Here is a 57,671-nt window from a genome sequence, read left to right on the forward strand (position 1 = left end):
AGCCCCGCACGTCGCCGCGCCGCCGCACGGACATGGCGTTGGGAAGATTGAGTTTTTTCGCGCAAATGCGGGAGATTTACAGCTCGTTAACTAATTCCGAGCGAGAATCACGCCCTGATAAGCCGCAACGAGCGCTCGGTTACGAAAGCGTTGATGGAGAACAGGCATGGCTCTCAAGGTCGAGCTCAAACCGCACGAACGCATCATCGTCGGCAACTCGGTGATCACTAATACGGACCAGCGCGCCCGCCTCCTGATCGACGGCGAGAACGTGCCGATCCTGCGCGAGCGCGACATCCTCACGCCGGAGACCGCAAACACGCCCGCCAAGCTCGTTTATCTGGCCGTCCAGCTCATGTATATCTCGCCGGATCCGCAGACCCAGCACGGCACCTATTTCAACCTCGTGCGGGACATCGTCACAGCGGTGCCGAGCTCCTGGCCGATCATCGAAGCCATCAACAACAACATCCTGAACGGCGACCTCTACCGGGCGCTGAAGGATGCCCGCAAGCTGATCGCCTATGAGGAGAAGCTGCGAGGCCAGTACGAGGCCACGCATCCCAAGGCGGAAGCGGACAAGGACGACGTCAGCACCGCCGCCTGATCACGGCGTTCACGCGGCCGAGCCGCGCGAACGACAACGCTGCCCAACGACAACGGCCCCGGATCGCCTCCGGGGCCGTTGTCGTTTCGGCCATGCATCGATGCTACTGCGCCGCGAGCGGCGGCGCCTCGACCTCGATCACTCCCTCGCCAACCCGCCGTGCGCCAAAATCCAGCACGGCCGCAATCAGCGCATCGATGTCCGTCTCGTCGGTGCGGTGATTGACGATCGCGGCGCGGATCGCGAACTTGCCGTCCAGCGTGGTGCTCGATGGCGCAGCGATGCCGGATTCCTGGACATCAGCGACGATCTCGCGATTGACCGTATCATTGGCGCGGTAACGGAAGCAGACGATGTTGAGGTTCACCGGCGCCAGCAACTCCAGCCGCGGCTCGGCCAGCACGCGCGCTTCCAGATATTTTGCCAGTGCGCAGCTTCGCGCGATCACCGTGCCCAGCCGGTCGGTGCCGAACGTCTTCAGCGTGAACCAGGTCTTCAGCGCGCGGAAGCCGCGCGACAGATCGGGGCCGAGATCGCAGGGCCAGACCGTGCCCGCCGCAAGCCCCCTCGCCTCGCGGCTCAGATAGGCCGCCGGCTGCGCAAAGGCCTGCCGGTGCTGCTCGCCGTCGCGCACCAGCAGGAAGCCGGCGTCGTAGGGCACCTGTCCCCATTTGTGGAAATCGAGCGCAATGGAATCCGCAAGCTCGATGCCGCCGAGCAGCGGCGCGAGCTCGGGCGCCAGGATCGCGAGCGCACCGAACGCGCCGTCGACGTGAAACCAGATTCCTTCCTCGCGGCACAGCTCCGCGACGGCCTTGAGGTCGTCGATCGCGCCGATATCGACCGTGCCTGCGGAGGCGACGACGAGGAACGGCTTGAAGCCAACCTCGCGATCGACGGCGATCTGCGCACGCAGCGCGGCGACATCGATGCGATGATCGGCATCGACGTCGATCTTGCGCAGCGCATCGGTGCCGAGACCGGCAATGTCCATCGCCCGCGAAATACAGCCATGCGCGGCACGCGACGTGTAGGCGGTGAGCAGCGCGCCGTCATTGCCGATGCCGTACTGCCGCGCCAGTGTACCGAGTGCGCTGGTACGCGCCACCAGCACCGCCATCAGATTGGCCATCGACGTGCCCGTGACGAAGATGCCGCTCGCACTCTCCGGGAAGGCGAACAGGCGGCGCATCCAGTCGACGATCTGGCGCTCGACCTCGATGGGCATGTGGTCGCGGCCGCCGAGATTGGCGTTGAGGCCAGCGGCGAGCATTTCCGCGAGCATGCCGACCGCAGTGCCGCCGCCATGCACCCAGCCCATGAAGCCGGGGTGGACGTTGCCGGTCGCATAGGGCGCGACATGCTCGACGAATTCGCGATAGACATCGGCGAGATCGCTTGCCTCGCGTGGCACGTCGGCCTTGAATGCCGCGCGGGCGTCATCGGGGATCGGCTGCCACACCGGACGCGCACGAATGTTGGCGATGCCGTCGATCGTCTCGTCCAGCATGCGATGGGCGAGCGCACGAAACGCGCTCCAGTCCTGCGGATCGAGCGAGGTGTCAGTGGCGGCGGCTTGCGTCTTGCGGACGATCTCGTTCATGCTGCACTCTCCTCGCCGGCCCTTGCGTGCCGCGACAGCATTGCCGTGAACGCGGCAAAGATCTTGCGCATCTGCGGCGGCTTGTATGGAAACACGGCCGGCGGATCCATGTTGTGCACGACGGCGGTGTTGTCGGCCTCGAACACCAGCAGCTCGCCGTCCTGATTCTCGGCGCAATCGACGATGAAATAGTCGAGGCCGACGCGCCGGCTCATCTCGTCGAGCGCGTTGCGATGACGCGCGGCAAATGCATGATCGAACTCGAGCATGAAGGCGGCTTCTTCAGCTCGCTTCTCTTCACTGAACGCCATGTAGGCGTTGAGATACCAGATGTCCCAGCGGTCGGCGATCGCCATGTGGCAGGCGTAGGGTTTGCCGTCGACCATGGTAAGACGGTATTTGCGGTAAAGCCCGTCGGGGCTCGCGTAGTTGACGAAGCGCGCGACGAAGAAGTCCTGCTCCTGCCGATCAGAGAGATAGGCCGCGAGCGCCGCAGCATCGTCGATCTTCGCGAGCCCGACACCGGCATGCGTGCCACGCGGCCGCACGATCATCGGAAAGTGCAGTTCGCTCACGATGTCCTTGCAGGCGATCTTCCCTTCCGAAAGATCCGACAATTGCGCGCGCGTCACATGGACGGTCGCGGGAATGTCGAGACGGGGAATGCCCGCCAACAGCCGGTACAGCTTGTCGCGATCGAGATTGCCGATGAGCTCGGGGCGATTGAGCAACGGCCGCGGCCAGTGCGGCGCGGCCCGTTCGATGACGGCGAGCGCCTCCCGGCATTCCTCGGAATCGGATGCGACCACGATGGCGACGTCGTGATCAGGCAATGTCTCCGGCAGGCCGACGCCTTTGACCACGTAGAGCGTCAACAGCTCGATGTCGGAGCCTTCGAGCAGAAACTCGATCGGCGTGTTGCCGCCCATGTCGATATCGGCCGCCAGCGCGAGCACGCGCAGGCGGGGCTTCGCAACCGCGCAAGGCGTACGAAACAATTGGTGGAAGGCGAGCACCTCGGTCTGGATCACGAGCCCGGCCTCCTTCTCGCCGAGGAGCTGGGCGATCAGCGACAGATCCAGGCCTTCGCCCGCCTCCGCCGTCCCTTCCGCGATCCGCGCCAGAAGCCGCTCGCGCAACGGATGCAGATCGCCGCCCTCGAAGGCCCGGCGCGTCAACTGCGCAAAGCCGATGCGGTCGGAATAGTCCGGCGCCGTCGCGCCGTTCGGCGCTGAAACAGGATGCAACATCTTAGACCTCGAACACAGGCTTTCCCGGCGCAGCCGCGGCACTGTCAAGCAGCAGCTCGATCTTCACCACAGCGTGGGCGATGCGATCGAGGATATGCTGCAAATTGCGTTGCGCTTGCGCGGCGTCCGCGGACCAGGATTCGGTGACGAGCCGCGCGCCGACGCACAGCCGCAGCGCGGCCTGCGGCTTGCCGTCCGGCTGGTCAAACCGTACTGGCTGGCCGACGAGGCAGCGTTGCGCGGCAACCTGCCGATCCGCCGCACTGCCGTCGATGTCGCCGTTCATGTCACGGGCCAGGGCGCGATGCACGGCGCCGGTCTCGGCGATGGAGACCGGCTTGCCGTCGCGCAGCAGCGTGAACGGAAAGATCGTGGCTTGCGCGAATTCCTCGTCGTCCGTCCCGGACATCCCGATCGCGGCCGGAACGGCCCGAAGCGACGGGGACAGCGCGATCATGCTGTCGATGCCGGCCGCGAGCTCGGCCAGCGCCTTGGCGCGGAATGCGCCGGGCACGGCATAGTAGCTGCCGATCTCGCTGAGCGCCGCCTCCCAGCGCAGCCATTGACCGAAATTCGGCCGGCGCTCGAAGCGCGAGCGCAGCCCCGTCCAGGCCTTCGGCCAGTCGCTGCGGCCGGCATAATCGAAGAAGCCCGGCGCGATCTCGCCGATCCGGCCGAGCGAGCGCGACAGGCCTTTCGGCACCAGCAGCGCACCGCTGAAGGCGGGGCCGCCGAAAAATTTCGAGCCTGTCATCAGCACCATATAGCCGCGGTCGAGATAGGCGCGCAGCCGGCGACGGCCGAGCCGCGCCTGACAGGCATCGACGACGATTTGGACCTTGCCGGGCCAGCGTCGCGCAATCTCGTCGAGGCAGGCCACGCTCGGCGCGCGCCAGCCGAGTTTTGAAGAATCCATGATCTGCAACAGAACGCGCCGACCTTGCGCGAGGCTGGTCTCGACCGCGCGCAGCACCGCTTCATCCGCATCCGAGCGCATCGCAATGCCGGGCGCCGTGTCGAGCAGCGGCACCGCGACGCCGTCGCCGGCGAGCCCCGCCACCGCACCGTCCTTGCGGACCGAAAAGCCGCTCGCCGTCATCGTGCTGAAATGGTGCCCGCGTGCGGTATGGGGCGTCCCGCTTCCGGTCTGATCCGTGCCGACCACGATCGTCACCGGCGAGGCGCCGAGCACCGCGCGTGCCAGAAACAGGGCGTGGAGCTGGGAGTCGGTGCCGGACGGCGAGAACACGACGTCGACGCGCGGCGAGACCTGGAGGTGTCCGCGCAGCTCGTCGCGCATGTCCTCGCAGCGCGCATCGAAGGCGACCTCGACCTCGTCGAACAGGCACTTGTGCATCAGCTCTTCGCGCGCCAGCGCAGCGCGGTCATAGGCCGATTGCGAGATCACCGACGCGGTCGAGGAGGCGAAATTCCAGATCTCCGGCTCCGGAGAGGCCGCGCAGCCATAGGCGTTGACGCGGTCCTTCGGATCGAGCGTCAGGCGCGGATCTCCGCCGCAGACCAGCAGCGTGTCGAGCGGCGTGAACAGATCGCGCAAGCGGTAGCGCGAGCCGCCGTCGGACGCTCGCTCCAGGTCTGCCAGACGGGATGCGCCGACGCTCATCCCGAGAGGCTCACGCCGCATCGGCCGCCGCCGCGGGCGCCGGCGCGAATTGCGAGGCAATGTCGCCGTGGAACACCGATGGCCCAACATGGTCGAGCGAGCTCTGGATGTCGGCCCAGATCTCGCCGCCGATATCGGTCCAGCGCTTGCAGAAGGCGAAGTCCTCGGAGAGATACGTGCCGGTGGCCGGATCGATCATGCATTCGAACAGCGCGAACCGGTTCTGGCTCGCCGCCAGCGTATCGTGCGAATGCTCGCGGAAGAATTGCAGGCCGGCGTAATTCGGATGGCGGCACATCGCCTCCAGCACGTGGCGCCGGATCATCAGGAAGCCGGTGCCGGCGTAGCGCACGCGGGTGAAGCCGTTGACCACGACGATGCGGTCGGGGTCCTCGATCTCGAGCACGTAGTCGAGCGAAGCCGCCGGCACGTCGGCGCGGCCCGCCTCGACCGCGCGTTTCGCCTTGTCCCAGTTGACCCGCTTGATCGGATAGCAGCCCGCGACGACGTCGGCGCCGCATTCGATCAGCCGGAATACCTGCTCCGGCTTGAAGCCGATATCGGCATCGATGAACAGGAAATGCGTCGCCTTGGGATCGTCCAGGAACATCGCGGCCAGGTTGGCCCGCGCGCGCGTGATCAGGGCGTCGCCGTCGCGCAGCAGCACCTTGAGCTCGAGATTGGACATACCGTGCACGGCGCGCTGGAGCGCGAAGATCGAGCTCGCATAGATGCTCGATACCTGCCCGCCGAAGCAAGGCGTTGCCACCACCAGCTGCATCTTGTCCGACATCGAAAGCCCCGCCCCGCTCCAATCCTCACCAAGAGGTAAACAGGCATGGTTAACGGCGCCTTAACGCATCCTTACAGGAACTTGACGAGCGAGAGCTGCGCCAGCTTCGAGGTCACCTGGTAGGAGGCCTGGAGCGCGTTCTGGAGCGCCAGAATCTCGCTCGCGACCTGGTCCGGCGGGGCCGATTCCGCCTGGTCGATGATGGTCTGGAGCTGCGCCTTGGCCTGGGTCTGGCGCGTGCTCGCGTCCTTCATCGTGTTCTGGGCCATCGCGATGTCGGTCTGGATGTCCTCGATACGCTGCTGGCCCGGCTGCTGGGTCAGCGCCTGCGTCACCCGCAGGCTCAGCGCCGAGACCTGCCCGCCCGAATACTGCCCGGTCGGCGAGGTCGAGAACGTCCCGAACACGGCGATCGCCTGCAACTGCCGCCGGATCGCATCCTCGTCGGCCTGCGCGCCATATTGCACCGTGACGGAATCGTCGACCCGCGCCATCGCGGTGGAGCGCGGCGAACCGGGCCCGTCATTGCCGAGATACCATTTCACCGTCGTGGCCGAGCCATTCACCAGCGTCGTCGCCGAGCTCGCGGGCGAGGAGCCGACGCGCAGCGGCGGCTGCGTCGCGGTCACCGGCGTCGCGCTGAAACCGATCGAACCCAGCGCCCCGGTATTCGAGCTCGTGATGTTCAGGCTCGCCGCATCGTCCGTGTTGATCGTGATCGAACCGCCGTGGATCGTCGAGGGCTTCGAAGTCCCCGTGATCTGGTCGATCTTGCTCATCAGGGTCTGGATGCTGTCGCCGACATTGAGCTGGTTGCCGGTCGCACCCGAGCTGACGAAAGTGAGCGTGGTTCCGTTGACGGTGATGGTGTCGCCGGCGACGAAGCCCGGCGAGATCGAGTCCGAGGGGCTCGTGCCGGACAGCGCCGTCGCCCCACTGATCGGTGCGGGCGGAGCCGCCTGGTTGCTCTTCGGAGTACCGATCGCAGAGCTGGCCGTGTTGAAGAAATTGTCGCCGGCGGTCACGGCCGACGCTGCCACAAGCGAGGTGTTGGAGAGCTTCTTGATCGCGGTGTTCAGCGCGGTGTTGAGGTTCGCCGCGGTATTGTTCGGGTTAACCGGGACGCTTGCATCGATCGCAAAGCTGCCGAGCGGCGTCGGCGTCGCCGTCGACGCCGTCAGGTCGATCTGCTCGGTCGTACCATCAGGCAGCGTGAACTGGACGCTCAGCTTGTCGCCGTTGCTGGGATTGGTTCCGTTGAGATCGACGGAGAACGACACCGGCGAGCCGCTCGGGCCGGTGACGGTCGCGCCCGTCAACGTCGAGGAGACCGCCTTGATCTTGAGCCCGAACGGCGATCCCGCGACGTCCTCCGATACCTGCACCGAGCTTGGCGTCGGCTGCGTCTGCACCAGCCGGCCCATGCCGTTGGCGCCGAGATCGGCGGCCTGGCGCTCCGCCATGACGGCCTTGAAACCCGCCTGCGTCGTGGTCCCGTTGATGATGTCGCCGGCATCCGCGACCGACTGCGTGTTGACGGCGGTTCCGGAGAACAGATAGCGGTTGCCCGTCTGCGTGTTGAGAACGCCGACCATCGAGCCGAACTGGGCGGCAGCGGTGTTCTGCGCGACCGTCTGGCCGTTGACGTTGAGATCCTGCGCGGTGTTGGCGGAGCCCGTCTGCACCGTGCTGCGGATCTTGGTCAGCGACTGCAACGCGGTATTGGCGAGGTTGATGCTGACGTTGACGTTGGTGATGGTGTCGGTATAGGCGGCGATATTGGAGATCTGCGCGCGCCCGGCGATCGCAAAGCCCTCGTTGGTGCCCATGCCGGAATAGTTCTGCGACAGCTTGCCGGTCGAGAGCTGCGTCGACAGGTCGGTGAGCTGCTGATTGATGTTGCGGATCTGCGAGCCGAGAACCGACGAGGAGTAGTTGATGCTGCTGATCGACATGTTTCAGAGCCCTGTTACTTGTTACACTTGAGCCTGGATCAACGTGTTCATCATGCTCTGCACCACCGACATCACGTGAGCGTTGGCGGCATAGGCATTCTGGAGCTGGATCAGGTTCGACATCTCCGAGTCCAGGTTGACGCTGGAGGTCGAGTTGAATTTCGCCTGCAGCGTCGAGACCACGACGCTCTGGCCCTGCTGGAGCTGGGTCGCCTGGGTCGCGGCGTTGCCCTGGATGCTCAGGAACTGCTGGAGGTAGTTCGAAACGCTGCCGGTGAAGGGCTGGTTGGCCGAGCCGAGGCCGGTCGTCGGCGAATAGGAGAACACCGCGTTGGTGAGCTGCGAATAAAGATAGTCCGAACGCGTGGTGTCGCCCGCGGGCGTCACCGGCGAGGTGTTGTAGACCGACAGCCGCGTGGGATCGCTGACCAGCTGCGTGTTCACCGCGATGCGCCCGGCAAGGCCGGTCATCTGCGAGCCCGATGCGGTGATCGCGCCGGTGTAGAGCGCCTGTCCGCCGTCGGTGAAAACCGCCAGTTGCGGGTTGCCCGAGGTCAACGACGAGATCGTCTTGCTGATCGAGGACGAGTTGACCTTGGCGAGGCCGGTGTTGTCGTCGGTCACCCGCAGCGTCGTGGCGGTTGCCGGCGACGGGGCGGCGGAGAACGACAGGTGCGAGCCTGACAGCGCGGTGTTGAGCGCCGAGGCGATCGCGCCCATGCCGCCGGAGAAGTTGACGCCGATCCGCATCGGATTGGCGTTGGTCGCATTCTGAAGCGGCAGCGCCGCCGGGTCGGTCACGTTGACGAGCGTGACCTGGCGCTGCGTGTTGGTCGTCGTGTCCGTGTAGGTGATGTTGACCGTGTTGCCCGGCGCCGCCCCGGCAAGGTCCATGTCGAACCCGGCCGGCGGGCCGGAGACGGTGCTGCCGGCCGTGGTCTTGTCGGACAGCGCGCTCGACATCGTGGCGGCGAGCTGGTCGATCTGGTTCTGCGCCTGCACCAGCGTCTGGTCGCGCAGCTTGAGGTCGGCCGCGATCTGGCCCGAGGAGACCACGTTGTTGGCGACGACGTCGACCTGCGAGCCGTTCGGAAGCCTGATGTTGAATGCGCCGACGCCGGACTTGGCCGGATCCATGTTGTAGAGCGAGGTCGCCGACAGCGCGCCGGCAGACGCAAAAGTGAATTGCGAGGCGAGCCCGGCGCCGACGAGCTGGATGCCTGTCGTGGTGTAGATGTTGGCCTGGTTCGAGCCGTCGGTGGTGACGCGGACGTCAACATATTTCGACAGCGTGTTGATGGCCTGGTCGCGCTGGTCCATCAGCGTCGCGGCCGAGGGGTCGTTTGCCGACAGGCCCTGGAGCTTGGTGTTGATGTCGGCGATCTGCTGCATCGACGCGTTGGCCTGCTGCGCCGAGGTGCCGAGATCCTGCTCGACGTTGGAGCGCAGCGACTGGATGCCCTTGGTGGTGACGTTGAGCTGCTGCGCCAGCGCCTGCGCCGCGCCCAGCGCAACGGTCTGCGCCGACGACGCACCCGCGCTGGTCGACAGCGCCTGCAGCGCGGTGGTGAACTTGTTCAGCGCGGTTTCGAGCGTGCCGCTGTTGCCGGGCGTGCCATAGACACTCTGAAGCTGCTTCAGGATGTTGGCCATCTGGTCGGCGTAACCGCTGCCGCCGGTCTCGGTGCGCAGCTGGTTCAGCACGTAGCTGTCGAGCTCCCGGCTGACGCCGGTCGTCATCGCCGTCGAGCCGAAGTCGCCGGTGGTGACCTCGATCTGGTTCGGCGTCTGGACGACGTAACCCGGCGTCTGCGAGTTGGCGACGTTCGAGGAGACGATCGAGAGCGCGGCCTGGTTGGCACGCAGACCACTCATCGCACTGGCGAGGGCTGAACTCAAACCCATATCACTGGCCGCCTTTGGTTACGTCACGCGCCGATCAGCGCAATACGTTCAGGAGGTCCTGCACCATCGAATTCGCGGTCGTGATCACCTTGGTGTTGGCCGAATAGGCCTGCTGGGTCACGATCAGCTTGGTGAATTCGTCGGCGATGTCCGTGTTGGAGCCTTCCAGCGACGAGCCGCTGATGGTGCCCGAAGCGCCGTCGATCGCCGGTCCCGACTGTTCGGTCGCGGCATAGGCGCCGCCGTCGAGCGCCTTCAGGTAATTGGTGCCGTTGAAGTGCGACAGCGATACCTGTGCGAGGTCAAGGTTCTGGCCGTTGGAGAAGGTTCCGACCACGAGGCCGTTGTTGTTGACGGCAACCGAGCGGAGCTGGCCCGCGGCGTAGCCGTTCTGGGTGATGGTGTTGATGGTCACCGCGCCGCTGGTGCTGGCATATTGCGTCAGCCCGCCCGAGGAGATGTTGAAGGCGACCGAGCCGAGCGCCTGTCCGCCGACGCTGACATTGTTGATGGTGATGCCCGAACCGCTCGGCGAGGTCAGCGAGCCGTCGGCGGCGAAGGTGAAGGCCTGCCCGGTGTTGACCCAGCCGACCGTCGTGCCGGTCGCATTCGGATCGGTCTGGTAGAACAGGTTCCAGGTATCGGAATGACCCGTGCCCAGCGACGCGCTGTCGGTCTTGGCCCAGCGCAATTGCAGGTTCACCGGCGTGCCCGCGGCGTTGTAGGCGGTGACCGCACCGCCGCTGATCGATTCCTTGGTGAAGGTCGCGATGTCGTTGCCGATCACGCCGCCGGTGCCGGCGGTGCCGCCACCGTCGCGGTTCTTGGTGATGGTCGAGGTGAAGCCGAGCGCGGCGAAAGCCGCACTGTTGGAGCTGGACACCGACAGGTTGGAAACGGTGCCGGTGTTCAGCGTGATCACGCCGCCGGGGCTGATCGAAGACCCCGAGGCGCCGGAGAGCGCGTCGATCTTGCCGAGCAGGGTCGTGATGTTGTCGGTGATGTTGATCTGGTTCGGACCGGAGGCACCCGAGGCCATGAAAGTCAGCGTCTGGCCGTTGACGGTGATGGTGTCGGCGGGCGGGCCTGCCGAAAAGCCGGACGAGAGCACCTCGGCGCCGCCGGCGGTCGCGCTGCCGCTCAGCACCGTGGCGCCGGTGAGCGCGGGCGAGGACAGCACGTTGCCGCCGCGTGTCACGCTGCTGATGCCGAGCGCCGTGGCTGCCGTGCCGCTGCCGATCGACACGTCGGTGCCGGTGCCGGTCGAGATCTGGATGTTGCCGCTGGCGGAGAGCGAGGCCGTAACGCCGGCGCCGCCGGCGGTCTGGATCGCGTTCAGGATGCTGGCCACCGTGGCCGTCGTGCCTGCGCCGAGACCGATCGTGGTGTTGTTGCCGACCGTCGAGACGGTGGTACCACCGTTGAAGGTGATCGTGTTGCTGCCGTTGATCGTCAGGACCTGGCCGCTCAGCGCGGTGAGAATGCTGGAGGCGAGATGCGTGCCCACGGTGTTGTCAAGGGACGTGGAAGTCGAAGCCACCGCGGACGAGTTGTTCTGGAGCGGAACCGTGCCCGTCCCCGTCGTCGACGAATAGGCCGAGCGGATGTTGCCGGTGGCGGCTGCACCGGACACCGTCGCGCTGGTATAGGGCGCGGGCGGCGTGCCCACCGGCAGCGGGTTGGCCTGGAAGTCCGACGGGTTCAGGCCGCCAGCCGCCAGCAGCGTCTTGCTGGCTGCGGTCGAGCTCGCAGCCGTGTTCGGCTGGGTCGGCAGGTTCGCCGCGTACTGGATCGAAGTGGTCGCCTGCGCCGGAATGAAGTTGTTCTGGAATTTCAGGACCGTCGCCACGTTGCCCTGAGGGTTGCCGGTCTTCGGGTCGACCGTAACGCCCATCAGGTAGTAGCCGGCGCCGTTGACCAGATTGCCGTTGGAATTGAGCTGGAAGTCGCCGCGGCGGGTGTAGTAGGTGACGCCGCCGAACTGCGGCAAGTTGTCGACGACGCTAGTCGCCTTCTGGATCGAGAAGAAGCCGTCGCCGGTGATCGCCATGTTGGTCGCGACGGAGGAGGACGAGATCGTGCCCTGGGTCGTGATGGTCGCTTTCGCGTTGGCCGTCACACCGCCCGCGACCTGCTTGCTCGGCACCGAGGCGTCCGGGATGAGATCGACGAAGCTGGTCCCGATGCCCTTGTAACCGGTGGTGGATGAGTTCGCGATGTTGCCGGAAATGTTCTGAAGCGCGTAGGACTGCGCCTGCAGACCACCCACCGAGGTGTTCATTGCATCGAAGATACCCATAACTTTGTCTCCAAATCCGATCTCGGCGGCCGGTCGACCAGGGCCGCAGTCGGGAGAGACAGTCGCAAGGGCTATGCCAAGGCGGGTATTTCCATGAAATCAATGATTTAAATGAATGGACCCCGGTCGGATGACCGGGGCACAATTGCCGGGCCGGCAACAATTGCCGGGGCATCGGGTCATTCCGGGGCGGTCCGCAGGACCGAACCCGGAATCTCGAGATTCCGGATTCGATGCTCACGCATCGCTCCGGAATGACTCCAGCGAGACCTACGTAGCGGACGCGGCGGCCGGGTGGAAAACCAGCCCGAAACCGTCGATGCAGTAGCGCAATCCAGTGGGCTTCGGACCGTCGTCGAAGACGTGGCCGAGATGGCCGCCGCAGCGCCGGCAATGCACCTCGGTGCGGAGCATGCCGTAGGTGCGGTCCTCGGTCTTGCCGACATTGCCCTCGATCGGCTGATAGAAGCTCGGCCAACCGGTGCCGCTCTCGAACTTGGTGTCGGACGCAAACAGCGGCAGGTCGCAGCCGGCGCAGGCGAAAACGCCCTTGCGGTGCTCCTTGAGCAGCGGGCTGGAGCCCGGCCGCTCGGTGCCGTGATTGCGCAAAATCTCGTATTGCTGCGGCGTGAGCTGGGCACGCCATTCGGCCTCGGTCTTCGTGATCTCGAACGTTTCCGCGGCCTTCTCGCCGGCCTCGGCAGGTGTCCCTCTCAGCCAGCGGAAGGCGGAAAGGCCGAACAGGCCGGCGACAGTCGTTAGCAGGATGCGGCGGTCAAACATCTCATTCTCCGTGCGCGAGTCCACGCCCTGAGATACGGGTTCTAGCGGCCGACGTTACACGTCCAGGCGCGATTTTTCTCAACTTATTGCGAGACGCTGTCGTCGTGCGAGGCCGGTTCCAAGGCTTCAGTCGCGGGTTTCGGCGGCGGGGCCGGCCGCGGCCGTACACCCGGCGGCGGACGGCGCGGACCGGTGCCGGCAGCCCGGTTGGCTTCGGCCAGCCGCGCCTCGCGTTCCCTGTCCTTGACCCGCGCCCGCTCGCGGTAGCGGGCGAGCGTGCCTGCGGCGGCGGAGCTCGTCCTGCCCCAGATCCCGACCAATTGACCCGCGACCCGTCCGGTCGCGCCGCCCGCCCAGACCAGCTCGAACGGCGAAAACAGCCGCCAGCGCTCGTCGCCCCACAGGATGCTGCGCGCGATCATCTGCCCGGCCATGGCCGAGGTGTTCATGCCCTGGCGGCCGAACCCGCTCGCCACCCACAGGCCTTTGCGCAACTGGCCGATCTGCGGCATGCCGTGCACGGTCTGGCCGGTCGCGCCGCCGAACATATCGGCGATCTCGACATTGCCGAACTGGGGGAAGATCGACCGGATCCGCCGCCTGACGCCGCCTGCAAAGCGCTGCGGCCGTGCGGCCCAGGTGGTCTCCGGGCTCTCCCACATCAGCCGGTCGCCGTCGACGATACGGAAATGATCGACGCCGTCGGAATCCATCACCGATCCCTTGAAGGCGATGATCTCGTGCACGCGCTCGCCGAGTGGCGCGGTGACGCCGGCATAGCGCCAGACCGGCAGCAGCGTCTCCGACAGGCGCCTCAAGGGCGCGCCGAGATGGATGTTGCCGGCGAGCACGATGTGCGTCGCGCGCAGCCGCGCCGACGGCGTGACGATCCGCTTGCGGATGCCGGAATGGTCGATGCTGACCACCGGCGTATCCTCGAAGATGCGGGCGCCAGCCCGCCGCGCCAGCGCCGCAAGACCATGCACGTATTTGCGGCCGTCGACCTGGAATGCCCTCGGATAGTACACGCCGTGGAAGTAGCGATCGGTCTTGAGCACGTCGCGGACGCGATCGACCTGCCAGCCCTCGACCTCGGTGTCGAAATCCTCATTCAGCATCTGCAACCGGCTGATCAACCGGTCGCCGGTATCGACGTTGGAGACCTCGAGCACGCCGTCGCTCGGGGCGATCCCCGGCATGTTCTCTTCGGTGGCGTTGGCGCGGACGAACTCGGCGCCCTCCTTCGACAGCGTCCACAATTCGCGCGCGTCCTCGAAGCCGATGCGCTCGATCAGGTCGGTGAGCGGCAGCGCAAAGCCCGGCATCACGGTGCCGAGCTGGTTGCCGGAGGCGTTCCAGCCGATATGGCGCCCCTCGAGCACCGCGACACTGGCCCCGAGCCGGGCCGCCTCCAGTGCAATGGAGAGCCCGGCAAGCCCTGCCCCGATCACGCAGATATCGGCATCGAGATCGAACGACAGCCGCGCGCGCTCGCGAAAGCCGGCTTCTTCCTGGGACACGCTTGTGAAAGTCTCGCTCATATCGTTTTCTTAGAGCATGATCCGGAAAAGTGTGCAGCGGTTTTCCGAAAAGATCATGCTCAGAACAAAAATTTAAAGCGCGATGAGGGTTTGTCCAAATCTCATCGCGCTTTAAAGGACCGATCGGGCGCTTGTCACCTTGTCCTCAACCGGCGCCTGTAGATTATTCTGGACGTGCAACGATTCGAGAGTGCCATGCGCCGTTTGATGCTGCTGCGTCACGCCAAGACCGAGACTGACGCGCCGAGCGGCCGTGACCAGGATCGCCGGCTCGACGACCGCGGCCACAGGGATGCCGCCGAAATCGGCGACTGGATCGCCTCCCATCCCCCCTTCCCCGATACCGTGCTGGTGTCGCATGCCGTCCGCGCCCGGCAGACCTGGGACATCGCCTGGGCGACGATGAAGGGCCGCGTCCCCGCGCCTGAGGTCGAGGTCCTGCCGGAACTCTACGGCGCCGATCCCGCGCAGATCCTAAAATCCATTCGCACTGCAACCAACCCGGGCAACCCGAAGCGGCTGCTGCTGGTCGGCCACAATCCCGGCATGCATGAGATCGCCTTGATGCTGATGGGCGGCGGCGATCCGGCCGGCGCCAAGGCGCTCACCCACAACCTGCCCACCGCGGGGCTTGCGATCTTCGACTTTGACGTCAAGGATTGGGGGGACGTGGCCTACCGCCGCGGCAAGCTGGTGCTGTTCGTCAGCCCCAAGCTGCTTCGATCGGGATGAGACCCGCGGGTCTCGACCGGTTGATGCAGCTGATCGAGAGCTGACTGGAAGATTTGGAGGCGCAGATGTTCAAGTCCATCCTCGTGCCCATCGACCTCGCCGACACCGATCTCGCCAAGCCGGCGATCGCGACCGCGGCAACGCTGTCGCAGACCTGGAGCGGCACGGTGCGCCTGCTCAACGTGCTGCCGATGACGCCGGTGATGCTGGCCGAATACGTGCCTGCCGATTTCGACGAGCAGCAGCGCCAGACCTCGGAGGAAGCGCTCGCCATCGTCGCGCGCGAATCCGGCATCGAGCCCTCCCACATCTCCAGCGTGGTCCGCCAGGGCGGCATCTACCACGAGATTCTGGAGGAAGCCGTGCACATGAAGGCCGATCTGATCGTGATGACCTCGCACCGGCCGGCGATGCGCACCTATTTCCTCGGCTCCAATGCCGGGCACGTGGTGCGCTACGCGAAGTGCTCGGTGCTGGTGGTCAGGCACTGAGGGCTGCTCCGTAGCCTGTTGTTCCGGGCTACAAGCCCTTGCGTTGCCCGTCGGGCAAAACACCCAAACGGCAGGTCAATTCCCGCCGCCCAAAATATTCCATTTTACCGAAATTCGGAAACGGCGTATGTGTCGCCTCACTCCGGCCCAAGGAAGAGGGGCGTATCGCGATCGTCACGAACGCGGGCCGGGCGGCGGTGGACGCTAGTTGCATCGGCGCGAAGGGTTTCGCAGGGCGGGCAACCGTGAGCGAGGACGTCGCGCGCACGACCGGTGTGATCGGCGTACGGCCAAATCGTGTCGTCCTGGCGCCCGGGGTCTGTGCGCCAAGTCTTGCGGTGATGTGTGCGGCCCGACCGGACCGCGCGCGTCAGCCATCCGCAAGGCGACGGGGGCAATAGTGCATCGCTCCCCGGGGAGAGCACGACATAAGCCGTTCCAACCATTGCGCAGGGAAGGCCGGGATGTCTCCGGTTGCCCTGTTTCCCGCTGTGCATCGTAGCGCAATCCGCTTCTCGCATGGCGGTCAATGGGAGCCAGCCGGCTCCCGGCCTTCCCTGCGCCCTCTTTCGTTGGGCGTGACGCGACGAAGCAAAGCTCGGGCGAAACAAGCCGCGAGGATGCGAAAGTGTGTCTGCGAGTGAGATATCAGTTGATAGAGCGATGCCCGTGCCCGCACTCCGTCATTGCGAGGTCACCGCGCCCAGATCTACCGGGCACGGCGGACGTCAAAGCACGTTACAGATACCGCGTCATCTCGGCTTTGAACTGCCCGTAGACCGCGTCCTCGATCTGGCTGCGCGTGATCCCGATGTCGCGCAGGGCGTGGTCGTCGAGTTCGCTCAGCGTCTTGACGGCGGAGCGGCGCTCCAGGCGGTCGAACAGCGCATGGATGGCGCTGGCGAGAGCGCGGAAAAATCCGCTCGACGAGGATGGGCGTAAACTCCGCCCGGCAGCTTGCGAGATCGTGGTCATTTTTCTTCTCCGGCCTAATGTCCACGCGGCGAAGCGGGCGCCGTTGGCGCAGACGCTGGAGCGCCTGCACCTCATTTGCCATAGGATGGCTCTCGCTCTCCTCGGCTCAACGCGGACCTTGATGGAACTTAAATGCTCCAGTACATTGCTCGGAGCAAGGAAAACATTGCTCTCGGTGCAATAATGTCCAAGTTCGAGTATGTGAAGCTTGCCGATGCCATTGCCTCGGATATCTCTAATGGCACGTTAAGGCCCGGCGACCGGCTGCCTCCGCAGCGCAATTTTGCCTATGACCGTGGCATTGCGGTCTCGACCGCGAGCCGGGTTTATACGGAATTGCTCCGCCGCGGCCTCGTGGTCGGCGAAGTCGGCCGCGGCACCTTCATCTCCGGCGACATCAGGCGCGAAGTCGAGGCGCTGAGCGAGCCGCGCGACGCGCGGATCGACTTCGAGGTCAATTATCCGTTATTGCCGCAGCAATGGGCCATGATCGCCAAGAGCCTTGCGGGGCTCGAGCGCGTCGACGCGCTGGAATCCGCGCTGCGCGTCTCGACCAGCACCGGCACCAAGAGCGCGCGCAATGCGGCGGCCGCCTATCTCGGGCGCAAGGACTTTGCGCCGCAGGCCGAGCAGATCGTCTTCACCGCCAACGGCAAGCAGTCGCTCGCGGCCGCGCTCACGGCGCTCGTCCCCACCGGCGGCCGCTGCGGCGTCGAGGCGCTCACCTACCCTTACGTCAAGAGCATCGCGGCGCGGCTCGGCGTGACGCTGGTCCCGATTTCGATGGACGAGCATGGCGCGCGGCCCGACGCCATCCAGAAGGCGCATCGCGAGGCACACCTGTCGGCGCTCTATCTCCAGCCCATCATCCAGAACCCGCTCGGCGTCACCATGAACGCGACGCGGCGCGCCGACATCATGCGCGTCGCCGAGAAGCTCGATCTGACCATCATCGAGGACGCCGTCTACGGCTTCCTCGCCGACGACACGCCGCTGGCCGCACTCGGGCCGGACCGCTGCATCGTGATCGACAGCCTGTCGAAGAAGGTCGCGCCGGGCCTTGCGCTCGGCATCCTCGTCACCCCGCCGCGTCTGCGCGAGAGCGTGATGAGCGCGGTCCGCACCGGCGGCTGGATCGCCTCGGGCCATGCGCTCGCATCGGGGCAGCGGCTGATGGCCGACGGCACCGTCGCCGAGCTGACGCGCCTGAAGCGCATCGACGCCGCGCGCCGCCAACAGACCGCGGCAAGGCTGCTGGCCGGCTACCAGTTCGCCGCCGACCCGCGCTCCTATCATCTCTGGCTCACGCTGCCGCCGCACTGGCGTTCGCAGACCTTCGTTGCCGCAGCCGCCAGGCGCGGCATCGCGCTGACGCCGTCCTCGACTTTTGCAATCGCGCATGGTCACGCGCCGAATGCGGTGCGTCTCGCGCTCGCCCCGCCCACGTTCGAGCAGCTCGATTCAGGCCTGCGCACGCTCGTCTCGCTGCTCGGCACCAAGGAAGAGGACTTTGACTCGACGGAGTAACCTGAGCGTTTTCGAGCGAAGTGGATACCGGTTCGCGTAAAGAAAACGCGTCAAAACTAGAATCTTGCCCGTCAGCCCTCCGGCCATTCCGCGATAAAGCCCCTCGCCTTGTACGGCTCGATCTTGTCCCATTCATGCAGGACACGACGGCGAAATTCGACATCGGTGTGCCAGAGCGCGCGCGGCGTCGCAAAGCTGTCGACGGTGAGCAGCATCTTCTCGACCTCGGGCCAGTGCCGGTGCAGCGTCATCGGGTAGCGACGCGCGGTCCAGGTGTTGCCGAGGCAGATCACGCTGCGGATATTTTGCAGCCCAAGCGCCGCGTCGATGACCGGCAGCGAGAAGATCACGTTCTCGCCGGTATTCGTCGCGCCATGCTCCTCGAGGATCCGGTCCGCCGCAATGCCCGCCGCGACCATCGCCGCCTTGATGATGGTGCACTCGGATTGCTCCGAGCCCGGCGTCACGCCGCCGCTGACAATCGACCAGCGGAACAAGCCCTCGCGCCACAGCCTTGCGGCGGTGTCGGCGCGGAGTGCGATGTCCTCGCGGGTGCCGAACATGAACAAGAGGTCGGCCGGCCGGAGCGGCGTGTCGATCAGATGCGTGCGGTTGATCCTGGCGATCTCATCCGCCGCAGGCCGGCGCGTGCTGCAATCCATCGCTGACATGGCCGCACGATGCGACACCGGCACCGGGGCGCGAAGTCACGTTTGATTGCGGCCGATTGCAGCTAAGGCAACAAGGCCTTCGGCACGCGATCGAAGCTGTAGCTCTGCGGCTGGTTGCGCCGCACGAAGCCGCCGACCTGCCAGGCGAACAGCGCGGCAAAGCCGAGGATGAACAACGCGCCGGCGAAGGCGTCGATCATGAGCGCGCGGATCAGGAGCCCAGTCATCGCCACCGTCAGCACCGCCATGAACGCCAGCACCGCGGCATAGGTGTTGCGGCCGAGGCCTGCCGTCAGCACCGCGCGGCTGCCTGCTTTCGCCATCCGCGCATGGAGCTCGACGATGAAGTCGCGAAAGCCATTGTCCTGCGGCGCCATCAGCGCCGCAGTCTGCCAGCTCGTCGACAGGATCGCGATGCGGCCGCCACCGCTGCGGCTGACATCGGCGCGAAAGCGATGCTGCTGCATCGACACCGGGCGGAACGACAACCGGATTGCGCTGATCTCGTCGTAGCGCCACAGGCCGGAACGGCCGCCGATGTGCCAGGACAGCCCCGCGTCGGTCAGCTCGAAACGATGCGCCGAACCGATCAGCGACGCCTTGTAGGCATAGCTCGCGCCTGGGGCGCCCTGCGCGTCCGAAACCCGCATCTCGACAATCGATCCCGTCTGCAATCCCGACCGCGCAATCCGGTCTGCGACCCGCTTGCGCGGTCGCCCTCGCCCATCCTACAAGCGGGGCATGGCTGAGACGACCTTTTTTCCGCGCCGCCTGATTCTCGGGGCTGCCGTGATCTGCGGCGTGCTGCTCGCGCTCGCGGTGCACATGCTGGGCGCGCGCTACGGGCTCGACCTCGGCGGCCTCTGGCGCTCCGACACGCATGAGTTCATTCCGGCGGGCGCTGCGATCGCCTGGTGGCTGATCGCCACGGTCGGCTTTTCCGGCGGGTATTTCACGGCGACATTGATGCAGAGCGCCGCCCACGGCCAGATCCCGCAACGGATGCGGCAATTCCTGATCGCGGTCGGCGTGCTCCTGCTTGCGGGCGCCGGCCAGGTGGCCTCGGCCCCGAGCCCGATCCCGACGGTCTCGGGCGTGCTTGCCGGGCTCGCCGCGCTGTGCCTTGGCGCTGTGATGGCATTCTGCGGCGCGCATTTCGCGCTGCGCCGCGGCTAGCCTTTCTAGGCCGAGGCGCGCAGCCGCGGGCGCTCCAGCATCAACGCCACATCCGAGGCGGGCCGCGGCTTGCTGAACAGATAGCCCTGCGCCTGGGTGCAGCCCTCGCGCCTGAGCAGCTCGAGCTGCGCGTCGTTCTCGACACCTTCCGCGGTGGTCACGATGCCGAGGCTGCGACCGAGCCCGGTCACGGCCCGGATGATCGCCATGGAATCCTCCCGCGTCGCGAGCTCCGACACGAAGGAGCGGTCGATCTTGATCTTGTCGAACGGGAAGCTGCGCAAATAGCTCAGCGACGAATAGCCGGTGCCGAAATCGTCGAGCGATATCCGCACCCCCATGGCGCGCAGCTCGTGCAGGGTGGTCAGCGTCGCCTCGCTATTCTGAAGCAGCACGGATTCAGTGATCTCGAGCTCGAGCCGGCGCGCCGGCAGTCCCGAGACGGTCAGCGCCGCGGTCACGGATGCGATCAGGTTCGGATTCCTGAACTGCACCGGCGACAGGTTGACCGCGACATCGACATCGTCGGGCCAGGTGGCCGCGTCGGTGCAGGCGGAACGCAGCACGAATTCGCCGAGTTGGACGATGAGTCCGGTCTCCTCGGCCAGCGGAATGAAGTTGATGGGGGCGATCAGGCCGCGCTGCGGATGGTTCCAGCGCAGCAACGCCTCGAAGACGACGACGCGACCACTGGCGACGTCGCGGATCGGCTGATAGTACGGCTGGAACTCGTCGCGTTGCAGCGCTGCGCGGAGATCCATCTCCAACAGACGGCGCGCCTGTGCGCGCGCATCCATGCCGGTCTCGAAGAAGCGGTAGGTGCCGCGGCCGTCCGCCTTTGCGCGGTACAGCGCAAGGTCGGCGTTCTTCAGAAGCTCGTCCGCGTTGCTGCCGTCCTGCGGCGACAGCGAGATGCCGATCGAGACACCGATGACGATCTGATGGTCGTCGATCTCGTAAGGCGCCGAGATCACCTCGACGAGGCGGCCGGCAAGGCACCTCGCTGCGGCTTCCTCCGACCGTCCGATCTGGACCACTGCGAATTCGTCGCCGCCAAGCCGCGCCACCGTGTCGCTCTCGCCGACGGTGGCCTTCAGCCTGCGGCCGACCTCCTTGAGCAGCGCATCGCCGATGGGATGGCCGAGCGAGTCGTTGATGTCCTTGAAGTGATCGAGATCGAGGCAGAGCACCGCGAGCTGGTCGCCCGAACCCGTCCGGCGCAGACCCTGCTCGAGCTGCTCGTGGAACAGCACGCGGTTCGGCAGACCGGTCAGCGCGTCATGACGCGCCATGTGCGAGATCTTCGCCTGCGCCTCCAGCCATTCGGTGATGTCCTCGAAGGTCGCGACCCAGCCGCCGCCCTGCATCGGCTGGTTGACGACCCGGATGGAGCGGCCAAACCGGTTGACGACCTGGCTGGTCGTGCGGCCCTCGCGCGCGTCGACCACGAGGCGCGCAAAGAATTCATCCGCATCGCCCTGCCACTGGCCCTTGGCCTGCTCTTCCCGCAGCACGTCGACCAAGAGGCGGCCGGTCAGCGCGATATCGGTGCGACGAAGCATCGCCGCGTAGCGCTCGTTGAACAGCATGATCTTGCCGTCCGCGTCGAACATGCACAGCCCCTGCGACATGTTCTCGAGCGCGGTATCGAGCACGACCTGCTGGCGTCCCAATTCGCCCTTGGCGCGGCGGTCGAGCACAGCCGCTGCGAGCGCGATCGCGATGATCGCGACGGCCGCGCTGGCGGTGAGGACCGACAAGGAGGCCGGCGGGATCGACAGGCCGCTGATGACGATCGAAGGATCCGGCGTCAGCTCCACGGCGCCCATGGCGGTGAAATGATGCGAGACGATGGCGACGGTCAGCAGCACCGTCGCACCGAGCGCATTCGCCACGCCGTCGCGCCGCCCCGCGACGACCAGCGCAAGCGATCCAAAGACGATACCGAGAACGATCGAGACCGCCACGGTGTCGGTCGCCCAGCCGATGCGCGCGGGAATCTCGAGCGCCATCATGCCGGTGTAATGCATTGCGGCAACGCCGCCGCCAACGACGGCGCCACCGAGCGCGACCGGAATCGTCCGCGTCACCGACACCGAGATGCTCAGCCCGACGAAGGTGACCGCAATCGCGAAGATCAGCGACAGAACGGTCACGGGGATATTGTAGGCGCCGCCGGCGCCCGGCCCGTAGGCCTGCATCGCGATGAAATGGGTTGCCCAGATGCCGCAGCCTGCGACGACGGCGTCCAGCGCGATCCACGATACGCGAGCACCGCCGCTTGCCGCACGCGCGCGCTGGAACAGGCTGATCGCCGCCGCGCTCGCGAGCAGGCACACTGCGCCGCCGAGTGCGACGAGGCGCCAGTCATGCTGGTCCGTGAGACAGTAAAGAACTTGATACATTGCCGGCCCCTATCCGACCCGCACTAGAGCGGGCAGAGATGGACAGTCGGTAACCGGCTATGTGCTGGGTTCGGCGATGGTGAACGGAAGATGTGTGCGTTTGCTCACATTGTTCATCTTCGCGAAGGCGCGCCGATCCCGATCACGGCGGCAGCGAGCAGCAGGACGGTGGCCGATACCACCAGCGATGCGTGCAGGCCGGTCATGAATGCACCTTCCGAGGCCACCAGCGAGCCGAACAGCGCAACGCCGAGCACGCTGCCGGTCTGCCGCGTCGCGTTCAGGACGCCCGCCGCGATGCCGGAGCGCGCCTTCTCGACGCTGCCCAGCAGGGTCGAGGTCAGCGGCGGCACCAGCAGCCCAAGTCCGCCGCTGATCGCGATCATCTGCGCGCAGATCATCCAATAGCTCGTGTCAGCCTCGATCCAGATCAGGCCGAGACAGCCGAGCGCCGAGATAAAGGCGCCGACGACAATGGTCGGGCACGGACCGACGCGCTCGGCGAGGCGCGGCGCCAGCAGATTGACCGGGAGCACCGCGGCCATCATCGGCACGAAGGCGAGTCCGGTCCACCACGCCGACAGCCCGTTGATCCTCTGGAAGTACAGGCTGAGCACGAAGATCAGGCCGTAGATCGCGATGTTTACGAGCAGGCCGACGAGCGCGGTCAGGGTAAACAGCCGGTGACCGAACAGGGACAAGGGCAGCATCGGCTGCGCCGCGCGGCTCTCCCGCCAGACGAACAGCACGGCGAGGACGAGGGCTGAAGCGAAGGCCGCGAGCACGGCCGGATGGTCCCAGCCAAGCGCGCCGCCCTCGATGATCGCGCCGGCGAGCGCCCCCAGCGCGCCGATTGCCGTAAGCTGGCCGGGCAGATCGATCTCGCGCGAGGGCGCGCGCGTAGTCTCCGTCGCATAACGCCAGCTCAGCCAAAGGCCCATGAGGCCGATCGGAAGGTTGACGAGAAAGATCGCGCGCCAGCCGACCAGCGTGATCAGCGCGCCGCCGACGAAGGGGCCCGCGGTCAGCGCTAGGCTCGCTCCGGCAGCCCAGATCGCGACGGCGCGGCCGCGCGCGCGGTCGTCGGCATAGGCATGATTGAGCAACGCCAGCGAATTCGGCACCAGGATCGCCGCCGCTAGGCCCTGGACCAGTCGTGCCGCGATCAGCACGATTGCATTGGGGGACGATGCACAGGCGAGCGAGGCCGCAGTGAAGATGGCGAACCCGGCCATGAAGACGCGCTTGGCGCCGATCCGGTCGCCGAGTGCGCCGGCCGTCAGGATGAAGGCGGCAAAGGCAATGGTATAGGCGCTGACGACCCATTGCAGCTCGGCGACACCGCCGCCGAGCGTCCTGCCCATCGCGTCGAGCGCGGTGTTGACGATGGTGACGTCGAGCTGCACCACGCCATAGCCGAGGCTCATCGCGGCCAGCGTCAGGGAGGTTGCAGGACGAGATGAGGCGCGCGGCGCGCCGGCTCCGTCGTCGAAGGCTTCGTATTTGATGGTGCTTGCTCGCATGCTGCCACCTCGGTTGCAGCCCCACGCGACATATAGGCTTCCGGCCTGCCGTCATGTTTCGACAATGGCCGAAGGATGGATGTGTGGCGAGCGTGCCCACCCGAAACTCGGCGTCGTCGCCCGCGCAGGCGGGCGATCCAGTACTCTGCAGCCGCGCGCGGGAAATGACGACGGCCGAGGCAAGGGCAAAAGCGCCGCGCGAACCACCGCGCGGCGCTTTCCTGCCTACACCAGCGCTAGCTCGCCGCGCGCAGATTCACCTTGCTCTCGGCGAGCGCCGTGAGCTTCTGGTCGGTCGCCTTCTCTTCCTCGAGCGTCTTGGCGAGCACGGCGGCGCAGTCGCTCCGGCCGAGCTGCTTGGCCCAGGCGATCAGGCTGCCGTAACGCACGATCTCGTAATGCTCGGCGGCCTGCGCCGCATTGATCAGCGCAGCGTCCAGCACCGCCTTGTCGGCGACCTCGCCGGCGGTCTCGTCGGCCTCCTCGATGATGCCGTCGATCGCCGGGCAGTCGACCGCCTTCACCTGTGCGCCGTGCATCTTGAACACTTCCTCGAGCCGCTTGACGTGCTGCTTCGTTTCCTCGAGGTGCGTCAAAAAGCCCTTTTTCAGCCGCGGGTCGGTGGCCTTGTCGGCCATCTTCGGCAGCGCCTTGGTGAGCTGCTGCTCGGCATAGTAGATGTCCTGGAGCTGATGCACGAACAGGTCGTTCATGGTCTTGATGTCTTTTGTGAACAGTCCCATCGTTCCGATCCTCTTGGGTTTCGGGAACACGGGGGCGCCGGCTCGCACGAATAGCCGCATATTCCCGCCATGTTCGATTGCTGATGGGGCGCTAACGGGCACGCGGCATCGACGTTCCAAAAAAGCCGGCATCGCTTGCGCTGGAACAATGCCGCGGACGGCACGATATGAAAGCATGCCAATATACGAACGCGCGGGCCTGGCCGGTTTGGCGACTCATATGCTTAACGCGCGTCCGATGTGAACCACATATGACAAAAGTCGCCGGTCCGGCACAGAACCTATCCTTGTCAAGGGCTGCACAAGTCACCGTTTTTGTCTTAAATGAGCTGGATCATGCCTAGCGATCGACGCCTGCCTTTGGCAACCATCGCGCCCGACTGGCCAATGCCTGGCCTTGTCGGTCTTGCCCCCTGCCGGGAGGATGAATGCACGGACTGCTGCCCGCGTTGAAGCGCGGCTTCAAGAGATGGATTGGCTGGCGACGGCTCGGAATTGCCGCGAGCGTCTTCATCATCGCCTTCGCAATCACCACGCTGGTGCGGACCCTCAAAGGTATCGATACCGGCGTCATCCTGACCGCATTGACCGAGATTCCCCGCGGGAATATCGGGCTGGCGGCGATCTGCGTCTTCTTCGCGTTCTGTACGCTGACCTTCTACGATTTTTTTGCACTGCGAACGATCGGCAAGAAGCACGTGCCCTATCGCATTGCAGCGCTCTCCAGCTTCACGTCCTATTCGATCGGCCACAACATCGGCGCCACCGTCTTTACCGGCGGCGCGATCCGCTTCCGGATCTATTCGGATTACGGGCTGAACGCGATCGACGTCGCAAAGATCTGCTTCCTGTCGGGCCTGACCTTCTGGCTCGGTAACATCTTCGTGCTCTCGATCGGCATGGCCGTCCATCCCGATGCCGCCTCCTACATGGATCAGCTGCCGTCGTCGATCAACCGGCTGATCGCGTTCGGCGGCCTCGCCTCGATCGGCGCCTATCTGGTCTGGCTCTGCATGGGCGAGAAGCGCCGCGAGCTCGGCCAGAAGGGTTGGAAAGTGGTGCTGCCCTCGGCGCCGCTGACGCTGGTGCAGATCCTGATCGGCGTGGTCGATCTCGGCTTCTGCGCCACGGCGATGTACCTCTTGATACCGGCCAATCCGCCGATCGACTTCCTGTCGCTGGCGGTCGTGTTCATCCTGGCGACGCTGCTCGGCTTTGCCAGCCATGCCCCCGGCTCGATCGGCGTATTCGATGCCGCCATGCTGGTGGCGCTGCCGGAATTCGGCCGCGAGCAGCTTCTGGCGACGCTGCTGGTGTTCCGCCTGCTCTATTTCGTGATCCCGTTCGGCCTCGCCATCTCCATCATGGGCACGCGCGAGCTCTGGATGAACGTGGTCGAGCCCTGGCAGGAGCGACGGCGGCTGGCGGAGGCCTGCGCCCAGGCCAACCTGCCCAAGCAGGTGGCGGCAATGGAGCGCGAGCGGTCGCTGCGACAGGCCAGCAAGCGCTAGGGCGCTGGACGGCGCCCGCAAAAATCGTCAGACAAGGTTGCGGGCGGGGGGAGCAATCCTCTCTTATTTCCGCCTCAACTTTGCCGTTGAACACGCGGGCCATGATCCGACCATCTCTTCGCACCTTCTTCGCGGGCGCCCTGCTGCTTGCCGGGATTTTGACCGCTTTGCCGCCCGAGCGCGCAGCCGCGCAGGACGCCGGCGCCATGCAGATCAATTGGGAGGTGCGCAACCGCTTCCGCCTGTTCCGCGAGGAGCGCGACTTCCTGCTTCATGTGGAGAACGCGCGTAACCGCAGCATCCTCGCCGCCGAGCAGTCGCTGGAGCTCCAGAGCGAGGGTCGCGGCTGGGCCCGCAACATGGTCAACCGGCTCTGCATCGACCTCCAGGGCCGGGTCAACCAGCCCTGCGCCCGCGACAACGTCAAAGAGAACTACCTCACCCCGATCGACCATCCCGTGACCGTGCGCCTGACCGGCGCGGTGCCGGTCGGCGCCACCTGCGCCTGGTCGTTCGACGACGGCGACGGGCCGCAGACCTCGACCTTCGACTGTGCCGAGCCGGTCAACCTGCGCGTCCGCTACGGCCGGCAGACGGTCGCGAGCGTCGACGTCTCCTCCGGCTCCGATCCGACCCAGCGCGTTCAGACCGAGATCCAGGTCCGCGACATCTTCGTCGCCGGCCTCGGCGACAGCATCGCCTCGGGCGAAGGCAATCCCGACCGGCCGCTGGCGCTGTCGGACGAAGGTTTCTGCTTCCGCTCCTATCTCGGCACCGCCGGTGCGCAGTACTACCGGCCGAGCCGCGCCGGCTATAAAGGCGGCCGAGCCTGCGAGGCGCCCGATACGCTCGCCAACTGGCAGCGCTACGGCGCGCTCTGGTTCAACTCCCCCTGCCACCGCTCGCTCTACAGCTACCAGGCCCGCACCGCGCTGGCGCTCGCGGTGCGCTACACCCACATCGCGGTGACCTTTCTGCCGCTCGCCTGCACCGGCGCCAGCATCGGCGACGGGCTGCTCGGCTCGCAGCGCGCCCGCGAATGCGCGCCGAGCAAGAACGGCAATTGCCAGACCAGCGTGAACGCGCAGGTCGCCGAGCTGCGCGAGGCGCTCACCGCGGCGAAAAAGCGCCAGCCGGACCGCACGCTCGATCTCGTGCTGCTCTCGATCGGTGCCAATGATGTCTACTTCTCCGGTCTCGTCGCCGACGTCATCGTCGACACCGCGACCGAGCGCGCGCTGTTCCGTCGCTCCGGCGTGATGGCGAGTGTCGACGATTCCCGCGATGCGCTGGCGCGCGAGCTGCCGCAGAATTTCGTCAAGCTGCGCGAGGCGCTGAAGCCGCTGGTCGGCGGCGACCTCTCGCATGTGGTCTATGTCTCCTACGCCAATCCGGCGCTCGCGGACGGCGGCGTGCCCTGCCGCGGCGGCCGCGCCGGCTTCGACATTCATCCGTCCTTCAACGCCGATCCGCAGCGCCTCGCCCGCGTCTCGACCTTCGTCGACACCGAATTCCTGCCTCAGTTGAAGGGGCTCGCCACCTGCACCCGCGGCGCGCTGTGCCGCGATCCCGAAGCCGACCGCATGACCTTCGTCGATGCGCATCAGGCAGCGTTCGCCGATCACGGCTTCTGCGCGCATGCGGGCAACGATCCCGAATTCGACCGCACGTGTTTTGCCGAGAACGGCCAGAGCTTCAATCCCGATATCGTGAGCGCGGCGAGCCAGCCGATGCTGTGCGGCCGCGGCGCCTCCGAGTATCGCGCCTATCTGCCGCGCGCGCGCTGGATCCGCGACGCCAATGACAGCTACTTCGCCGCGATGACCTATCCGCAAGGCCTGCCGGCCGCGAGCCAGCCGACCGACATCCACGACGCCACCTGGGGCGTGCTCTCCGCCGTCTATGGCGGCGCCGTGCATCCAAGCGCCGAAGGCCACGCCGCGATGGCGGATGCGGCGCTGCCGGCCGCAAGCAGCGTGCTCGGGCTGGACGCAGTACCGCCGCCCGTGACGCGGGGACTGCTGCCGCAGCTGCTACCGAGCGCGCGGCAATAGAAGCAAGAGCGAGCGCTCTCCACACCGTCATTGCGAGCGCAGCGAAGCAATCCAGAGTCCATCCGCCGAAAGATTCTGGATTGCTTCGCTGCGCTCGCAATGACGCGCTGTGAGTACGAATACTATCTCCCCGAGTCGTCCTGGCTTTCGCCAGAACGACGATTGGGACGAGCGCGGTCTCCATCCTCACGATCGTTCCCTCCCACCTGCCGTTCCATCAATCCAAAAACGGCATCGATCGATACTCCCTTGAACTTGGACACTTTGCCGCGCGCGCCTCTAGGAGTCGTGGTGAGGAAACATTTCGAGTTCTAAGGAGGCGCGTGATGAGCGCAGTGGTGTCCGCAGCGGACGTGAGGAGGTCTCGCGTCAGGCTGTTCATCGTGACCATGTTGTTCCTGGTCACGACCGTCAACTACGCCGACCGCGCCACGCTCTCGATCGCGGGCCCCGCGCTCTCCAAGGAGCTGCATCTCGATCCCGTCGCGATGGGCTGGATCTTCTCGGCCTTCGGCTGGTCCTATGTGATCGCGCAGGTGCCGGGCGGCTGGCTGCTCGACCGCTACGGCTCGCGCCTCGTCTATGCCTTCAGCATCATCGTCTGGTCGCTGTTCACGCTGATGCAGGGCTGGGTCGGCTTCCTCAGCGCCGGCGCTGCCATCGTCGTGCTGTTCGCACTCCGCCTCCTTGTCGGCGTCGCGGAAGCGCCGTCCTTCCCCGCCAATGCCCGCATCGTCGCCGCCTGGTTTCCCGGCAACGAGCGCGGCACCGCGTCCGCCTTCTTCAATTCGGGCCAGTATTTCGCGACCGTGATCTTCGCGCCGCTGATGGGCTGGATCGCGCATGACTACGGCTGGCGCTACGTGTTCTTCGTGATGGGCGCGCTCGGCGTGATCATGGGTCTCGTCTGGATCAAGACCATCTACGGCCCGAAAGAGCACCCTGGGATCAACGAGGCGGAGTTCGACTACATCAAGGAGGGCGGCGCGCTGGTCGATCTCGACGCGCCCAAGGAAGAACGTGCGCCTCAGTCCGGCTCCGGGTGGGACCACATCCGCCAGTTGCTCTCCAACCGCATGATGCTCGGCGTCTATCTCGGCCAGTACTGCATCAACACGCTGACCTATTTCTTCCTGACCTGGTTCCCGGTCTACCTCGTCAAGGAGCGCGGCCTGTCGATCCTGCAGGCCGGCTTCGTCGCGACGCTGCCGGCGCTGTGCGGCTTCATCGGCGGTGTGCTCGGCGGCATCATCTCGGACGCGATCCTGCGCAGCACCGGTTCGCTGACCATGGCGCGCAAGATTCCGATCGTCGGCGGCATGCTGCTGTCGATGTCGATCATCGCCTGCAACTATGTCGACGGACATGCACTGGTGGTCGGCTTCATGGCGCTCGCCTTCTTCGGCAAGGGCATCGGCGCGCTCGGCTGGGCTGTCGTCTCCGACACCTCGCCGAAGGAAGCCGGCGGCGTCTCCGGCGGCCTGTTCAACACCTTCGGCAACCTCTCCTCGATCACCACCCCGATCGTGATCGGCTACATCCTGGCCGCGACCGGCTCCTTCAATGGCGCGCTGCTGTTCGTCGGCGCCAATGCGCTGGTCGCCGCGTTCGCCTATCTCGTCGTGGTGGGCAAGATCGAGCGGGTGGTGCTCAAACGTTCCTCCTGAGGGCTCCCGCGGGAGCTTGACCAGGCAACTCAACGGCGGCTCACAAAGCCGCCGTCTTTGTTTTGGGGATGATCGATGCTAGAAGTGCCGGGGAAACGCCTTATTCATCTAAGGCATGTATCGATGTTCGACCTCAACCAGCTCCGCTGTTTCGTCACGGTGGCGGAGGAATTGCATTTCGGCCGCGCCGCCGCGCGGCTGAACATGACCCAGCCGCCGTTGTCGCGGCAGATCCAGGTGCTCGAGCACATCATCGACGCGCCGCTGCTGGAGCGCACCAGCCGTTCGGTGCGCCTGACGCCGGCTGGCCGCAGCTTCCTGCCGGAGGCGCGGCGCATCCTGAAGCTTGCGGAAAGCGCCTCGCAGGTCGCCCGCCGCATCGCGCTGGGCAAGACCGGCTCGCTCAAGATCGGCTTTACGGCGGCGGCCGCCTACGGCTTCCTCCCCGAGCTGGTCGCGGCCTGCCGCGCCAAGCTGCCCGAAGTCGATTTCTCGCTGAAGGAGATGGTCTCCGGCGACCAGTTCGAGGCGCTCAGCTCCGGCCAGATCGACGCCGGCCTGCTCAGGCCGCCGATCGCGCGCCCCGAAGTGGCCAGCCGCCGCGTCGTCGCCGAGCCCCTGCTTGCCGCGATCCCGAAGAAGCATCCGCTGGCGAGCGCCGACAGCATCACCATCAAGGATTTCGACGACCAGCCCTTCGTGATGTATTCGCCCTATGAGAGCCGCTACTTCCACGATCTCCTGGTGGCGCTGTTCACCCGCGCCGACGTGCTGCCGCGCTATGTCCAGCATCTGAGCCAGATCCACTCGATCCTCGCCATGGTCCGCGCCGGCCTCGGCCTTGCCATCGTGCCGGCCGCGGCCGCAAGCCTGAAGATCTCCGACGTGCGGCTGCGGCCGCTCAAGTTGCGCACGCGCGTCCCGGTCGAGCTGTTCATGGTCTGGCGCCGCGACGACGAGAATCCGCTGCTGTCGGCGCTGGTCAAAATCGCCGGTGAATTGTCCTCCGCGGAGACCATGGAAGATTGATGCTGATTTCGCATCGGTCGATATAGGCTTTGGCTTGGACGCGCATCGAACGGTCTCCTAAACCACGGCGCATGGACGCGCAGGCTTGCGTCCTCCACAACACGCAATTAGGGAGCCGCGCCCATGAGCAAGATGACCCCGCAGGAAATGGCCCAGACGATCGGATCGGGCCTCCTGTCCTTCCCCGTCACGCCGTTCAAGGCGGACTACTCCTTCGACGAGGCGACCTACCGCGCCAACATGGACTGGCTGTGCGGCTATGACGTCGCGGGCCTGTTCGCCGCAGGCGGCACCGGCGAGTTCTTCTCGCTGACGCCGACCGAGGTCCCGCAGATCGTCAAGATCGCCGTCGAGGAGACCAAGGGCCGCGTGCCCGTGCTCGCCGGCACCGGCTACGGCACCGCGATCGCCCGCGAGATCGCTGTTGGCGCCGAGAAGGCCGGCGCCGACGGCCTGTTGCTGCTGCCGCCCTATCTCACCCATTCCGAGCAGGACGGCCTTGCCGCCCATGTCGAGGCGGTCTGCGCCGCCGTGAAGATCGGCGTCATCGTCTACAACCGCGACAACGCCATCCTTCAGCCCGACACGCTCGCCCGTCTCGCCGAGCGCTGCCCGAACCTCGTCGGCTACAAGGACGGCATCGGCGACATCGAGCTGATGACCCGCGTCTACACCAAGCTCGGCGACCGCCTCACCTATATCGGCGGCCTGCCGACCGCGGAAACCTTCGCGCTGCCCTATCTCGACATGGGCGTGACGACCTACTCCTCGGCCGTGTTCAACTTCGTTCCGGAATTCGCGACCAACTTCTACGCCGCGGTGCGCAAGCGCGATCACGCCACGATCCATGCCGGGCTGAAGGACTTCATCCTGCCGCTGATCGCGATCCGCAACCGCAAGAAGGGTTATGCGGTCTCCATCATCAAGGCCGGCATGAAGGTGATCGGCCGCGACTCCGGCCCGGTCCGCCCGCCGCTGACCGATCTCACCGAGCAGGAGATTGCGGAGCTGACCGCGCTGGTCAAGAAGCTGCCCGCCATCCGATCGTCACAACAGGCTGCAGAATAACAAGACAACAGGGAGGAGCATGCGATGGCCCAGACTGACATCTCCGGCGCGCCAGTCGCCGGCGCACCGGTCGTCACGGCGATGCAGGTGATCCCGGTCGCGGGCCGCGACAGCATGCTCCTCAACTTAAGCGGCGCGCACGCGCCGTTCTTCACCCGCAACATCGTCATCCTCACCGACAATGCCGGCCACACCGGCGTCGGCGAGGTGCCGGGCGGCCAGAAGATCTGGCAGACGCTCCAGGACGCGCGCGATCTCGTGATCGGCAAGACCGTCGGCGCGATGAACAACATCCTCGCCGACGTCCGCACCGCCTTCGCCGATCGTGACGCCGGCGGCCGCGGCAAGCAGACGTTCGACCTGCGCGTCATGATCCATGCGGTCACGGCGATCGAGTCCGCGCTGCTCGACCTGCTCGGTCAGCATCTCAACCTGCCGGTCGCCGCGCTGCTCGGCGAAGGCCAGCAGCGCAAGAGCGTCGAGACGCTCGGCTACCTCTTCTTCGTCGGCGATATCAGCAAGTCCAGGCTCGACTACGTCACGGGCGAGACCGGCAAGGCGGAGTGGTTCAACCTCCGCCATCAGGAGGCGATGACGCCGGAGACCGTGGTGCGGCTCGCGGAAGCCACCCACGATCATTACGGCTTCGCCGATTTCAAGCTCAAGGGCGGCGTGCTCCGCGGCGAGCAGGAGATCGAGGCCGTCACCGCGATCGCCAAGCGCTTCCCCAACGCGCGTGTCACGCTGGACCCGAACGGCGCCTGGTCGCTCGACGAGGCTGTCAGCCTCTGCAAGGACATGCACGGCATCCTCGCCTATGCCGAGGACCCCTGCGGCGCCGAGGCCGGCTTCTCCGGCCGCGAGATCATGGCCGAGTTCCGCCGCGCCACGGGTCTGCCCACAGCGACCAACATGATCGCCACCGACTGGCGCCAGCTCTCCCATGCGCTGCGTCTCGGCGCGGTGGACATTCCGCTGGCCGATCCCCACTTCTGGACCATGCAGGGCTCGGTGCGCGTGGCCCAGACCTGCCGCGACAACGGCCTGACCTGGGGCTCGCACTCCAACAACCATTTCGACATCTCGCTCGCGATGTTCACCCATGTCGGCGCCGCCGCCCCCGGCAAGGTCACCGCGATCGACACCCACTGGATCTGGCAGGATGGCCAGGCGCTGACCAGGGAGCCGCTCCGGATCAAGGGCGGCAAGATTGCGGTCCCCGACAGGCCGGGCCTGGGTATCGAAATCGACAGGGCGGCCATCGACGCCGCGCATGACCTCTACAAGCAGCATGGACTCGGCGCCCGCGATGACGCTATTGCCATGCAGGACCTGATCCCCGGCTGGACCTTCGACGACAAGCGTCCCTGCCTCGTTCGGTAAGAAACTTTCCCTGGAGGAATGATATGACTGCGATCCTGAAAAACTTCATCGGCGGCGAATGGGTCGACGGCTCCGGCGTCACCAGGAACATCAACCCCTCCAACACCAACGACCTCGTCGGCGAATACGCCAAGGCCGACAAGGCGCAGACCGAGAAGGCGATCGCGGCCGCCAAGGCCGCCTTCCCCGCCTGGGCGCAGTCGACCCCGCAGGTGCGCTACGACGCGCTGAACAAGATTTCTCTCGAAATCCTCTCCCGTAAGGAAGAGCTCGGCCGCCTGCTCGCCCGCGAGGAAGGCAAGACCCTGCCCGAAGGCATCGGCGAGGTCGCGCGTGCCGGCCAGATCTTTGCGTTCTTCGCCGGCGAAGCGCTGCGGCTGATCGGCGAGAAGGGCGCATCCGTCCGCCCCGGCCTCGACGTCGAGCTCACCCGCGAGCCGATGGGCGTCGTCGGCATGATCACGCCCTGGAATTTCCCGATCGCGATCCCGGCCTGGAAGATCGCGCCGGCGCTTTGCTACGGCAACACGGTCGTGTTCAAGCCTGCCGAGCTGGTGCCGGGCTCGGCGCATGCGCTGTCCGAGATCATCACCCGCTCCGGCATTCCGGCGGGTGTGTTCAACCTCGTCGTCGGCTCCGGCTCCGTGGTCGGCCAGACCCTGCTCGATCACCCCGACGTCGCCGCGATCTCCTTCACCGGCTCGGTGCAGACCGGCCGCAAGATCGCGCAGGCCTGCGTGCTGTCGAACCCGATGAAGAAATTCCAGCTCGAGATGGGCGGCAAGAATCCGCTGGTCGTGCTCGACGATGCGGACCTCAAGACCGCCGTCGAGGTCGCCGTCAACGGCTCCTACTTCTCGACTGGCCAGCGCTGCACCGCCTCCTCGCGTCTGATCGTCACCGAAGGCATCCATGACCGCTTCGTCGCCGCGATGGCCGAGCGCCTGAAGGGCCTGTCGGTGGACGACGCGCTCAAGGCCGGCGTGCATATCGGCCCCGTCGTCGACCAGAGCCAGCTCGACCAGGACCTGCGCTACATCAAGATCGGCCAGGACGAAGGCGCAAAGCTCGCCTTCGGCGGCGAGCTGCTCCAGCGCGAGACGCCCGGCCACTACCTCCAGCCGGCGCTGTTCACCGAAGCCAACAACAACATGCGCATTGCGCGCGAAGAGATCTTCGGCCCGGTCGCCGCCGTCATTCGCGCCAAGAACTACGAGGAAGCGCTCGCGATCTCGAACGACACCGAGTTCGGCCTCGCTTCCGGCATCTGCACCACCAGCCTGAAATACGCCTCGCACTACAAGCGCAACAGCGAGTCCGGCATGGTGATGGTCAACCTGCCGACCGCCGGCGTCGACTATCACGTGCCGTTCGGCGGCCGGAAGGGCTCGAGCTACGGCGCCCGCGAGCAGGGCTCCTATGCCCGCGAGTTCTACACGACGGTGAAGACCGCTTATACCTATCCGGGTTGAGACATCGTAGGGTGGGCAAAGCGAAGCGTGCCCACCACTTACGCTCGGTGTGAAGACGGTGGGCACGGCGCGTTGCGCCTTTGCCCACCCTACGATTTCGGAGGCAAGCGCAGATGGACCAGTCAGTCGCAGCGAAAGAGCAGCCCCGCTACATCAAGCTCAACGAGCGCGACAATGTCGCGATCGTGGTCAATGATTTCGGGCTTCCCGCCGGCTCCCGCTTCGCCTGCGGCCTGACACTGCGCGCCTTCGTGCCGCAGGGGCACAAGACGGCGCTGGTCGACATCGCGGAAGGCACACCGATCATCCGCTACGGCGAGGTGATCGGCTACGCGCTCTCGCCGATCCTGGCCGGCGAATGGGTGGATGAGGCGCGCATTCGCATGCCGGAGGCCCCTGCCCTCGACAAGCTGGAAATCTCGACCGCCGTGCCCGCTCCGCTGCCGCCGCTCGAAGGCTTCACCTTCGAGGGCTACCGCAATCCGGACGGCTCGGTCGGCACCAAGAGCATCCTCGGCATCTCCTCCTCCGTGCAATGCGTCAAGGGCACGATGGAATATGCGGTGAAGCGCATCCGCGCCGAGCTCTTGCCGAAATACCCGAACGTCGACGACGTCGTGCCGCTGACGCACGCCTATGGCTGCGGCGTCGCCATTAACGCGCCCGACGCGGTGGTGCCGATCCGCACGCTGCAGAACCTCGCGCTCAACCCCAATTTCGGCGGCGAAATTCTGGTCATCAGCCTCGGCTGCGAGAAGCTCGCGCCCGAGCGGCTGGTGCCGGAAGGCATCAGCGATGCCATCGTCCGCATGCAGGACGAAGCCTTCGACGGTTTTGGCGCGATCGTCGATGCGATCATGACACAGGCCGAAGCGCGCCTGAAGATTCTCAACAAGCGCACCCGCGAGACCTGCCCGGCCTCCGATCTCGTCATCGGCCTGCAATGCGGCGGCAGCGACGCGTTCTCCGGCGTCACCGCGAACCCCGCGGTCGGCTTTGCCGCCGACCTCCTAGTGCGCGCCGGCGCCACCGTGATGTTCTCGGAAGTCACCGAGGTGCGCGACGCGATTCAGCTCCTGACGCGACGCGCCATCAACGAGGATGTCGGGCGTGCCTTGGTGCGCGAGATGGCCTGGTACGATTCCTACCTAGCCCGCGGCGGCGCCGACCGCAGCGCCAACACCACGCCCGGCAACAAGAAGGGGGGCCTTGCCAACATCGTCGAGAAATCATTGGGCTCGATCGTGAAGTCCGGCTCGTCCGCGATCACCGGCGTGCTCTCGCCCGGCGAGAAGGCGACGCAGAAGGGCATGCTGTTCGCGGCAACGCCTGCCTCCGACTTCATCTGCGGCACGCTCCAGCTCGCCTCCGGCATGACCTTGCAGGTGTTCACCACCGGCCGCGGCACGCCCTACGGCCTTGCGGCAGCGCCTGTGATCAAGGTCGCGACCCGCAGCGAGCTCGCGCGGCGCTGGAAGGACCTGATCGACTTCGATTCAGGCAGCATCGCCACCGGCGAGAAGACCATCGAGGAATGCGGCTGGGACCTGTTCCGCCTGATCCTCGACGTCGCCTCCGGCCGCACAAAACCGTGGTCGGATCGCTGGGGCATCCACAACGACCTCACGCTGTTCAATCCGGCGCCGGTGACCTGAGAGTCACGGACTGTCGGTCAGGTGCATGTCGCCCAGCGTGATGGGCAGGCTGCGCGTGATGAGGTCCGCAATCGCCGCGCGCAGCCGTTCGCCCGAAGCCGAACCGCCGAACGTCTCGTCAACCGGCCCGCTCGGGCCGGCGAGCCGGAGGGTGCCGGTGTTGTCGAGCGGCGCAGCCGCCCGCTTCTCGATCACGTCGAATGACTTGCCGTCGATGACACGCACCTCGTACAGCGCGTGGATCAAACCGTAATCCGCAAGCAGCGTCCGGTATTCGGCGAGCCCGACACCCTCGACGTTGCGGCCGTTTCCAAGCTTCGATCTTGCCCTTGTGATGACGATGTACGCATCCAGCCCCTGTGGCGTGACATCGCTGCGAACCAGCTCCTTGAACGGATCGCTGCGCAGGAGATTGACGGGCGCGACCGCCGAATCCCTGATCGCGGCGAACGCGGCGCGCCTGTAGCTCACGGCCTGCACGCGGAAGCGTGGGCTCAGCAGCCTCGTCGCCTGCTGGACGATCATCTCGTCCAGCCCCCACGCGCTGATCGAGGTGCTTTGCCCGGTGTTGCCGAGCGCGGTCAGGCCGGCCTGCGTCAGGCTCATCTCCTCGCCGATGGCCGAGACGATGCCGACGGTCTTGATCGCCTGGAGCCGGCTCGCGCGCGTCTCGAACGCCGCGGCGGCACTGAGGACGACGGAAGTCACCGCAAGGGCGATCCATAGAACAACATGACGGCGCATGACGACTATCGAATCCTGAAGTCGAACGAATAGGACGCACCGAGGCCGATCGTGGTCTGGTTCGACGATCCACGCAGCCTCACCAGCGGACTGTCCGCGGCGTCGCCAAGCAGCTTCTCGTATTCGACATAGGCATGGACCTCCCACTGGGGATTGATGCGATAGGAGATCTGGCTGCCGAAGCCGACCGAGTGCGCACCGCCCCTGGCATCGTACGTCGGCAGTCCCGACGCCAGCGCCCGCGCCGCGTCGACGCCGAAATACGGCGCGGTCGCCTTGGTGCTCTTCCAGGTGAAGCGCGGGCCCGCCGAGATCGTGAGCCTTTGAATCAGCGGCACGATGACGTCGGCGGAAACGTCGGCCACCGTGCCGGTATGGCCACCCACGCCCTGACGCAGTTCGCTGCGCAGACGCAACCAGTCGACCGGATAGTATTCGACGAAGCCGCCGAGCTCGTATGCGGCCTTGACGTCGCCGAGACCTGTCAGCTCGGAATATTTGTCGCTCTTGCGCGACGAGACGTATTTGAACGCAGGCCCTGCGCGAAAATTGCCGACGTCGAGCAGCGCAATGCTGGCGCTGTCGCGGGGGCCGCGAAACTGGTCGAACGATCCGGCGCGGCGAATCGAGAAGATTGGAATCGGGCGGAATTTTCCGTTGTTCGACCCGACGAAGTCCGGCGTGTATTCGCCGCCGATGCCAACCATGACGGTCCAGTTGCCGGAGGGCGAGGGCAGCATCGGTACATCGAACGGCGGAGCCGGGAGCGTAAACGCGGTCTGCGCCGATGCAGACTGAGGGATCGCCATGATCGCGCCGAGTGCGGCAAGGAATACGCTCAGCAAGCTTTGCTGCGCGCGCGCGGCACGATCGAGAGCGGCTTCGTCAAGATGCTTCATTACTGGGCCCCGGACCGGCCCTGCTGGCCGGTCGACTGGTGTGGTCAGGAGCCCAGCATGTGATCCGGCAAAATTGCCCCAAGATTGCAACGGGCAACCGTCCCTGCGACATTCCGCGCGCCAGATGCGCCGCCGGATCAACATTGCCCGAACATTGCCCGGGCCACGTTCACGCTCCTAACTTTGACCGCGCGCGAAGTGAGCGCTCTCGTCCCTGCCTTTTATTCGCCAAGCTCGCTGCCTTAAAGGGAACCTCGCGCACGAACCGAACTGCCGGAATTCGGCCAGCGAGCGTCAAGGTCGGGGTTTTGTTGCCCCAGCAGAGTCAAGGACGACCCGCGTGCGCTCCCTCGTGATCGAAGACGAACCGCAGATCGGCGCCTATGTCAGCCGCCTGCTCGGGCAATTGCACGGCGTCGTCGACCTTGTCGGCTCGATTGCCGATGCCCGGCAGGCGCTGGACAACTTCAAATACGATCTCGCCATCGTCGACCGAATGCTGCCGGACGGCGATGCGCTCGAGGTGGTCACGGCGCTGAGCCGGTCGCCGGAACGCCCCGCCATCATCATGCTGACGTCCAAGGACGCCAAGGAGGATGTCGTCGACGGCCTCAACGGCGGCGCCGACGACTATCTCGGCAAGCCGTTCGAGCCGCAGGAGCTGATTGCGCGGGTGCGCGCCGTCTTGCGCCGGCCTCGCCTGCTCGCACCCGCGGTGCTGTCGCTCGGCAATGTCGAGCTGCATCTCGGCAGCAACGAGGCGGTGGTCGCCGACACCAAAATCCTGCTGCGGCGGCGCGAGGCGCTGATCCTCGGAGCGCTCCTCATGCGCCGCGACCGCGTCATCACCCGCTCCGCCCTGATCGAGGAGATCTACGGCTTCGACGACGAGATCGAATCCAACACGCTCGAAGCGCAGGTCTCGCGCCTCAGGAAGAAGCTGGCCGCGCTCGGCGGCGACGTCGAGATCCGCAGCATGCGCGGCATCGGCTACATCCTGCGGCTGGCAACGCCGCGATGACGTCGATCGCCCGGACCTTTGCGCTGTCGCTCGGCATCGCCGCGACGACGATTTTCCTGATCATGCTCGGCCTCTTCATCTGGCGCTATCCGATGGAGGAACGCGAGTTCAGGGCTTGCCGGGTCGTGGCCGCCGTTCTCGATCGCGCCACCATGGTCGAAGGGCAAAACCTGACGGTGCGCCCGACGCCCGCCCTCGAAGAGCTGAAGGCGGACAGCCCGAACCTCTGGTACGTCGTGTCCGCAGGCGACATGGTCAGCGAGTACGGCAGCGAACGCCGGCCGGCCCTCCCCTTCGCGTTTCCCTATCACGGGCCCGTCGGCTCATCGGTCTTCAGCACGCTCGACCAGAAGAGCACCTTCTGCCTCGCCGTCGTGCAAAGGGGTTCGCTGCAGCTCGCGATGATGGTCGGCGAGCCTCACGTCCGTTTCGCCCGGCTTGCAAGAAACTTTCTCATCCGCAGCGTCTTTTCGATCACGCTGCTGGCGCTGGCCTTTGCCGCGACCGTTGCCGTCGGCGCGGCGCTGGCCGCGCGTTTCGTCTCACGCGGTATCGAACGGGTGGCGCTTCGCGCGCTCGCAATCGACCCTGCAGCACCGCAAGGTCTGATCTCCCTGTGCGAGGTCCCTCGCGAGCTGAAGCCGCTGGTCGAGGCGCTGAACCGCGCCTTCGGCGAGATCGACGCCTATATCAGGATGCAGCGCCGCTTTCTCGGCAATGCTGCCCATCAGCTCCGCACGCCGCTCACACTGCTGCGCGCGAAGATCGACGACGTGCCCGATCCGGCACTGAAGGTCGAGCTGGTGCGGGATGTTCGCCGCCTCACCTCGCTGGTCTCCGCCATGCTCGACCTCGCGCGCCTGCAAAATCACGCGATCGAGAAGCGGCCGATCGATCTTGCGGAGATCACGCTGGACGTGCTGGCCGATTTCGGCCCCTCGGCGCTGGACGCCGGCATAGAGCTTGCGCTGGAGCGGGCCGACCAGGGACCGCTGCTGGTGCAGGGCGTGGACGCAGCCATTCGCAGCGCGCTCGCCAATCTCGTCGGCAACGCGCTCATCCACGCCCGTGGCGCGCGACGCATCACCGCCACGCTCGATCGCGGCAGCATCTCGATCCACGATGACGGCGCGGGCCTGCCCGACGATGCGGAGCACAAGCTGCTCGAGCCGTTTCAGACCGGCAACAGCGCGGGCGACGGCGCCGGCCTCGGCCTGTCGATCGTCCGCGAGATCATGGCCGCCCACGGCGGCGAGCTGGTCATCTCCTCCGAGCCCGGCCGCGGCACGACGATGCGCCTGTGCTTTCCCGAGGCCACAGCGACGACCAGATCCCGGCAGCTCGATCTGCAAACGCGCTAGCAAATCGCCTCGGCCTCCGTGAAACCGTCCGGAAACATTGGCGCGGAAAACTTCTTCCGCGTTTCGCGCCTGTCGCATCACGCAATCAAATAGAGCGCCGGCGGCGATCGAATGTTCGCACACCAGCGAACCTGTTGCGGCATCGATGCGACCAAACCTCCGATTGCCATCTTTCACGGAGATTTTCCAATGCGTGTTCTCTCGATGATTGCCATTGCCGGCGCGATGATTGCGAGCTCGGCCGGGGCGTTCGCCGGCGAGCTTCCTTCTTACGAAATCAAGTCGTTTCCGATCTCGGCAACGCAGGTGCAGGTGCTCGGCGGCGCCGGCGTCGAGGAGCAGTCGGCTTCGCCTGCGATGACCGTCGCCGGCATGCCCGCCTCGCCCGCGCAAGTCTCGGTGCTGTCGCCGCGGGTCAAACGGCTCGCGAGCGCCGGTTCGGCGAGCGAGGCGCGCTAAGCGTCCGTCACCGGACAACGATCGCATCGTTGAGCTGAAGTTTCCACAACGTCATGGCCGGGCTCGTCCCGGCCATGCACGTCTTGCCGAGGCCACTCAGAACGTGGATGCCCGGGACGAGCCCCCGGGCATGACGAACCTCTTCCGCGCCGTCAGGAGTTCGGCGCTCGCACGTTTCTACGTCATGCTGCCCGGCATGAAGCAGCGCACGCGCGGATGGCCGTCGATATAGTGCTTCCACACCATGGTGCGGCCGATCTTGTTCGGCTCGGTGATCACGGCACCGTCGGGCACGACCACCCATTCGTCGTCGAGATGCACACGGTAACGCCCCTTGTCGGATTCCCAATCGACATCGGCGACCACGTAGCCGTCGGCATCCGAGCAGCATTGTCCGTATTCGCTGCGCAGGCTCTCGAACCAGGGCTTGAGCGGCGAGTTGGCGTAGCGGCCGTCGTCGCGCGCCAGCGCCGAGGTCGCAAGCAGCGCCATCAGCCCCAGCGGCGCCGCCGCACATAGTCTGGCAAGTCGCATGTCGTCTTCCCGCAGATCGCAATCAGCGCCGCGAGGGATAGGCGCCGCCGTCGGCCCTCCGCACAGTGGCGGCAGGCGTGGAGACGGCGACTCGCTCCCCAGCGGCTTTGCGACAGCTATGCAAATCCGGCGCCAGCGCGCATTCCGGAGAACTACTGCTCGCACGGTGTTGCCCATGTCGGCACGCACGTCCTGCATGCTCCGGGTGCCGGCGATTTGTCGCGCATTTTCGAGGCTTTCCTTGTCGCACCTCAACGTGTACGAACGTGGCCGCGAAACCTATCGCATTTGTTTAACCGGCTGTTTCGATTAGAGAAATCAGGTGACGGCGTGACTGGCATTGGACCGGCAGCGCTATGAGTTCGAGAGAGTTGCTCCCTGGCCAGCAGGACGCGACCGATTTGCCCGCAAACGAGGTGCAGTTTGCGCTGGTGATTTCGCGCATGCTGGAGACGGTGAAGGATGATCCGGAGTTCAGGCGGCAGCTCGTCTACGATCTTGCCCGCTACAAGCTCCAGGAGCAGTTCACCTACGCCGACGCCAAGAACATCGACCAGATGAAGCGGGCGCTCGAGGTCGCAATCGAGGAGGTCGAGAAGTTCTCGCGTGAAGAGGCGCCGCTGGAGCGGTTGCCGCAACATCAACTCACATCGGCGAAGGCGGGCGAGACAGGCGGCCCACTTCTGTCCGCCGACGCTCCGGTCCTGCGATCGGCGATCGAGACATCCAGGCGGCCTGCGATCTCGGGTCCGCTCTGGCCGGTGATGAAGCGTACGGGGGCCATCCTGCTTGCCGCCGGCGCCATCGTTCTTCTCATCTCGCAGCGAGACCATATCGCCGCGCTGCGCCGGCTGGTTTCGTCCCAGGCCCAGGAGATCGCGCTGGTCCCGCCCAGACCGGAGACGACGATCACGGTCAGCAAGCCGGAAATGGTGACCGCCGTCGCACCGCCGTTGAAACCGACGCGCGTGCTTCCAACCGACTACGGCGTCTACGCCTTGATCGACGACAAATCGCTGGCGGAGTTGAATGCGACCGGCGTCATGGCGCCGGACATGCGCGTCGCGATTTCACCGGAGTTCAAGAAGCCAGATCGGCCGCATCTGCCGAACGGCCGCGTCAAATTCATCGTGTTCCGCCGCGACGCCGCACACGCGATTCCCGAACGCGTCGAGGTTCGGGTCGTGGCGAAGATCGCCAGGGAGTTTTCGACCGACGCCGCAGGCAAGACGCTGAATGGCGGAGACGACGTCGGCGTCATCCGCAACTTCGCCTATCCGTTCCGGGTGTCACCGATTCCAGGGACACCCGAGATGCACGAGCTTCACACCGGCGATTCAGAGCTCGAACTTGCGCCCGGACATTACGTCCTGAGCCTGGGCACGCAGGCCTATTATTTCCAGGTCGACGGCGAGATCACCGATCCCCGGCAATGCCTCGAGCGGGTCGTTGCCGGCAACGGCACCTTCTATGCGCCGTGCAAGAAGGCGCGGACGTATTGACGATTCCGTAGCCCGGGTGAGCGCAGCGATATCAGGGACAAGTGGTCCCGCATATCGCTTCGCTCATGCGGGCGACAAGAGAATGCGGAAGCAACCTTACTGGATTGCTTCGCTACGCTCGCAATGACGAGACGAGGCGCGCACGTGCCACGCACTCAGCTGTCATCGCCCGCGAAGGCGGGCGATCCAGTACTCCGTGACGGACGTGATTGAATCGAGAGGCTGCGGCGTACTGGATTCCCCGCCTGCGCGGGGAATGACAGCGGCATGTGAAACAACGACTGTAGAGCCTACTGCTTCGGCGCCGGCGCCATCATTGCGCCGCCCTTCTTCGCCGCGGGCGCGGGTGCGGGCTTGGTCGCTGCGGCCTGTGCGGGCAGATATTTGGCAACGATGGCGGGATCGACCTGCGCGATGTTGGCGTCCGGCAGGCGCGTCCAGGTCTCGTCCTTGCCGAACAGGGAGATGCCGAGGAAGCCGCGCATGGTCAGGGTCTGGCCATCGGGGCTCACCGTCATCTTGGCCTTCCAGATATTGCCGTCGCGCGGATTGACCACGTTACCGCCATCATACTTCAACCCGTCGCGCTTCATGTCGCGGATGAAGGAAAGGCCTAGCACCGGCGCGTTCTTGCGATCGTCCGTGCACTTCGCACAGACCTCGTTCGGATCGTCGCCGGGCCGCGGGAACGTCTTGGCGATCACGCCTTCGAACACACCGTTGTGGTCGACGAAGAGGAACCATCCCACCGTCTTGCCGTCTTCGACCTTCTGCCAGAGCCCTGCGGCGGTTGGCTGGGCCGACGTCGCAACCGGGGCTTGCGCCGCAGCCGGGCTCACCGCGCCGAGCGACAGCGCGAGCGTGAGGAGCGAGAGCAGCCGAAAGCTGGGAAACGGATTCCGCATTATGATCACCTTGCTATTCCACGACTGGAATGGCCGCAGACTACGGCGATTTCGCGAACGGTTCCAGCACCAGAAACATGGGGCATCCTTCCCACCCCGCTCGCGGTCAGCTGACCCCGAGCTTCTTTTGCAGGCTGGAGGACGAGGTCGTGTACTGGAACACGAGCCGCTTCTCCGGATAGACGTAGCGATGGGCTTTTTGCGACATCAGCGCGCCCTCGTGGAAGCCGCACAGGATCAGCTTGATCTTGCCGGGATAGGTGTTGATGTCGCCGATGGCGAAGATGCCTGATATGTTGGTCTCGAACGCGGATGTCTCGACCGGCACCAGATTGTTCTCCAACGCAATGCCCCAGTTCGCGACCGGACCGAGCTTCATGGTCAGCCCGAAGAACGGCAGCATGGCATCGCAGGCGATCTCGGTGACGTTGTTGTCGTTGCCCTTGATCGTCGCGCCGGTCAGCTTGCCGTCAGTGCCGGCGAGCGAAGTGATCTGGCCGAGCCGGAGATCCATCTTGCCGGCCGCGACCAGCGCGCGCATCTGCTCGACGCTGTGAGGGGCTGCGCGAAATTCGTCGCGACGGTGCAGAAGCGTGATGCGCTTGGCCACAGGATGCAGATTGAGCGTCCAGTCGAGTGCGGAATCGCCGCCGCCGACGATCAGCACGTTCTTGTCGCGGAACGTCTCCATCTTGCGCACGGCGTAATGCACCGAGGTGCCTTCATAGGCTTCGATGCCCGGCACCGGCGGACGCTTGGGCTGGAACGAGCCGCCGCCGGCCGCGATCACCAGCACCTTGCATTCGAACACCTTGCCGGCATCGGTGGTGCAGCGAAATGCGGGATCGCCGATCTTCTCCACCGTCTCGACCATCTCGCCGAGATGGAAGGTCGGATGGAACGGCTTGATCTGCTCCATCAGCGCGTCGGTGAGCCCCTGCCCCGAAACATGCGGAATGCCGGGAATGTCGTAGATCGGCTTTTCCGGATAGAGCTCGGCGCACTGGCCGCCGACCTTGTCGAGGATGTCGACGAAATGGGCCTTCATATCGAGAAGGCCGAGCTCGAAGGCGGCGAACAGACCGCAGGGGCCGGCGCCAATAATCAGCACATCGGTTTTGATCACGTCGCTCATGTCGTCTCTTTATCGTTATCGGTTGGACGGCGCCCTTTGGGCCGAGGTGACCCTGCCTGTCTAGCCAACGGGGATGGATCAGGGAAGGCATAAAAGCGGGAGCGCCCCGCAACCGCGCCCACTTGCCGGGTCAAAATAACTGGGCTGTAACGAGGCTGGATATGACGGAGATCAATCGGTGAACGCACCAAGCCGCCTCGATACGACGCCGCGCCTGGAGGACTACCCCTACCGCCTCAGCGACAACGTCCGCTTCGGCGATCTCGATCCCAACCAGCACGTCAACAACGCGGTCTATGCCACCTATTTCGAGACCGGCCGTGTCACCCTGATGAAGAGCCCGGACTACGGGCTGACGCCGCCGGGCCTCGCCTGGATCATGGTGCGGCTCGACATCCATTTCCGCGCCGAGCTGCACTGGCCGAACACGATCGAGCTCGGCCTCGGCGTGGTGAAACTGGGACGGACGTCAGTGACCTTCGAGCAGGTCGTGTTCTCGCAGGGAAAATGCATCGCCTCGGCGACGTCGGTCGGCGTCATGCTCGACGAGGCGACGCGGCGGCCGGCGCCGCTGACCGCGGAGATCGTCGAGAAGCTCAGACCCTGGCACAAGCGCGGCATCGAGGTCGCGCCGCCTGGCACCTGATGCAGGGGGACGGTCGGATCAGGCCTGGCGTTCCGGCGTCGACACGACCAGCCCGTCGAGCTCGTCGGAGACCTTGATCTGGCAGGATAGGCGCGAGTTCGGGCGCACGTCGAAGCCGAAGTCGAGCATGTCCTCTTCCATCGGCGTCGGGCTGCCGACCTTCTCGCGCCAGGCTTCGTCGACATAGACATGGCAGGTCGCGCAGGCACATGCGCCGCCGCATTCGGCCTCGATGCCGGGAATGCTGTTGCGGATGGCGGCTTCCATCACGGTTGCGCCGTTCTCGATTTCCACCGTACGGGTTTCGCCCTTGTGGTCGACAAAGTGAATCTTGGCCATGTGTGCTCGTGCTGCCGCGATGTTGGGAATGAAGGAGGGTCCGGGCTGTCCTATAACGGGTCGGTTAGCCCGGCGCCATAGCGTTTTGATGCGAGCTGGACCCCGGTTTGCGGGCAGAAAACGCGTCAAAACAAAAGACTAGAGACACCGCCGTTTGCGGGGGTCGCCGGCCTAGTGCTTCAGGATCGCCTCGATGGCGGCGCGGGCCTCGGCCACGGCCTCCTTCAGCGCGGCGAAGGCGTGGTGCCGGTCGTGGCCGGTCCGGATCGCGGTCTCCAGGTGAGCGGCGGCATCCGCTACCGCAAAGGCGCCGATTCCGCGGGCCGAGCCCTTGAGCTTGTGCGCGAGCGCGCCGGCCTCGGCCGGCAAATTGGTCATCGCTGCGAGCAGGCGAACCGCCTGCTCGGCGAACATTGCGAGCACTTCCTGCTCCAGCTCGGCGTCGCCGAGCGTCATGCGGGAGAGGTGGTCGAGATCGAGGGGGCTGTCGACGGGCGCAAGCGGGGGCGAGGGCATCCATTCCATCCGTTGCAGTTCAGGCGTCATGGCGCAGGACCCCGGCATCGCGCGACGGTTCCGCCGGTTCGGCGGTGCGGTTCCTCCCAGCCAAGCATGGAAATGGTTAACGAAATGTTTGGGCCGCCTTACGTAAATCCGCCCGTTTATTGACGAAAAGTTGCCGCAATCGGCCGAGTCCGGTGGAGAATTGCATTTATTGCTAAGGCGTTACGGCCCGATCCTGTTAACGATGATTAAGATTGTCTTAATCGCGGGCATTTCATTCGCGACGCTCTGCCAATAGGATGTTGGAGAAATTGGCGGACAAGCCGTCCGGGTGGGGACGGCTGAAAGATCCGCGCAAGCGGCATGATCCGGTCTGTGGGCTTGCGTAGCGCGCGGGGCTCGCGGGGGGACGCGTACAAGTAACGAGGGCTCGGACTGAACATGGCGAACACTCCGAAAAAGGTCAAAGACCCGACAGAAGTTGCGCTTTCTGCGATCCAGGAAGCTCTGAACATCAGCGACACCGCTGCGGACACCAGCCGCAACGCCTCGATGCGCAACGAAACGGCGTCTTCGGTGGCGCCCCCGGAGCCCCCGATCTTTGACGAGCCGAGCTTCGAGCCGCGCCCTGCCGCGAACGAGCGGGCCACCGTGTTCGATACGATCGAGGAGCCGCGCTCGACGCGCCGCGCCGCCAACGACGACCGCGAGACCATCGGCCAGCTGCTCCAGGCGCTCCAGAAGGGCCGCCCTGCCCGCAGCGTCTATACCTTCGCCACCATCTTCGCCGGCGTCTGGCTCGCCGCCTGCGCCGCGCTGACCGTCGGCTTCCTGCCCTCGATCCAGGCCGCCATGGGCCAGAGCGGCGGCGTGCTCGTCATCGCCGGCCTGATCGCGATGTTCTTCGCGCCGATCATGCTGTTCTACTTCCTCGCGAGCCTGGTCTGGCGCGGCCAGGAAATGCGCATGATCGCGCAGGCGATGGCGCAGGTCGCGATCCGCTTCTCCGAGCCGGAAGGCTCGGCCTCCGATTCCATGGTCACCGTCGGCCAGGCCATCCGCCGCGAGGTCGCGGCGATGGGCGACGGCATCGAGCGCGCGATCGCGCGCGCCGGCGAGCTCGAGACGCTGGTCGCCAACGAGGTCGCGGCGCTGGAGCGCGCCTATTCCGACAACGAGGTGCGCATCCGCGCCCTACTCCAGGACATCGCGCATCAGCGCGACAACCTGGTCGGCCAGGCCGAGCAGGTCCGCAGCGCCATCTCCGGCGTGCAGATCGACCTGCGCCACGACATCGCGCTGATCTCGGACGCGATCGCCTCGCGCGTCGACGAGGTCGCCAAGAGCATCACCGGCGCTCTCGAAGAGCGCGGCGCCCACATCACCGGCGCCTTGAGCAATGCCGGCGACAACATGATCCTCGCGCTCGGCGAGCGCGGCGGCGACCTGCTCGACCGCCTCGAGGAAGCCAGCAACGAGACCACGCGCGCCGTGCTCGACGCCAGCGAGCGGCTGACCACCAGCCTCAACTTCAAGACCGGCCACGTCCACGACGAGTTCGTCGACCTCGCCGACCGCGTCCACGAGATGCTGAATGAGCGCATCGACCGCATCACCGGCGAGTTCGAGCAGCGCTCCGCCGCGATCGTCGACGGCATCTCCGAGCGCACCGAGCAGGTGCACGACAGCCTGAAGAATTCGTCGGACTCCCTGCTGCTCGAGCTCGAGCTGCGCTCCAACGACCTCTCTGCCAAGATCGACGATGCCGGCAACCGGCTCGCCAACCAGATCATGACCTCCGGCGACAAGGCGAGCGACGCGCTCGACGCCACCGTCAACACCCTGGTCGCCAAGGTCGTCAGCCAGACCGAGACCGCGCACGACTCGCTGTCGCTCCAGATGAGCGCGTTCGACGAACTGGTGAAGAACCAGGGCACCGAGCTGGTCGAGAAGTTCGCCCGCGATTCCGGCACGCTGGGCGCGCTGATCACCCGTCACATCTCCGAGTTCGACCGCACCGTGAAGACGTTCGGCGGCGAGGTCGTGGAGCGCATGGGCCAGCGCACGCAGGACATTGCCGAGACGCTGAAGACCTATGTCGACAATTTCGACACCCGCTTCACCTCGCACGGCGGCCGGATCACGGCCGTGCTAGACCAGCGCCTGATGCAGTTCGAGACCACGGTCGGCGAACGCGTCGCCAACCTCGATGACTCGCTGAACGGCAAGATCACCAGCCTCGACAGCACGATCGACGGCCACATCAAGACCTTCGACCAGCAGCTCGGCGGCCGCGTCACCGCGCTCGAACAGTCGTTCGACACCCGCGCGAGGTCCGTCACCGAGACCATCGACGGACGTCTCAACACGCTCGCCGCGTCACTGACCGACGGTGCCGCGCAGGCGATCCAGTCGATCGACTCCCGCCTCACCCATCTGACGACGTCGCTGACCGGAGGCGCCTCGCAGGCGCTCGAGTCCATCGACTCCCGCCTGACCAGCCTCACGACGACGCTGACCGACGGCGCATCCCAGACGATCCAGACGATCGATACGCGCCTGACGCACCTCACGACCACGCTCACCGGCGGCGCCTCGCAGGCGCTCGAATCCATCGACTCCCGCCTCACCTACCTGACCAGCGCAGTGACGAACGGCGCCTCGCAGGCCGTGCAGTCGATCGACTCGCGCCTCAGCCTCCTGACCTCGACCCTCACGGACGGCACCGCGCAGGCGATCGAGGCGGTCGACCGCCGCATCACCGGCGTCACCGAGATCATCGACGGTCGCAGCATGCACCTGACCGACACGGTCACGGCGCGCTTCCAGGACATCCACCAGGCCATCGAGACCAAGGTCGGCTCGGTCGCCAGCGACATCGACGTGCGCGTGGCGCAGTTCGAGGACCTGCTCGGCTCGCGCGTCGAGGCAGTCGCCGGCCGCATCGAGAGCAGCGGCCGCCAGGCCAGCGAGGACATGATGTCCCGCGCCGAGATGATCTCGACCGCGATCCGCTCGCATGTCGAGGACGCCGAGCGTTCGCTCACCAACCTCGTGGTCAACACCAGCGAGACCATCCAGACCGGGGCGCGCACGGCGCAGCAGTCGCTGATGACGGTCTCCTCCGACGTCAACGCCCAGCTCAAGATGACCTCCTCCGAGGTCGAGCGCGCGCTGACCGCGGTCGGCACCGGCGCCGCGAACTCGATCCTGACCAGCGCCCGCGAAGCGCAGTCGACGCTGGTTGCCGCCTCGGGCGATGCCTCCAACCAGATCAAGGGGCTCGCGGCCGACGTCGAACGCACGCTGTCGGCGGCCGGTTCTGCGACCGCAGCCTCGATCCTGGCCGGCGCCCGCGAGGTGCAGACCACGCTCGTCACCGCCTCCTCGGATGCCGCCACCCACGTCAAGACGCTCACCGCCGACGTGCAGCGCTCGCTGTCGCTGGCCGGCGCCACCACGGCGGAATCCATCACCGCCGGCGCCCGCGATGCGCAGAGCGCGCTGATCGCGGCCTCCAGCGAGACCGCCAACCAGATCAAGGCGCTGTCGTCGGACGTGCAGCGTTCGCTCTCGATGGCCGGCACCGCGACGGCCGAGACCATCACGACCGGCGCCCGCGAGGCGCAGAACACCCTGGTCACGGCGTCCTCGGATGCGGCGAGCCAGGTCAAGTCGCTCGCGGCCGAAGTGCACCGTTCGCTCTCGCAGGTCGGCCAGTCGACCGCCGAGACGATCACGACCAGCGCCCGCGACGCCCAGAGCACCCTGCTCGCGGTCTCGGCCGAACAGACCAGCCAGGTCCGTTCGCTCGCGGCCGAGATGCAGCGCGCGCTGGCGACCGCCGGCGGCGCCACCATCGAGGCGCTCACCAGCGGCGTGCGCGAGGCCCAGGGCACGCTGATCTCCGCTTCGACGGACGCGGCAGGCCAGATCAAGTCGCTGACCACGGACATCGAGCGCACGCTGACCGCGGTCGGCGCCGACACCGCCTCGACCATCCTCAACAGCGCGCGTGAGGCCCAGACCTCGCTGACCTCGACCTCGGCGGATGCCGCGAGCCAGATCCGCACGATCTCGACCGAGATCGAGCGCGCGCTGAGCGCGGCCACCGCGAACGCGACCAACGACATCCAGACCAGCGCGCTCAACGCCCAGAACGCGCTGATCTCCGCCTCCAACGAGGCGAGCTCGCGGGTCAAGTCGAGTTCGGCCGACGTCGAGCGCTCCGTGCTCGCCGCCAGCAGCAGCTTCGGCCAGGCCATGACCGGCAAGACCGACGAGATCGTCACCTATGTGCAGCAGCAGGCCGACCGTCTGTCGAACATGATCGACGCCAAGCGCGGCGCCCTGGTCGATGCGATCGGCTCCAAGACCAGCCAGCTCACGCTCGACATCGACCGCGTCACCTCGGACGCGCTGAAGTCGATCGAGACGCGCGGCCATGCGTTCTCGCAGACGATGATGGGCAACGGCTCCGAAGTCGCCCGCACCATCAATGCGGCGAGCGAGATGGCCACCGGCGCGGTCGGCAAGTCGCTCAAGGACCTCGAGCAGGCTTCGCGCGCGGCGATCGACCAGTCGCGCCAGGTCTCGATCGCGGCCGTCACCGAGATGCAGGAGACCAGCAAGATCCTGCGCACCGACACGGTCGCCCTGTTCGAGCGTCTGCGCGAAGGCAACATCCTCCTCCAGGAGGTGCTGACCGGTGCGCACGACAACTTGAACTCGCTCGAGCGGGCGCTGGTGACGCGCGTTGCCGACTTCGTCTCGGCGATGAACGACGTCACCTCGCGCAACGGCGCTGCGACGCAGAACCTGGAAGACCAGCTCAACGTCTTCAACACGAAGACCACGCGGGCGCTCCAGGATCTCGGCGAGCTGTCCACCCAGTTCGACGCGCACGGCAAGGCGCTCGTCGAGGCCGCCCAGGTCGTCGAGCTGAGCAACAAGAACACCACCGCCTCGCTCGCTGAACGCAAGCAGGCGCTGGAATCGCTCGTCACCACGATCGACCTGCGCACGGCCGATCTCGACCAGCGCCTGTCGCGCTTCACCGGCCTGCTCGATGAATCGCTGGCCGCGGCCGAAGAGCGCGCCCGCGACATCGCCCGCGTCGTCGCGGAGACCGCCGGCGCAGGTTCCGCCGCAATCACCCGCCAGTTCGAGGCGGTGCGCGCGGCCTCCGAGGAAGAGCACCGGCAGACCCTCGACGCCATGCACGACATCTACCGCCAGACCACCGACGAGGCGGATGCGATGTTCAAGCAGTCGACGGAGAAGTTCTCCAACCTCGTCTCCAGCATGAAGCAGATGGCCTTCGAGATGCACAACGAGCTCGAAGCCACCCGCAACGAGCTGCGCCGCGGCGTGCTCGAGATGCCGCAGGAGGCCGCCGAGAGCACTGCGCAGATGCGCAAGGTGATCGTCGACCAGATCGAGGCCCTCGCCGAGCTCAACCGCATCGTGGCCCAGCATGGCCGTGGCCTCGACGTCTCGACGGCGGGCCGCGCCAGCGTGCAGCGCCAGGAAGAGCCGATGCTGGCGGCCGTCGGCGCTCGCAGCACCGAGACCCGCCTGCGCGACACCGGCAGCGCCTCGACGCTGCCGCCGCCGGACCTCGGCATGCCGGCCACTTCGCGCCGCACCGAAGCTCCGCCGGTTGCGCCGGCTGGCAACGACCAGGGCCGCGACGGCTGGCTGTCGGACCTCTTGAACCGCACGGACGCCAACCAGGGCGCTCCGAACGGCCGCGAGGCCCCGCGCGGCCGCCAGCCTGCACCGGCTCCGCAGCCGCAGGCTCCGCAAGGTAGCAGCAATCCGCTGGAATCGCTGTCGCTCGACATCGGCCGGCTGATGGACCGCAACCTCGCCGCCGAGATGTGGGACCGCTACCAGCGCGGCGAGAACAAGGCCTTCACCAAGCGCCTCTACACGCCCGCCGGCCAGAAGGCCTTCGACGAGGTCGCCCGCAAGTATCGCGCCGATCGCAACTTCAAGGGTACGGTCGACCGCTATGTCGCGGAGTTCGAACGCCTGCTCGACGAAGTCGCCCGCGACGGCCGCGGCCCGCAGGAGCTGCGCAGCCACCTGACCTCGGAGACCGGCCTGGTGTACACGCTGCTCGCGCACGCGGCGGGACGGCTGGGGTAACACTCAAGCCAATCGCGAATAAAAAACGGAGGCCTCGTGGCCTCCGTTTTCGTTTGGATGTCCTGGGCTCAATTGCCGCCGGGCTGACCGAACGACAGCCGCTCGGCCAGGACGGCGGCCTGCGTGCGTGAGCCGACGCCGAGCTTGCGCAGGATGGTCGAGACATGGCCCTTCACCGTCTGCTCGGCAATGTCGAGCTCGCCCGCGATCTACTTGTTGAGCTTGCCCTCGACGATCATCGCGAGAATGCGGAGCTGCTGCGCCGACAGCGTGGCCATGCGCGCGGCCAGCTCGACATCGGCGCTCTGGATCGAGCCCCGTCCCCCGACATTGGGCGGCATCCAGATTTCACCGGCGAGGATTTTTGTGATCGCGTCGGCCATCTCCGGCAGGCTGAGCGATTTCGGGATATAGCCGGACGCGCCATAGGCAATGGCGCGGCGGATCGTGGCGGCATCCTGCCGCGCCGAGATGATCGCGACCGGCACCGTCGGGAACTGCGCCGACAAGATGAACAGCGCGGCAAATCCCTGAATGCCCGGCATCGTCAGGTCCCACAGGATCAGGTCGATCTCGTCGGACTGGGATGACAGCACGCTCAGCGCCTCGTCGAGCGACTGGCAGGCGACGATGTCGAGATCGGGCAGCACGGTCGAAAGAGCGCTGCGCAAAGCGGCCTGTACCAGCGGGTGATCGTCACCGATGAGGATGCGCATGGTCACGCCGGGGATGTCCTCTGTTTCGCTTCGAACTGCCGGCTCAGGGCTTCGCCGCCGAGGAAGCGCCGCAGCGCCGCCGGTTTGACCGGCTTCGACAGGATCGCGCAGCCGCGTGCCCCCGCCTCCTTGCGCACCGCCTCACTGCGATCGGCGGTGACGACCAGCGCGCGGACGTCGCGACCCGACTTCTGCCTGAGATCATCGAGAAAGTCCAAGCCGCTGCGGCCGCCATCGAGGTGATAATCGAGCAGCACGATATCCGGCGGACTGGCCGCGGCAGCGAGCATCGCTCCGTCAGCGTCCGCAGCGACCAGCACATGGTGCCCCCATCCGCCGAGCAGTGCCGTCAGGCCATCGAGAATGGTCACATCATTGTCGAGGCACAGGATCGTCATCGCGCGCTCGGCGGCCGCGGGCGCCGGGCTTGCCGGCTTGCGCTGAAGCGATGTCCCCGCGCCGAGCGCCAGCGGCACCGTGACGGCAAAGCCGGAACCGCGTCCCGGCCGCGATCGGACGTCGACGGCATGGCCCAGCAGCCGCGAGACACGATCCACGATCGCAAGGCCGAGGCCCAGGCCCTTCTCCGGTCCGGGCGCGAGACGCTGAAACTCCTCGAAGATCCGCTTCTGATCCTCCGCCGCGATCCCGACGCCGGTGTCCCACACTTCGATGCGCAGGTCGCCGCCGCGCCGCCGGCAGCCGAGCAGGATACGGCCCTTGGGCGTATAGCGCAGCGCGTTCGACAGCAGGTTCTGGAGGATCCGCCGCAACAGATGCGGGTCGCTGCGCACCGCGAGCCCGCAATCGACGACGCGCAGGACAAGCCCGCGCTCCCGCGCCATCGCCGAGAACTCCACCTTCAGCTGCACGAGCAGATCCGCGATCGGGAATTCGAACGGCTCGGCACGAACGGCGCCGGCATCATAGGAGGAGATGTCGAGCAGCCTGTCGAGCACATGTTCGGTCGAGCGTAGCGCCGTGATCGCGCTGCTCGCCAGGTTGCGCTCCTTGTCGACTCCGCCCGATGATGCGGAGATGTGCAGACTCTCGTCGAGCGCGGACAGGAACAACCGCGCCGCGTTCAGCGGTTGCAGCAGATCGTGGCTGGCCGCCGCCAGGAAGCGGGTCTTGCCGAGATTGGCCTGCTCGGCCTCCGCCTTGGCCCGCTCGAGCGCCTCGGTCCGCTCACGGACACGCAGCTCGAGATCCTCATTGGCCCGCCGCAGGGCTTCCGCCGCGCGGTGACGCTCGGTTACGTCGGTATAGGTCGATACGTAGCCGCCCTCCGCGATGCGATCGTAGACGATCTCGAGCACGGTGCCATCCGGCCGCTTGCGCTCGTACAGATAGGGCCAGCTCTGCGTGGCGACGTCACGATTGACCAGGAGTGCGGCGAATTCGGATGCGGCATATTCGCCGCGCTCGACGTTGAAGGCGATCAGGTCCGCCAGCGGGAGGCCGACACGCACGAAGTCCGGAGGCAGGTCCAACAGCGCGATGAAGCGGCCGTTCCAGGCCGTGATGTTGAAATCGGCATCGAACGCGCAGATGCCCTGCGGTACGCTTTCGAGCGTGCTCTGCAAAAGCGTGCGGTTGAAGCGCAACGCCTCGGAGGCCTCGTCCAACATCGCCATCGCCTCCCGCCGCGACAGCGAGTGCCCTTCCAGCGAAGCTGCGATCACCACGCGCGCCGACGCCGCGCCGATTGCGCCGGCGAGAAGGTTCTCCGTGAATCGGATCGAGTCGAGATCGACGAGACCCGATGGGTCGAGACGCGGCCCGGTACCGGTCGTGCGGGAGGCGAGATAGCCGTCGAAAGCCGCCGAGCCCCGCTCCACGCCGACAAAACGCAGCGTCAGCGCGCGGAGATCGTCGAGGCGAACCACCACGCGCGAGGACAGCTTCGGGACCATCTCGCGAACGACGCCGTCGGCGAATGCGGCGGCCTGGTTGCGCTCGACGGTCGATTGCCGTCCGAGCGTCGAGAATGCCAGAAAACAGACGAGGTTGGCCGCAAGGCTCCACAGCGTTGCATGCGAGATCGGATCGAGCCCGTCGATACCGAACAGCGCGTTTGGCTTGAGCCAGGCGAGCTGCCATGGGCCCAGGCGAACGATCTCCCCGACCGCGGGCCAGAGCGGCGCGGCCGAGGGAAGCAGCAGCGTATAGGCCCAGATGCAGAATCCGGCCGCGATCCCGACCGACGCGCCGACCTTGTTGGCGCGCGGCCAGTACAAGCCACCGACGAATGCCGGTCCGAACTGTGCGACGGCGACGAACGACAACAGACCGATCACGGTCAACGGATAGGCCTGGTTGACCAGGCGGTGCGTCAGATAGGCGAGCAGCAGGATGCCGAGGATCGAGAGCCGGCGCACCGCCACCAGCACGGAGGTCATCGGCCGGCTCTGCGCACGCAGGCCGAAGAACCGCGAGCGCAGCAGCAGCGGCATGATGACATCGTTGCAGAGCATGGTGCTGAGCGCGACGGATGTCATGATCACCATGCCGGTGGCGGCCGACAGACCGCCCAGGAAGGCGATCAGGCTGACGGTACTCGCGTCCGCCGCGATCGGCAGCGAGATGACGTAGGTGTCGGGGTCCATCATGGCGCCGAACCTGGTGAGCCCCGCCGCAGCGATCGGCAGGATCAGCAGGCTGAACAGCGCAAGATAGGCCGGGTAGAGCCACGCCGCGGTGCGCGTATGCACCGGCGCCTCGTTCTCGACCACGGCCACGTGAAATGCCTGCGGCAGGCACAGGAAGGCGATAGCCGAGATGATGATCGTCGAAGGCCAGACCGGCTGCATCGGGTCGAAGCTCAGGATTCCCGTCAGTTGCGGATCCGATTGAAACTGCGACAGCAGGGCGCCCGGCCCGCCGGACAGCCCGAACAGCACGAACAGCGCGACAATCAGGAACGCGATCAGCTTGACGACGCTCTCGAACGCGATCGCGAGCATCAGCCCGCGATGATGCTCGCTGGCGTGGACATGCCGGACACCGAACACGATCGCGAACAGCGCCATCGAGGCGGCGACGCCGAATGCGGAGTCCTGCCAGAACCGCAGCGCCTCGCCGCCCGCCCGCTCCGGCTGGAGGATCAGATAATCGAAGCTCTTGCCGACGGCCTTGAGCTGAAGCGCGATATAGGGAAGCACGCCAAGCAGCGATGCGAGCGTCACGAAGGCCGCGAGTACCTGGCTCTTGCCGTAGCGCGCGGCGATGAAGTCCGAAACGGAGGTGACGTTCTGCGCCTTCGCGATCGCGATGACCTTGGACAGGAGCGTCTGGCCGAACAACAGCACCAGGGTCGGGCCGATGTAGATCGTGGCGAAGTCCAGTCCGCTGGTGGCGGCACGCCCGACCGATCCGTAGAAGCTCCAGGAGGTGTTGTAGACCGCAAGCGTCAGGCAGTAGCTGATCGCGGCCGCCCAGGAATTTGGCGAGACAAGCGGCCCACCTGCGCTCCGCCGATCGCCCCACCAGGCCACCAGGAACAGCGTGGTCACATAGCCGGCAGCGACCGCAAGAACGAACCACGCCTGCAAGACATCCTCACCCGAGACCATCCGATCCGCCCCCGACGAGCGGCCGGAGCGCCGGGGCGGATACTAGAGCGTTTTCAATCGCATGGAAGGCTATTCATGCCGGAGGGATTGGCGGCCGGAGATCTCCGGCCGCCGGTGAGGCCAACCTCAGGCTGCCTCGCGGGACAGCCGCTCCTGCGGCATGCGCTTGAGCACCAGGTTGACCACGACGGCAACCACGATGTTGAGGGCGAGCGCCAACAGACCGGTGTAGATCGCAACCGGGCCAGCCCCGAGGTCAATGCCGTGCAGCGGCTTCAACCCGTCCGACCAGGCCAGCCACGATCCGCCTGCGAGGCCGACGGCCCAGCCGGCCAGGAGCGCGGTGCTCGAGAACCAGTTCAGATAGAGGCCGAACACCAGCGCCGGCAGCGTCTGCAGGATCCAGAGGCCTCCGAGCAGCTGCAGGTCGAGCGCGAACTGCGTCGGCATCAAGAGGATGGCGAGCAGCGCGCCGACCTTCACCAGCATGGAAGTGATCTTGGCGACCTTCGCCTCGCCTGCCGGCGTCACCTTCGGATCGATCCACACCTTCCAGAAGTTGCGGGTGAACAGGTTGGCCGCGCCGATGCTCATCACGGCCGCCGGCACCAGCGCGCCGATGGCGATGGCGGCGAAGGCAAAGCCCGCGAACCAGCTCGGAAACAGCGTCTTGAACAGCGCGGGCACGACGTCGTTGTTGCTCGCGAGCTTCAGTCCCGCCGCATGTCCCATGTAA

Annotated in this window: 43 protein-coding genes and 1 pseudogene (1 of these 44 only partly in view); 19 read left to right on the forward strand and 25 right to left on the reverse strand. The window is 66.1% G+C overall.

Going from position 1 to position 57,671, the window contains the following annotated elements; genetic code table 11:
* Positions 1 to 166: 166 nt before the first annotated feature.
* Positions 167 to 607: a flagellar biosynthesis repressor FlbT gene (flbT, locus tag ACE10W_RS26310; protein WP_011088588.1), complete on the forward strand. Its 441-nt coding sequence runs from the start codon at positions 167 to 169 to the stop codon at positions 605 to 607.
* A 103-nt stretch (positions 608 to 710) separates the two neighbouring features.
* Here flbT and ACE10W_RS26315 read toward each other — a convergent pair whose 3' ends face one another.
* The 9 genes from ACE10W_RS26315 to ACE10W_RS26355 all read right to left on the reverse strand — a co-directional run bounded on the left by ACE10W_RS26315 (position 711) and on the right by ACE10W_RS26355 (position 14,360).
* On the reverse strand, positions 711 to 2,210 hold the full coding sequence (locus tag ACE10W_RS26315; protein ID WP_028173278.1) for an aspartate aminotransferase family protein: 1,500 nt from the start codon (positions 2,208 to 2,210) through the stop codon (positions 711 to 713).
* Complete coding sequence (locus ACE10W_RS26320) at positions 2,207 to 3,460, reverse strand: RimK family alpha-L-glutamate ligase (protein ID WP_162603647.1); 1,254 nt, start codon at positions 3,458 to 3,460, stop codon at positions 2,207 to 2,209. The genes ACE10W_RS26315 and ACE10W_RS26320 overlap by 4 nt, the downstream gene beginning before the upstream one ends.
* Before the next feature lies 1 nt (position 3,461).
* Positions 3,462 to 5,105, reverse strand: a complete 1,644-nt coding sequence (locus tag ACE10W_RS26325; RefSeq protein WP_370204535.1) for a hypothetical protein — start codon at positions 5,103 to 5,105, stop codon at positions 3,462 to 3,464.
* A complete protein-coding gene (locus ACE10W_RS26330) occupies positions 5,095 to 5,877 on the reverse strand; it encodes a hypothetical protein (protein WP_110116633.1) in 783 nt (260 codons plus the stop codon). The genes ACE10W_RS26325 and ACE10W_RS26330 overlap by 11 nt, the downstream gene beginning before the upstream one ends.
* A gap of 71 nt (positions 5,878 to 5,948) precedes the next feature.
* Positions 5,949 to 7,832, reverse strand: coding sequence for a flagellar protein (locus tag ACE10W_RS26335; RefSeq protein ID WP_370204536.1), 1,884 nt, complete (start codon positions 7,830 to 7,832; stop codon positions 5,949 to 5,951).
* A gap of 21 nt (positions 7,833 to 7,853) precedes the next feature.
* Positions 7,854 to 9,737, reverse strand: a complete 1,884-nt coding sequence (gene flgK, locus ACE10W_RS26340; RefSeq protein ID WP_097532591.1) for a flagellar hook-associated protein FlgK — start codon at positions 9,735 to 9,737, stop codon at positions 7,854 to 7,856.
* Positions 9,738 to 9,771: 34 nt separating this feature from the next.
* On the reverse strand, positions 9,772 to 12,036 hold the full coding sequence (locus ACE10W_RS26345; protein ID WP_011088595.1) for a flagellar hook-basal body complex protein: 2,265 nt from the start codon (positions 12,034 to 12,036) through the stop codon (positions 9,772 to 9,774).
* A 270-nt stretch (positions 12,037 to 12,306) separates the two neighbouring features.
* A complete protein-coding gene (gene msrB / locus ACE10W_RS26350) occupies positions 12,307 to 12,819 on the reverse strand; it encodes a peptide-methionine (R)-S-oxide reductase MsrB (protein ID WP_038967753.1) in 513 nt (170 codons plus the stop codon).
* Between the two features lie 83 nt (positions 12,820 to 12,902).
* Positions 12,903 to 14,360: an NAD(P)/FAD-dependent oxidoreductase gene (locus ACE10W_RS26355; RefSeq protein ID WP_370204537.1), complete on the reverse strand. Its 1,458-nt coding sequence runs from the start codon at positions 14,358 to 14,360 to the stop codon at positions 12,903 to 12,905.
* Positions 14,361 to 14,555: 195 nt separating this feature from the next.
* Between ACE10W_RS26355 and ACE10W_RS26360 the strand changes: the two genes are divergently transcribed.
* Positions 14,556 to 15,092 (forward strand): histidine phosphatase family protein, encoded by a 537-nt coding sequence (locus ACE10W_RS26360; RefSeq protein ID WP_028173270.1) that lies wholly within the window; start codon positions 14,556 to 14,558, stop codon positions 15,090 to 15,092.
* Between the two features lie 65 nt (positions 15,093 to 15,157).
* Positions 15,158 to 15,583 carry a universal stress protein gene (locus ACE10W_RS26365; RefSeq protein WP_370204539.1) on the forward strand — a complete coding sequence of 142 codons (426 nt, stop codon included), beginning with the start codon at positions 15,158 to 15,160 and terminating at the stop codon, positions 15,581 to 15,583.
* A 738-nt stretch (positions 15,584 to 16,321) separates the two neighbouring features.
* Here ACE10W_RS26365 and ACE10W_RS26370 read toward each other — a convergent pair.
* The gene (locus ACE10W_RS26370; RefSeq protein ID WP_028173269.1) at positions 16,322 to 16,558 is read right to left on the reverse strand and encodes a DUF1127 domain-containing protein; all 237 of its coding nucleotides are present in this window, start codon (positions 16,556 to 16,558) and stop codon (positions 16,322 to 16,324) included.
* 183 nt (positions 16,559 to 16,741) lie between these two features.
* Here ACE10W_RS26370 and ACE10W_RS26375 point away from each other — a divergent pair, with 183 nt between their 5' ends.
* Positions 16,742 to 18,085, forward strand: coding sequence for a PLP-dependent aminotransferase family protein (locus ACE10W_RS26375; protein WP_161534319.1), 1,344 nt, complete (start codon positions 16,742 to 16,744; stop codon positions 18,083 to 18,085).
* 71 nt (positions 18,086 to 18,156) lie between these two features.
* Here the strand turns inward: ACE10W_RS26375 and ACE10W_RS26380 are convergent, their stop codons facing one another.
* Positions 18,157 to 18,756, reverse strand: coding sequence for a YdcF family protein (locus tag ACE10W_RS26380; protein WP_161534318.1), 600 nt, complete (start codon positions 18,754 to 18,756; stop codon positions 18,157 to 18,159).
* A 62-nt stretch (positions 18,757 to 18,818) separates the two neighbouring features.
* Entirely contained in the window at positions 18,819 to 19,406 is a 588-nt protein-coding gene (locus ACE10W_RS26385) for a hypothetical protein (RefSeq protein WP_011088603.1), read from the reverse strand.
* A gap of 91 nt (positions 19,407 to 19,497) precedes the next feature.
* On the opposite strand from ACE10W_RS26385, the gene ACE10W_RS26390 reads away from it, so the two are divergent.
* Entirely contained in the window at positions 19,498 to 19,932 is a 435-nt protein-coding gene (locus ACE10W_RS26390; RefSeq protein ID WP_011088604.1) for a hypothetical protein, read from the forward strand.
* 5 nt (positions 19,933 to 19,937) lie between these two features.
* Here ACE10W_RS26390 and ACE10W_RS26395 read toward each other — a convergent pair whose 3' ends face one another.
* From ACE10W_RS26395 to ACE10W_RS26405, 3 genes are all read right to left on the reverse strand, one after another.
* Positions 19,938 to 22,337, reverse strand: coding sequence for an EAL domain-containing protein (locus ACE10W_RS26395; RefSeq protein ID WP_370204540.1), 2,400 nt, complete (start codon positions 22,335 to 22,337; stop codon positions 19,938 to 19,940).
* 113 nt (positions 22,338 to 22,450) lie between these two features.
* Positions 22,451 to 23,860, reverse strand: a complete 1,410-nt coding sequence (locus ACE10W_RS26400) for an MFS transporter (protein ID WP_271553900.1) — start codon at positions 23,858 to 23,860, stop codon at positions 22,451 to 22,453.
* A 236-nt stretch (positions 23,861 to 24,096) separates the two neighbouring features.
* The gene (locus tag ACE10W_RS26405) at positions 24,097 to 24,603 is read right to left on the reverse strand and encodes a ferritin-like domain-containing protein (RefSeq protein WP_370204541.1); all 507 of its coding nucleotides are present in this window, start codon (positions 24,601 to 24,603) and stop codon (positions 24,097 to 24,099) included.
* Positions 24,604 to 25,031: 428 nt separating this feature from the next.
* Here ACE10W_RS26405 and ACE10W_RS26410 point away from each other — a divergent pair, with 428 nt between their 5' ends.
* The 8 genes from ACE10W_RS26410 (at position 25,032) to garD (ending at position 36,442) form a co-directional block, all read left to right on the forward strand.
* Positions 25,032 to 26,114 (forward strand): YbhN family protein, encoded by a 1,083-nt coding sequence (locus tag ACE10W_RS26410; RefSeq protein WP_060908217.1) that lies wholly within the window; start codon positions 25,032 to 25,034, stop codon positions 26,112 to 26,114.
* Positions 26,115 to 26,215: 101 nt separating this feature from the next.
* Positions 26,216 to 28,168, forward strand: a complete 1,953-nt coding sequence (locus ACE10W_RS26415) for a hypothetical protein (protein ID WP_370204542.1) — start codon at positions 26,216 to 26,218, stop codon at positions 28,166 to 28,168.
* 326 nt (positions 28,169 to 28,494) lie between these two features.
* On the forward strand, positions 28,495 to 29,835 hold the full coding sequence (locus ACE10W_RS26420) for an MFS transporter (protein ID WP_028173261.1): 1,341 nt from the start codon (positions 28,495 to 28,497) through the stop codon (positions 29,833 to 29,835).
* A gap of 123 nt (positions 29,836 to 29,958) precedes the next feature.
* Positions 29,959 to 30,864, forward strand: a complete 906-nt coding sequence (locus ACE10W_RS26425; RefSeq protein ID WP_011088611.1) for a LysR substrate-binding domain-containing protein — start codon at positions 29,959 to 29,961, stop codon at positions 30,862 to 30,864.
* Positions 30,865 to 30,987: 123 nt separating this feature from the next.
* The gene (gene kdgD, locus ACE10W_RS26430; protein ID WP_011088612.1) at positions 30,988 to 31,932 is read left to right on the forward strand and encodes a 5-dehydro-4-deoxyglucarate dehydratase; all 945 of its coding nucleotides are present in this window, start codon (positions 30,988 to 30,990) and stop codon (positions 31,930 to 31,932) included.
* A 24-nt stretch (positions 31,933 to 31,956) separates the two neighbouring features.
* Positions 31,957 to 33,315: a glucarate dehydratase gene (gene gudD / locus ACE10W_RS26435; RefSeq protein WP_011088613.1), complete on the forward strand. Its 1,359-nt coding sequence runs from the start codon at positions 31,957 to 31,959 to the stop codon at positions 33,313 to 33,315.
* Positions 33,316 to 33,338: 23 nt separating this feature from the next.
* A complete protein-coding gene (locus ACE10W_RS26440) occupies positions 33,339 to 34,787 on the forward strand; it encodes an aldehyde dehydrogenase family protein (protein ID WP_110116641.1) in 1,449 nt (482 codons plus the stop codon).
* A gap of 113 nt (positions 34,788 to 34,900) precedes the next feature.
* Positions 34,901 to 36,442 carry a galactarate dehydratase gene (gene garD, locus ACE10W_RS26445; RefSeq protein ID WP_110116642.1) on the forward strand — a complete coding sequence of 514 codons (1,542 nt, stop codon included), beginning with the start codon at positions 34,901 to 34,903 and terminating at the stop codon, positions 36,440 to 36,442.
* A gap of 3 nt (positions 36,443 to 36,445) precedes the next feature.
* Here garD and ACE10W_RS26450 read toward each other — a convergent pair whose 3' ends face one another.
* Both ACE10W_RS26450 and ACE10W_RS26455 read right to left on the reverse strand, forming a co-directional pair.
* A complete protein-coding gene (locus tag ACE10W_RS26450) occupies positions 36,446 to 37,186 on the reverse strand; it encodes a hypothetical protein (RefSeq protein ID WP_370204543.1) in 741 nt (246 codons plus the stop codon).
* Between the two features lie 5 nt (positions 37,187 to 37,191).
* A complete protein-coding gene (locus ACE10W_RS26455; RefSeq protein ID WP_246790633.1) occupies positions 37,192 to 38,085 on the reverse strand; it encodes a MipA/OmpV family protein in 894 nt (297 codons plus the stop codon).
* A 340-nt stretch (positions 38,086 to 38,425) separates the two neighbouring features.
* Between ACE10W_RS26455 and ACE10W_RS26460 the strand changes: the two genes are divergently transcribed.
* The 3 genes from ACE10W_RS26460 to ACE10W_RS26470 all read left to right on the forward strand — a co-directional run bounded on the left by ACE10W_RS26460 (position 38,426) and on the right by ACE10W_RS26470 (position 40,926).
* Entirely contained in the window at positions 38,426 to 39,106 is a 681-nt protein-coding gene (locus ACE10W_RS26460) for a response regulator transcription factor (RefSeq protein WP_110116645.1), read from the forward strand.
* A complete protein-coding gene (locus ACE10W_RS26465) occupies positions 39,103 to 40,467 on the forward strand; it encodes a HAMP domain-containing sensor histidine kinase (RefSeq protein WP_110116646.1) in 1,365 nt (454 codons plus the stop codon). Before ACE10W_RS26460 ends, ACE10W_RS26465 begins: the two co-directional genes overlap by 4 nt.
* Before the next feature lie 189 nt (positions 40,468 to 40,656).
* Positions 40,657 to 40,926 (forward strand): hypothetical protein, encoded by a 270-nt coding sequence (locus tag ACE10W_RS26470; protein ID WP_038967743.1) that lies wholly within the window; start codon positions 40,657 to 40,659, stop codon positions 40,924 to 40,926.
* 177 nt (positions 40,927 to 41,103) lie between these two features.
* Here ACE10W_RS26470 and ACE10W_RS26475 read toward each other — a convergent pair whose 3' ends face one another.
* A complete protein-coding gene (locus ACE10W_RS26475) occupies positions 41,104 to 41,460 on the reverse strand; it encodes a hypothetical protein (RefSeq protein WP_028173251.1) in 357 nt (118 codons plus the stop codon).
* Between the two features lie 401 nt (positions 41,461 to 41,861).
* Here ACE10W_RS26475 and ACE10W_RS26480 point away from each other — a divergent pair, with 401 nt between their 5' ends.
* Positions 41,862 to 42,962 carry a hypothetical protein gene (locus ACE10W_RS26480; RefSeq protein ID WP_236842093.1) on the forward strand — a complete coding sequence of 367 codons (1,101 nt, stop codon included), beginning with the start codon at positions 41,862 to 41,864 and terminating at the stop codon, positions 42,960 to 42,962.
* Between the two features lie 290 nt (positions 42,963 to 43,252).
* Here ACE10W_RS26480 and ACE10W_RS26485 read toward each other — a convergent pair whose 3' ends face one another.
* Together ACE10W_RS26485 and ACE10W_RS26490 are read right to left on the reverse strand one after the other, a co-directional pair.
* Positions 43,253 to 43,867, reverse strand: a complete 615-nt coding sequence (locus ACE10W_RS26485) for a DUF2147 domain-containing protein (protein ID WP_028173249.1) — start codon at positions 43,865 to 43,867, stop codon at positions 43,253 to 43,255.
* 106 nt (positions 43,868 to 43,973) lie between these two features.
* Positions 43,974 to 45,002 (reverse strand): NAD(P)/FAD-dependent oxidoreductase, encoded by a 1,029-nt coding sequence (locus ACE10W_RS26490; protein ID WP_375762059.1) that lies wholly within the window; start codon positions 45,000 to 45,002, stop codon positions 43,974 to 43,976.
* A gap of 178 nt (positions 45,003 to 45,180) precedes the next feature.
* Between ACE10W_RS26490 and ACE10W_RS26495 the strand changes: the two genes are divergently transcribed.
* Complete coding sequence (locus tag ACE10W_RS26495) at positions 45,181 to 45,648, forward strand: thioesterase family protein (RefSeq protein ID WP_028173248.1); 468 nt, start codon at positions 45,181 to 45,183, stop codon at positions 45,646 to 45,648.
* Positions 45,649 to 45,666: 18 nt separating this feature from the next.
* Here ACE10W_RS26495 and ACE10W_RS26500 read toward each other — a convergent pair whose 3' ends face one another.
* Positions 45,667 to 45,987: a 2Fe-2S iron-sulfur cluster-binding protein gene (locus ACE10W_RS26500; RefSeq protein ID WP_011088626.1), complete on the reverse strand. Its 321-nt coding sequence runs from the start codon at positions 45,985 to 45,987 to the stop codon at positions 45,667 to 45,669.
* 171 nt (positions 45,988 to 46,158) lie between these two features.
* Positions 46,159 to 46,533: an Hpt domain-containing protein gene (locus ACE10W_RS26505; RefSeq protein WP_028173247.1), complete on the reverse strand. Its 375-nt coding sequence runs from the start codon at positions 46,531 to 46,533 to the stop codon at positions 46,159 to 46,161.
* A gap of 399 nt (positions 46,534 to 46,932) precedes the next feature.
* Between ACE10W_RS26505 and ACE10W_RS26510 the strand changes: the two genes are divergently transcribed.
* On the forward strand, positions 46,933 to 52,644 hold the full coding sequence (locus ACE10W_RS26510; RefSeq protein ID WP_182868905.1) for a negative regulator of septation ring formation: 5,712 nt from the start codon (positions 46,933 to 46,935) through the stop codon (positions 52,642 to 52,644).
* 68 nt (positions 52,645 to 52,712) lie between these two features.
* On the opposite strand, the pseudogene ACE10W_RS26515 reads toward ACE10W_RS26510, so the two are convergent.
* The 3 genes and pseudogenes from ACE10W_RS26515 to mctP all read right to left on the reverse strand — a co-directional run.
* Positions 52,713 to 53,366, reverse strand: a pseudogene (locus tag ACE10W_RS26515) (response regulator).
* Positions 53,363 to 56,935, reverse strand: a complete 3,573-nt coding sequence (locus tag ACE10W_RS26520) for a PAS domain-containing hybrid sensor histidine kinase/response regulator (RefSeq protein ID WP_244651810.1) — start codon at positions 56,933 to 56,935, stop codon at positions 53,363 to 53,365. The pseudogene ACE10W_RS26515 and the gene ACE10W_RS26520 overlap by 4 nt, the downstream one beginning before the upstream one ends.
* Positions 56,936 to 57,061: 126 nt before the next feature.
* On the reverse strand, positions 57,062 to 57,671 hold the 3' portion of the coding sequence (mctP, locus tag ACE10W_RS26525; RefSeq protein WP_182872150.1) for a monocarboxylate uptake permease MctP. It continues 881 nt past the right edge of the window; the window shows 610 of its 1,491 coding nt (coding positions 882-1,491); its start codon lies off the right edge, out of view; it ends in the stop codon at positions 57,062 to 57,064.

The sequence above is a fragment of the Bradyrhizobium sp. B025 genome (genome assembly GCF_042257955.1).
GTDB lineage: Bacteria > Pseudomonadota > Alphaproteobacteria > Rhizobiales > Xanthobacteraceae > Bradyrhizobium > Bradyrhizobium diazoefficiens.

Bases quoted from the DNA above. Each gene is read 5' to 3' on its own strand.
- flbT (WP_011088588.1), top strand. From the start codon at position 167: ATGGCTCTCAAGGTCGAGCTCAAACCGCACGAACGCATCATCGTCGGC.
- ACE10W_RS26315 (WP_028173278.1), bottom strand. From the start codon at position 2,210: ATGAACGAGATCGTCCGCAAGACGCAAGCCGCCGCCACTGACACCTCG.
- ACE10W_RS26320 (WP_162603647.1), bottom strand. From the start codon at position 3,460: ATGTTGCATCCTGTTTCAGCGCCGAACGGCGCGACGGCGCCGGACTAT.
- ACE10W_RS26325 (WP_370204535.1), bottom strand. From the start codon at position 5,105: ATGCGGCGTGAGCCTCTCGGGATGAGCGTCGGCGCATCCCGTCTGGCA.
- ACE10W_RS26330 (WP_110116633.1), bottom strand. From the start codon at position 5,877: ATGTCGGACAAGATGCAGCTGGTGGTGGCAACGCCTTGCTTCGGCGGG.
- ACE10W_RS26335 (WP_370204536.1), bottom strand. From the start codon at position 7,832: ATGTCGATCAGCAGCATCAACTACTCCTCGTCGGTTCTCGGCTCGCAG.
- flgK (WP_097532591.1), bottom strand. From the start codon at position 9,737: ATGGGTTTGAGTTCAGCCCTCGCCAGTGCGATGAGTGGTCTGCGTGCC.
- ACE10W_RS26345 (WP_011088595.1), bottom strand. From the start codon at position 12,036: ATGGGTATCTTCGATGCAATGAACACCTCGGTGGGTGGTCTGCAGGCG.
- msrB (WP_038967753.1), bottom strand. From the start codon at position 12,819: ATGTTTGACCGCCGCATCCTGCTAACGACTGTCGCCGGCCTGTTCGGC.
- ACE10W_RS26355 (WP_370204537.1), bottom strand. From the start codon at position 14,360: ATGAGCGAGACTTTCACAAGCGTGTCCCAGGAAGAAGCCGGCTTTCGC.
- ACE10W_RS26360 (WP_028173270.1), top strand. From the start codon at position 14,556: ATGCGCCGTTTGATGCTGCTGCGTCACGCCAAGACCGAGACTGACGCG.
- ACE10W_RS26365 (WP_370204539.1), top strand. From the start codon at position 15,158: ATGTTCAAGTCCATCCTCGTGCCCATCGACCTCGCCGACACCGATCTC.
- ACE10W_RS26370 (WP_028173269.1), bottom strand. From the start codon at position 16,558: ATGACCACGATCTCGCAAGCTGCCGGGCGGAGTTTACGCCCATCCTCG.
- ACE10W_RS26375 (WP_161534319.1), top strand. From the start codon at position 16,742: ATGTCCAAGTTCGAGTATGTGAAGCTTGCCGATGCCATTGCCTCGGAT.
- ACE10W_RS26380 (WP_161534318.1), bottom strand. From the start codon at position 18,756: ATGTCAGCGATGGATTGCAGCACGCGCCGGCCTGCGGCGGATGAGATC.
- ACE10W_RS26385 (WP_011088603.1), bottom strand. From the start codon at position 19,406: ATGCGGGTTTCGGACGCGCAGGGCGCCCCAGGCGCGAGCTATGCCTAC.
- ACE10W_RS26390 (WP_011088604.1), top strand. From the start codon at position 19,498: ATGGCTGAGACGACCTTTTTTCCGCGCCGCCTGATTCTCGGGGCTGCC.
- ACE10W_RS26395 (WP_370204540.1), bottom strand. From the start codon at position 22,337: ATGTATCAAGTTCTTTACTGTCTCACGGACCAGCATGACTGGCGCCTC.
- ACE10W_RS26400 (WP_271553900.1), bottom strand. From the start codon at position 23,860: ATGCGAGCAAGCACCATCAAATACGAAGCCTTCGACGACGGAGCCGGC.
- ACE10W_RS26405 (WP_370204541.1), bottom strand. From the start codon at position 24,603: ATGGGACTGTTCACAAAAGACATCAAGACCATGAACGACCTGTTCGTG.
- ACE10W_RS26410 (WP_060908217.1), top strand. From the start codon at position 25,032: ATGCACGGACTGCTGCCCGCGTTGAAGCGCGGCTTCAAGAGATGGATT.
- ACE10W_RS26415 (WP_370204542.1), top strand. From the start codon at position 26,216: ATGATCCGACCATCTCTTCGCACCTTCTTCGCGGGCGCCCTGCTGCTT.
- ACE10W_RS26420 (WP_028173261.1), top strand. From the start codon at position 28,495: ATGAGCGCAGTGGTGTCCGCAGCGGACGTGAGGAGGTCTCGCGTCAGG.
- ACE10W_RS26425 (WP_011088611.1), top strand. From the start codon at position 29,959: ATGTTCGACCTCAACCAGCTCCGCTGTTTCGTCACGGTGGCGGAGGAA.
- kdgD (WP_011088612.1), top strand. From the start codon at position 30,988: ATGAGCAAGATGACCCCGCAGGAAATGGCCCAGACGATCGGATCGGGC.
- gudD (WP_011088613.1), top strand. From the start codon at position 31,957: ATGGCCCAGACTGACATCTCCGGCGCGCCAGTCGCCGGCGCACCGGTC.
- ACE10W_RS26440 (WP_110116641.1), top strand. From the start codon at position 33,339: ATGACTGCGATCCTGAAAAACTTCATCGGCGGCGAATGGGTCGACGGC.
- garD (WP_110116642.1), top strand. From the start codon at position 34,901: ATGGACCAGTCAGTCGCAGCGAAAGAGCAGCCCCGCTACATCAAGCTC.
- ACE10W_RS26450 (WP_370204543.1), bottom strand. From the start codon at position 37,186: ATGCGCCGTCATGTTGTTCTATGGATCGCCCTTGCGGTGACTTCCGTC.
- ACE10W_RS26455 (WP_246790633.1), bottom strand. From the start codon at position 38,085: ATGAAGCATCTTGACGAAGCCGCTCTCGATCGTGCCGCGCGCGCGCAG.
- ACE10W_RS26465 (WP_110116646.1), top strand. From the start codon at position 39,103: ATGACGTCGATCGCCCGGACCTTTGCGCTGTCGCTCGGCATCGCCGCG.
- ACE10W_RS26470 (WP_038967743.1), top strand. From the start codon at position 40,657: ATGCGTGTTCTCTCGATGATTGCCATTGCCGGCGCGATGATTGCGAGC.
- ACE10W_RS26475 (WP_028173251.1), bottom strand. From the start codon at position 41,460: ATGCGACTTGCCAGACTATGTGCGGCGGCGCCGCTGGGGCTGATGGCG.
- ACE10W_RS26485 (WP_028173249.1), bottom strand. From the start codon at position 43,867: ATGCGGAATCCGTTTCCCAGCTTTCGGCTGCTCTCGCTCCTCACGCTC.
- ACE10W_RS26490 (WP_375762059.1), bottom strand. From the start codon at position 45,002: ATGAGCGACGTGATCAAAACCGATGTGCTGATTATTGGCGCCGGCCCC.
- ACE10W_RS26500 (WP_011088626.1), bottom strand. From the start codon at position 45,987: ATGGCCAAGATTCACTTTGTCGACCACAAGGGCGAAACCCGTACGGTG.
- ACE10W_RS26505 (WP_028173247.1), bottom strand. From the start codon at position 46,533: ATGACGCCTGAACTGCAACGGATGGAATGGATGCCCTCGCCCCCGCTT.
- ACE10W_RS26510 (WP_182868905.1), top strand. From the start codon at position 46,933: ATGGCGAACACTCCGAAAAAGGTCAAAGACCCGACAGAAGTTGCGCTT.
- ACE10W_RS26520 (WP_244651810.1), bottom strand. From the start codon at position 56,935: ATGGTCTCGGGTGAGGATGTCTTGCAGGCGTGGTTCGTTCTTGCGGTC.